The sequence below is a fragment of the Pseudoalteromonas sp. G5_S1_14_S5 genome (assembly GCF_054968605.1).
In genome coordinates, this window is record NZ_JBQKUM010000025.1 from 1 (window position 1) to 57671 (window position 57671).

Below are 57671 nucleotides of genomic sequence, written 5' to 3' on the forward strand. Positions count from 1 at the left end.
ACTAAATATGTTGTGCAGTAACGGAGCACAAGCATGCTAGAAATGAATTTTCAGGAAAGCTATACCTCTTCAGAAGAAGTGAATATACCGTCTAGCTCATTGGATGAAAATGCACTCTTACAGCGTCATCAAATCATGGTGAAGCGCGTGGTAAATCAACTGCGCGTCCACGCGACTTCACACTGCAGCATTGAAGATATGCAACAAATTGGTCTCATTGCTCTTATAGAAGCAGGACGTCGTTATCAAAATATCGATGACCCACACTTCCCAGCATTTGCAGTCTGCCGAGTCCGCGGTGCCATTTTGGATGAACTGCGACGGCTCGATTGGCGTTCTCGAAAAACGCGTCAACAAGCTCATGAGTTAAACGATGTGACTCGCGATCTCACTCGTTCGCTCGGCAGAGTACCGAGTGATACAGAGATAATCCAAGCACTCGGCACGGATGAACAAGACTATTATAACCGTCAAAATGCCGCACTAGCTGGAGAGATGCAAAGCCTTGATCAGCTCATGGAGACAGGTTGCACCAACCACTTGGGGGGACAATACGATGGCATGGAGCATGAGCATACCCGTCGAACTCTAGAAAGCGCACTCAGTAAGCTGCCTAAACGAGACCAACTGCTAATGACGCTATTCTATCAACACGAACTTAATTTACATGAAATTGCGCTTGTACTTAATTTGACACCACCTCGTATTTGTCAATTGCATAAACAAGCACTTAAACAACTCAACCAGTTAATGACATCCTAGGAGTCACAATATGCAAAAGTTTTTTGGAGCCATAATCGTTCTATTGTGTGTCTTTGGTGGATACATTTGGGCGGGCGGAAATCTCGGTGCTATTTGGCAGCCCGCTGAATTTTTAATCATTATTGGTGCTGCTGTGGGTTCGCTAATCATTGGCAACCCGCCCCATGTACTAAAAGAGATGCGCCAGCAACTACGAGCTACAATGTCCAACTCAAAAGAAGAATATGAGTACCACATGGAGCTAATGGCATTACTGCATAACTTGCTAGAAACCGCACGTAATCGTGGCTTTAAATTTTTAGACTCACATATTGAATCACCTGATCAAAGCTCGATCTTCCTCGCGTATCCAAAAGTTAATCAGGATCATCGTCTTGTTTCGTTCATTACCGACAATTTACGTTTAATGGCAATGGGACAAATGTCGCCTCATGAATTAGAGGGACTGTTAGAACAAGAAATCGAAGCCATTCAAACCGAGATGTTGCTGCCTTCACGCTCAATGCAGCGCACCGCAGAAGCACTTCCAGGATTCGGTATTCTTGCTGCAGTAAGTGGCATCATCATTACCATGCAAGCGATTGATGGCTCTATCGCTATGATTGGTTACCACGTTGCCGCCGCCCTCGTTGGGACATTCATTGGTATTTTCGGGTGTTACTGTTGTTTAGATCCACTCAGTAACGCCATGGCTCAGCGAGTAAAGCGAAACATGACGGCTTTTGAGTGTGTACGTGCCACTTTGGTTGCTTACATTGCGAAAAAACCAACATTACTCGCCATTGACGCTGGCCGTAAACACATTCAGCTTGATCTTAAACCGACATTCAACCAAATGGAGAAGTGGCTAGCTGAACAGGAGGGATAATGCAAAAACAAGAACACGTGGTATTCAAACGCGCTAAAGCTCACAGCCATGATGAACCTCATGGAGGCGCGTGGAAAGTTGCATTCGCTGATTTCATGATCGCTTTAATGGCGCTATTTCTTGTCCTTTGGGTCATGCAAGTAGTCGATAAAGAAGAGCGTAAAGCAATTGTGGCACACCTGCACAGTGCCAGCGTGTTCGATAATAGCTATGGCAATCCTTTCGATACATCACAAAGCCTCTCTCCAATCGACTTGGCACAGGAATCTTCTGTGCCAAGCAAACATAACTCAAATCACATTGTTAGCTCATTTTTTAAAGGAGATGGCGATGGCCCAGAAATGGATTCATTAATTCCGGGAAGCTGGGATACTCAAGAACAATTGGCTTTACTTGCAAAAGTGATCGATGAGGTGATTGGGCAAATTAGCGCTCAAGACAACGTCAATATCACCATTACACCACAAGGGCTTCGTGTTGTACTACAAGATGATTATAAGCAACATATGTTTAGCCGAGGAGGAGCAGAACTTACCCCTTTCTTTGAGGATCTACTGCTTGTTTTAGCACCCGTGTTTAGCCGTATCAGCAACTCAGTCATCATCAGCGGACATACCGACTCAACCCCTTTCAAAAAACGTCTAAGTAACCAATCTAATTGGGCACTTTCTGCGTCTCGAGCTGACGTCGCAAGACACACTTTAGTATCAGGCGGGATGCCTGAGCAACGTGTGATACAAGTTGCGGGAATGTCAGATCGGGCACTACTCAACCCAAATGAACCGGACTCGAGTGAGAATCGTCGAATCGAGCTGTTCATCTTGACTACACCAGCCGCACAAATGCTCGACACCTTATTTGGCCATCAGCAAAGCAGCGAGCTGCAACAAGCCAAACAAAAAGCCGCATTCAATCAGCCCGTGATTCGGCAGGAAGTCAGTCAATATTCTGTAAATCCCAACCCCAAAGCTCCAATCGCGAAAATTCAAGACCTGTAACCTCTATAGGTCACCGCGATTTAACTTCGATGTGACCTTGCTGTTCTGTCATTTTTGTAGTCGCAACCACCGCTTCATTGAGTTAGATATGTCTGTGTCCAAGTCCGATAAAAATAAAAGAGACGTCATCCAAAAAGCCTTTCTATGGTTAATCATCTTTGATTACCTGTTGCTGGCTATTTTTCTTACTCGGTTATCAAGCTTGAACCTAAGTAGTGGCACCATGATCAGCCTGCTACTGGTTATCTACAATATCTTATTAGTTTCACTTTGCTACCAACGTACGACGCATCATGATTCTTACATCACTTACCCCGTACTCTCCGCGACTTTGCTCGCGTTTGTTTGCTTTATCTATTTTTTCTTTTTGGTGTAATCAAGCATCAAATAAGGCTAGCGCTTACATCTATTACAAAAATATTAAGAGAGAGAAACACAATGATGACTCAGAGCCACGTAAAGAAGGTGCTTGAAGATAAGGCCGATATTTTCAAATAAATAGAAAGACCGACCTAAATACAGGTTATTTTAGAAGTGCTACAACCGTATGACGGCGCACATTAGCTTGTGCGTTGAGCGCTTGGAATGTCGAGCTAAACTGCTCAGAAGTTGCCATAAAGCCATCGAGTTTCGCATTCACATCAGCAGCGCTCAATGGATTAGCCTGGCTCTGTACAGCTTGTATTTGTGAATTCAATTCTCCGTGAAATGCTCTCGCCTCTTCTAAGCTAGTTTGTACTTGTCTCAAATGTTGATTCACTGTGGCGATGGTTTGTTTAATACCGTTGCGAGAGCCCAAATCAAAACTTAACTCACCAATACCATCTGGCTCTGATTTCAAGCGCAAAGTATTCGCTTGACCAGCAGGGAATCGATGCCCTTCTCCGGTCACTAATACTCTCTGTTGCATCTGTAGATAAGCCGAGTCACGCGCTTCAAATAAAATGGTCCCATCTTTCGAGAGTGACGCTCGCATCCCCATCGCAATCAAACTGCGATCAAGCATCTTAACTGTACGTTCTCCTTGGGATTGCCCATCAAACTGTATCATCACCGATTTCCCCTGTGGGAAATCTAAGCGAATTTGCTCAGCTTTCTCACTCAGACGATGGATATTCAGCCCAGGAATCGAAAAACGACGCACATCCGCTTTATCTAAATTAAGATGCAGTTCGTTATCAATTAACTTTTTTCCATCCAAGCGAGCTTTCTCAACCCATTCTTGAATAGACAACTTCGAGCGAGTCAGACCTTCTTGCAGCCCAGGGACATTCTGCATACCTTGACTCATGGCTTGGGTTAGATCTCTCTTAATTTGAGTGAGGTCTTTGCCAATCGCTTGCAGAGATTTAGAGGCAATTTGCACCGCAGTTGCTCGCTGCTGTCCTTGAACAAGTTGAAACCCAGTAATGGAATAGCCTGATGCTGTGTTTGTCTGAGCTTGCGAATGACGCGGGTTGACAATATGACTCGCATGGGTAGAACGAGTAGGCAGGATAGCGGGCTGCTCTTGCCCGCCTAAACGTATGTTATGAGCTCTTACATCGACGGTGCTCATTACCATATTAAACTTCCTTAGATACGATCAAATAAGTTAAGGTCATTGATCTTCACATAGCTCGCTTGCGTCGCTTGCAGCGCCACCATGTAATTACTCAAACGTACTGACGCTTCGCCATAATCCAGTGCTGATAAATCACTGGTCACTTTATCGACAAATAACTTATTTTCACTGTGTGCGCTGTCCATAAGATCGAGATTGTTATGACGCCCACCAATCTCAGTCATCGCACCAAGCACATTCGCCATCGTATTATCGATGGATGTCAAGCTTGCGTCGACGACCGATTGAAAGTTGGGGCTCGGATTCTCAAATTCAGCAATCAATGCATCGAGTTGATTTAATACATTATCACCGCTACTTAATTCTAAAATCTCTTTCGCCGTCATATTAGAGTCCATGGTCACCCCTCTCGCCACCGTCACGACTCGCTTATCACTATTACCATCGACTTGATATGTACCACTGTTATTGCCCACCGCTGGCACATCAGTTTGAGTACCAGAGAATAAGTAACTGCCCTCTTCATCTTGTGCATTGAATGAGGACTCTATCGAATCACGGTAGCTCTTTAATTCAATAACTAAACCACTGCGGTCATCGTCGGTTAACGTGCCGTTCGCCCCCCAAATCACTAAGTCACGTACACTTTTCAAACTTTCATTAATCGAGTCTAAGTGCGTTTCCTGTGAAGAAAGCGTCGTTTTCAAGTTGGCAATATTATTTTTGTACTGATTAATCGCGCTATTTTCACGCTCAAGGTTAAGCAATTTAATGGATGCCATTGGGTCATCTGATAGCTTGGTGAGCCGATTACCGGTAGCCATTTGTTGCATAACTTCACCTAAACCAGAATTATTCATCTGTAGGCTGTGAAGCATCATTTGACTGAATTGGCTGTCACTGATTCGCATATTAAGTTCCTTTAAAATAGCTGCAACACAGAGTCAAATAACTCATTGGCGGTACTAATCACTTTCATATTAGCGTTATGCGCATTAGCAAATGTCATCAGATTTGCCGCCTCTTCATCACTGTTAACCGCACTGACATTATCACGAGCTGCATGAGCTTGTTCATTCATCACCGCTTTGGCTTGATAGTCGGATTCCGCCTGACGCGCTTTAATCGCCGTTTCACCAACCATAGTCGTAAACGCATCATTCAAGCTCAGCATGCCATAGCCCGTTACGGAGACGGGTTTGTTACTCAGATTAATCAGTTCATTCAATATATCTGCATTACCTGGTGTACCGTCGCCTGAGAAGGCTAACTCTTGCGCACCGATATTGGTAATGGTCAAGCTGGCAGCAGGGTTGGCAGGGTCATAGCTGAACAAAGGTTGCCCCGGATTACCGTTAAGGTCTTTACCGGTTACCAGTACTGCGTTGTATTCATCCGCTAATGCTTTTGCCATATCGTCAAGTGCAACTTGATTTGGCTTTAAGACCTCTGTTTGATAATCATTAATCGCACCAAGCTTTCCCCCTACCGAATGATCAATAACAAAGCTTTGTGATGAAAAATCGACGGTCAAATCAGCAAGGTAAGGATCGCTTGGATTAGGTTTTGCCGTTAGCTGCCCGTATTCGCCCCCCATAACCAAAGGCTGACCGGAAGCCAATGTGACTTGTAGGCTACCGTCTGGCTGAGCCGTAGTTTTGACTTCAACAATCTGAGAAAGCTCACCCACCAACAGATCTCGCGAGTCCATCAACTGAGCTGGGTTGCCTCCAGTTCCTTGCATCTCAACAATCTGTTTATTAATTTGGGCAATATTCGACATCAAACTATTCGCCTGACTCAGCGCTGCATTACGCTGATCACTCATGTCTTTTTGTTGGTTATGGAGTGAATCGCTAAGCGTATTAAAACGACGCGCGAGCGCCTCTGATTCATTAATGATCTGTTGGCGGTAAGGAATGGACTCTGGTTTTACTGTTGCATCGTTAAGCGCTGCATTTAGGGAATCTAAGCCCGCCGACACACTGAAACCATCAGCTCCGAAAGTATTTTCAAGCTGGCTCATTGCCGTACTGAAGCTCGCTGAATAAGCAGCTAAACTATTGCTAGACCAAGTTTGTTTAACCAAATACTGATCGGTAACACGACGAATACTGGTCACTTCAACGCCCATACCGGGACTAACCTTACTGTACTTACTATCACCAACAGACGTCATCACCGCTTGTTGACGACTGTATCCTGCTGTGTTGATATTAGCGACATTTTGCGCGGTGACATCAAGCGCTACTCGGTTCGCATTCAGGCCTGAAAGGCCAATATTAACAAGATTCATTTACAGCTCCATTTTTCGGTTTAACGGCTGAGTAAACGCCGTTGTCATCCCAACCTCACCCAGTACTTGTTCAAATGAGGCGACCATATGCTGCACAGAATTAACTTCCTCAACGGATACCGAAGAGACATCGCTTTCAAGTTGTGAGATTCGTTCAGTCGCGATGATCTTTTCATCGTTAGCTGAAGAAATATTGCGTGATGAGTCAAAGACCACCTCTTGCATTGAGGGGCTAAGCTGTTTGACCAACATATTGGCAATACCAGAGCTCTGCTTTTTAGCCAACTCCATCGCCAGTTGTCCATCATACATGTCACGAAACACACCTTGTTGCTGGCTGGAAAATGGACTGTCTTTATCAGCCATAACATCGCTACTACTGCGCATTTGGCGCAGCACCATTTGTAAGAACATGGCTTCGAATTGACCCGCGACGGCCTCAAGTGCGCCCTCAGTTTCTGAGTTTTTCTTGATGCTCGCCAAAGCACTATTGTCATGATAGAGCAGCGTGTTTACTTGAGCTTGGTCATGGCTGGTATCTACTTTCATCCTAAACTCCTTAAATCACAACCAGCTCAGCATTTAACGCACCGGCTTCACTTAATGCTTGTAAAATCGACATCAAATCCGTCGGGGTCGCCCCTAAACTATTAACTGCATCTACGATGGTATTTAACTCCGTGCCCGGAGGCCAAATCACCATTTGGGCCAATTCTTCAGTGACATCGATTTGGCTTTGGTCCACCACTTTCGTTTCGCCTTCAGCAAACGCATTCGGTTGGCTTACTTGTTGCGACTCAGAGATCCGAACGGTCAGCCCTCCATGACTGACTGCAGCCTCACCCACCTGTACACTCTTACCAATAACGACAGTGCCAGTACGCGAATTAAACACGATTCGTGCTGGCTTACGCCCCTCTTCGACAAACATTTCTTCTAGCATTGACATCATGGTGACACGCTGCTGAGTATCCATTGGAGCACGCATCTCAACACGCGCTTTATTAATGGCCTTAGCCACATTACTGCCAAACGTGTTGTTTATTTCACGTGCAATATTTTTTGCTGTGGTAAAACTCGGTTTACGTAAATTTAGGGTAATATCATCTCGTTGGTTGAAATCCGTTTCGATTTCGCGCTCTAAGGTCGCCCCATTAGGAATACGCCCTGCCGTTGGAGTGTTAACTTCAACCTTAGATCCACTTCGACCTTCAGCCGACAAGCCTCCAACCACAACACTGCCCTGTGCAATGGCATATACCTCTCCATCAATTCCGCGAAGCGGCGTCAACAGTAAGGTACCACCACGTAAACTTTTCGCATCACCGATAGAAGAAACAACGACATCCAGTGTCTGCCCCTGTCCCGCCATCGGATTCACCGAAGCAGTGACACTTACAGAGGCAACGTTACGTAATTTAGGATTCATACTGTCATCAATCTGAACGCCGAATTGCCGTAACATATTAGTGACCGATTGTGCTGTAAATTTCACTTGGTTGCGATCGCCCTGACCCGCTAAGCCAACCACTAAACCATAGCCAACCAATTGGTTTTCTCGGATGCCCTGCACATCCACAAGATCCATAAGCGGAATTTCTACTTCAGCATAAGAAGCCGCTGGAAATAAGAGACCTAACGCCAGTAAAAAATGAGAAAAAAATGCGAATATGGGCTTCATTAGAATGGTATCCATGGGCTGTTGAAAAACTGTGTCAGCCACCCGGCTGCATTACTGTCAGCTAATGCACCTCGGCCAGCATAGGTAATGCGGGCATCAGCAATACGTTGTGAAGAGACTTGGTTACTACGGCTAATATCGTCAACCCGAACGATGCCCGTCAGCCGAATAAATTCATCGCCTTGATTTAACCTCAACCACTTTTCACCGCTAATTCGAAGGACGCCATTAGGTAAGACTTCATGCACCGTAACCGTAATTGCACCTTTCAACTTATTTCCCTGTGAACTTGATGCATTACCATCAAAGTTACGACTGCCATCAACACTCACCCCTAAATCATCAATGGTTTGAGAGCCAAAGGTTGGGGCTGCAAAGTTGATATTAGAACTCTTACCAAACTGCGTTCCCGCTTTTTTACTGGAGGACGTTTCTTCTGACAGATGCACCGTCAAGATGTCGCCAATACGGTACGCTCGGCGATCTTGAAACAACGTCATGGTATATTGGTGGCGATAAAGGCTGCCAGACTGAGCATCAGGTAAGGTGTAATCTAATACAGGTGGTGCGTATTCTGCTGTATTAGGCTCTGGAGGCGTAAATTCATCACGTCCAGCGCAACCGGCTAGTAACACCATGGCCACTACCCAACTTTTTAAAAGCCACTTCATTGCTTTTTCCTCAATCACTCATTTCCACTTACATCGATTGCGAAACAAATTTCAGCATATCGTCGGCTGCAGAAACGACTTTGGCATTCATCTCGTAAGCTCGTTGGGTCGTAATCATATCGACCATTTCCTCTACAACCTGTACATTAGAGCCCTCTAAAGCCCCCTGCTTGATACTACCTGCGCCATCTTCTCCGGCCACCAATTCATCAGCAGGACCACTCGCTTCCGTCTCACGAAACAAGTTACCACCAACAGCTTCTAAGCCGGCCGGGTTAATGAAATTGGCTAAAGTGATCTGACCAAGTTGCTGCGGTGTCGGATCGCCGGCCGATGTCGCAGTGACAGTGCCATCGGTACCGACAGAAAAAGACACAGCATTATCTGGAATCTGAATTTGCGGCTCCAATGGCAAACCTTGGCTATTCACCATCAGCCCCTCAGAGTTGATATGAAACTGACCATTACGTGTATACATGATCTGACCATCTGAGTTTTCGATTTGGAAAAAACCTTTTCCCATCACCGCTAAATCCAATTCTTGGGTCGTGTTTTGCGTACTCCCTTGAGTAAACACTTTTTGTGTACCAACCACACGAACACCGGAACCAAGCTGTACCCCAGTTGGCAACTCATTAACTTGATCAACCTGTGCGCCTGGCTGGCGTTGAATACTATAAAATAGGTCTTCAAATACCACACGGTCGCGCTTAAAGCCGACGGTATTAACGTTTGCTAGGTTGTTAGAAATCGCAGTCATCTTAGTTTCTTGAGCTGCCAATCCTGTTTTACTTACCCATAATGCTGAGTGCATTGCTTATCTCCTTTTAGGCATCAAATATCTATTTTGCCGCCATCAATTTATTCCCGGCTTGCGCCAATGTTTCTGCGGTCTTCATCATGCGCACTTGCATCTCAAAATTGCGCGTTAATGACATCACACTGAGAAGCTCATCAATTGCGGATACATTACTGCCTTCAATATGCTCAGGTGCTAGCTGTACAGTTTCATCCATAGGGAAAGGCACGCCGTCGACGCTATGGAGCAAGCTATCGCTCTCTTTCTGTAATTGGTTATCGTCAGGTTTGACCATTTTTAATGTGCCGACTTCAATTTGAGCTCCCCCACCGGGTGGAATCACCGACACACGACCACGCTCGCTGATTTCCACTTTTTGAAACTCTGGCACGATTAGAGGCCCATTATCGCCAACCACAGGAAAACCATTGATACTCATAGCACCAAAGGTATCCACTCGAATATTACCCGCTCGCGTATACGCTTCATTACCCGCTGGCGTTTCAACCGCTAAATATCCTTCGCCCATAATGGCCACATCAAGAGGACGTCCGGTTTGCATAATTTCACCAGAATCAAAACGTGTCGCCGCCGAGTTGGTTACCACCATAGTCCGACCATCAAAGCCAGCACCTTGTAGCTCGACACTGCGCACACGTTCCATATCAGCACGAAAGCCTGCTGTATCTGCATTTGATAAATTATTGGAGCGAACATGCTGTGCTTTCAGCACTCGACTCGCTCCTGACGTTGCGGTAAATAACAAGCTATCCATGCAAGACTCCCATTACACTGCGTTAAACAGAGCTTGAGTCAGCTCATCATTGGTAGAAATGGTTTTTGCATTCGCTTGGTAGTTGCGCTGAGCCGTCATCAGTGCGACTAATTCGCCGGTTAAATCAACGTTAGAACCCTCTAACGCGCCTGATGTCAAACCACCTAGTGTGCCCGTTCCGGGAACCCCGATAATCGGTGCACCAGAGCTAAAGCTCTGAGTCCAAGACGTCCCGCTCACCGTCGATAGCCCTTGTGTATTAGCAAAATCGGCAAGAACAACCTGGCCTTGTAGTTGTGATTGACCATTGGTGTACGTGGCATAAACCATCCCGTTATCTTCCACTCGAACACCCGCTAACTCACCCGATGTATAGCCGTTTGGATTGTTGGTGCTGACCCCAAAAGCAGCGCCAAACTGAGTGCTACCACTTAAACTAATATCAATACTCACAGGGTCGGCACCCGCAGCAGGAAACGCGATATTAAATGAGCCACTTGGAGACGCTAACGTACCATCCGTATTAAATTGCACGATTTCGGATGTCGCAGGCACAGTCGGAGCGCCATCAACCTCAACGTTCAATTGCCACTCATTATCTGAAGTTTTAGTGAAATATTGAGTTAAGGTATGAGGGTTACCAAGTGAGTCGTAGACCTTAGTCGTATAAGAGGAATTGAAGGACTTAGGGTTTGAAGATTCGAAAGGGTGAACCGTTTGGTCAATCGAGGTTGCAGTGGCATCAAAATTCGCGACAAAGTCTAAGTTGTCGGTAGCCTTAGCGGTCAAAGAAGAGGTTGAAATCTGAATATCTCCAGCAGACCCGGTCAACAAAGTGTTGTTATTATCAACACTATATCCTTGTAACTTGGCGCCATTATTGGCGATAACATAGTTATTTTTATCTGTACCAAACACGCCAGAGCGTGTGTAGAGCATTTGTCCCATCTGATCTTTAGTAACGAAGAAACCATTCCCATTGATCGCTAAATCCATCGCTCGCCCAGTACCAGTCACCGAACCATTTTTATCGAAGCTTTGAGAAATCGATGCCACTTCGACACCACCAGGTTGCATACCGTTGTAAACCGCTGAAAATTCAGTACGAGCGCCTTTAAAACCATATGTTGATGCATTAGCAATATTGTGACTGATGGTGTTCAATTCTGTATTGGTCGCATCCAAACCACTTAATGCAATATTAAAACTCATAGTGTCCTCTCATTTTCGACCGTTAATTTTTACTTCCATTTAATGCAAAAAAGGTTAAGCACCAAACTGACTAATTTGATAAAAAGGCACATTGCCAACGCCTTGAACATTGACTAACGCAGCCCCCCCAGAACTCGGTATTCGGACTTGTTCAACGGTGCCAGCGATTAATACATTTGGGCTATCTTGACCATCTTGAACTTCGACCTCGACACTATACTTACCAGGCTTTAAGCCAAGCTCCTCTGGACTAATAGAAAACTCAACGTCACCCGCCCCATGAGCACCGAGAGGTAACGTCGTTGACTGACCAAATTCATCTTTAATCACAAGATTGATTTGATTAGAGCCATGTTCTAACTCAAGCTTGCCACTCTGCACGCTATCGCCTAGCTCAAACTCATTCGACGAGACATACACGGTTTCACCTACTAAACCAGCCGTGGAAAGCACCTGCATGTTATCGAGCAAAACCATGCTGTTTTGCATCAACATCGACATATTTTCAGTACTCTGAACCTGCGAAAATTGAGCAAGCTGGCTGACATATTCAGTCCCATCTAGAGGGTTCAGTGGATCTTGATTTTGAATTTGAGCCACCATCAGCGTAATGAATTCATTTTCTAGCGAAGTCGCACGATTAGAATCTGCTGGATTCGTCGCAATCCCACCAGTATTCTCACTGGCAGTATTGGTCACAGGTACGTCTGAAGAAAGTGCGGTAAATTGTGCTATGCTCATTAACCGCCCTGCCCTAATCTCAGTAAACCTTGCTGCATACTTTTCACATTCGATAGCACCTCAACATTGGTCTCGAAACTGCGTGTTGCTGACATCATGTCGGCCATTTCAGATACAACATCAATATCAGGGTAATACACGTAGCCTTCATCACTTGCCAAAGGGTTATTCGGTTCAAAGCGCTTTTCTGCCTGACCGGCGTTTTGCACCACATCAACGATTCGCACTTCTGCATTCGGATAAACGCCATTATCCGTAGCGAGTTGTGTTTTGTGATAGACAGTGGCAAAAACAGGCTTCAGTGCTTTATAGGCATCATCAGGATTAGCAGAAACAGCATCTGCATTAGCAAGATTACTGGCCACCGTATTGAGACGAACGGTTTGCGCCGTCATCGCAGAACCAGTAATCGAATAGATATCAGTAAATGACATGGTTAACGTCCCTCGATCGCTTTCGCCAAGCCGCTAAATTTCATATTGAGAAACGTCAGGCTCGTCTGAAAGTCCATGTTGTTTTGTGTGAATTTCGCTTGTTCAACCCCCAACTCCACAGTGTTACCGTCTTTGCTGTTTTGGTAAGGAACCGAATATTGTGTCTCTACCGCTAACTTAGCTGCCGGTTTGTTCACATTGCCCGCAAACGTATGATTCATCACAGTGGTAAAACTCAGATCCTTTGCCAAATACCCTGGGGTATCAACATTCGCTAGGTTACTAGCAAGGACTTTGGTACGCTGAACGCGAAAATTAAGCGCCTCTGGATGTACACCTAACGCATTTTCAAATGTGATCGCCATGCATCACTCCTTAAATTCGTCCTAATGACACAAAGAGTAAAACAAGATGCATGCCAGAAATAAAAACATTAAATATCAATGACTTACAAAACAAAAGGGAAAGCTAACTTCCGCATATCGGAAGCGAGGCTAAGTAAGAGGAAAGCCCATACTTCCTCCGCTCTACTGCTGAGTGTGTTGGCGATAAGCACATGGTCGATGAGAAGCGTCGCCAATGAGACAAGCTTCTCATCGGAGGCATTAAAAACGATCGTGAGTGAGCACTTTGAACAAGAGATCGCTCGTTCTGCACGATCGAATAACTGGCCAGACTATCAAGCCGACTATCGCGTTTGGGTACCAGGTTCAGCGAATCACTTACCAGTTTGCAAATCGCCTTTAACGATCACCGCTCGAGATAACCGTTCACTGCCTATTGGTCATTTAAAAAGGGCTGTGAGCTGTCAAGACGCCCAAACACCATGGCGAATTAACGTCACCATAAAATCGGCCATCACACTGCCAATTGTGGTGGCGAACAGTACCATTAGTCGTAATGAAGCGATTTCTCCTTCTCAGTTAAGAATCGAGAAACAGACCATCACGCGACAACATGATTTCTATACTCAGATAAACCAAGTAACGGGATTAGAGGCCACGCGCCGCATTCGCACGGGACAAATCATTGCCCCTGCAACACTCACCTATTCCGCTCTGATTGAGAAAGGTAATCAAGTGGTTGTCATTGCTCAAAAGCAGGGGTTTAGTGCGACGATAAAAGGAGTCGCCTTAGAACAAGGCAGGAAAGGTCAGCAAATTGAAGTGAAAAATATCAGCTCGGGGAAAGTGATCAAAGCGATCGTCACAGGAATCAACCAAGTGCATACTCAGTTCTGATTTTTGGACTCAAGTTATCACTTCTGAATTTTTCTCCTCGTCAGAATAAGTAAATATCGAGTACAAAAAATATTTAATATTCTTGCAGACAAGTCGCCTATTAGATTTAGAACATGATGATTGAGGACAACAAGCATGAAAATCGACAAAGTCTCGGGCGGCCATGTCCCACAAACAACACTTCAGCAATCGAGTAAAAAGACCGCCGATAAAGTTACACGACATCAGGAAAGCGCCCCACTATTCGAAGCCAATACTGCCAGCATCGATCATGCGCAAGCCACCATGAAATCTCTACCCGATATAGACATGGAAAAAGTAAATCAAATACGTGATGCATTGGCAAAAGGTGAACTCAACCTAGATACCAAAGCGTTATCTAAAGCTGTCATGCAATTTCACACTGGTCACGAATAACACATTAGGAGTCATTCATGGCAACGGCATCACAGTACATTCAACAGTTTGTTCGTTCTATTTCAGAAGACATCCAACGCTATCAACAATTATTGGTGTTGATTCAACAACAAAAAGCGTTGTATTTGCAATTTGATGGTGAATTACTTAACGATAACATACAAAAACAAATGCCTATCCTGAATCAGATAGCCCACTCTACGCAGGAAAGAAGCCAATTAATGCGCTCCTTGGGGGTACTTAATGATCAAAGCGGTGTTAACCGGATATTCAATGCTTTACCAAGTAAGGTCAGCGTCCCAGCTAGAAAACAATGGGTACTCTTAGAGTCATTGGTACTCCAATGCCAACAGAGTAGCCAAAGTAATGGACAAAGTTCAGCCGCGTTCCAAGAATTACTGAACCAAATTCAACAGCCCGCGCAGCACACGTATGAAGAGTCATCCTTTTAATCTGCGTCTATCATGCCAACAGAAACGACAATTACAGAAATGGATGGCGCCAGGCTGGATATTGGCCTTCCTAATTTGCCTATCCCCGTTAGCGGCAGCCAAACCCGACGCTATGACTATTGAGAGAGAGTATCAAATACTCGCTCCATACCAATCACAAATCACCCAGCGACTCAATTCTGTCAGTACACTGATAGAACAAATTGTTAAACAACTCAAACAACAGTCGTTACCGATCGACCTAGCTCTCGTCCCTATGCTTGAGTCCTCATACAACCCCAAAGCAATATCACACGCGAATGCAGCGGGGCTGTGGCAGCTGATACCTGCAACCGCCACCCGATTTGGATTGAACGTCACCCAAGTTCAAGATCAGCGCTTTGATACGCAAGCCAGCACGCAAGCGGCCTTAGCGTATTTCACTTTTTTGTACACGAAATTTGAGCAAGATATGGCATTAACGCTTGCCGCCTATAACGCGGGGGAAGGACGAGTGGCTAAAGCGATAAAAGCTGCCGGGAGTAATGACTTCAATGCTTTAACACTGCCGAAAGAGACACAACAATATGTCAGCCGTTTTTATGCACTCCAGCAACTCGTGGATGTCCAGAGATTTCAAACCGAAACGTTCCAACCTTTGCAATTGTTCTCATCCTCTCCCCAAGTGGCTAAACAACCATTAATAAACCTAGATCGATTGCCGCCACTCATTACTCTAAATTAACTTCCGATAATAAAAAAGGCCGCCTAAGCGACCTTTTTCAGAGACTTGAAGTCAATTACTTCACACGACCAACGTATTCGCCAGTACGAGTATCGACTCTTACCACTTCACCGATAGCGATGAATAGAGGTACACGAACGACCGCGCCAGTGGCTAGAGTTGCAGGCTTACCACCCGTACCTTGCGTGTCGCCCTTTAGGCCAGGATCAGTATCAGTTACTTCGATCTCAACAAAGTTTGGTGGAGTTACTGTGATAGGGTTATCATTCCACAACGTTAGAGTACATACGTCGTTTTCAACTAGCCATTTAGCTGTGTCGCCAACTGCTTTTACTTCAGCAGCGATTTGCTCGAATGTCTCGTTGTTCATGAAGTGGTAGAATTCGCCATCGCTGTATAGGTAGCCTAGTTCAACGTCTACAACGTCAGCCAGTTCTACTGTGTCGCCTGACTTAAATGTTTTCTCTAACACTTTGCCTGACAGCAGTTTACGAAGTTTTACACGGTTAAACGCTTGGCCTTTACCCGGCTTAACGTATTCATTTTCGATAATTGAGCAAGGCTCGTTATCCATCATGAATTTTAAACCGCCTTTGAATTCATTGGTGCTTACTGACGCCATGATTTCCTCTTACACATCTTTGAGTTGATTTCAATGCCGCATATCATAACCCGAAAAGTCGAATCTGTTGAGCAAAACTGGCTCAAACAACTATCGAATGCGATCTCAGACCCGACAAAGCTCCTTCAAGCATTGGAAATAGACCCAACACCATGGCAAGCAGGCTTTGCCGCACGCAACCTATTTGCGTTGCGAGTACCGGTAAGCTTTGTCGAGCGAATGGAAAAAGGCAACCCGCATGACCCGCTATTACGTCAGGTTTTGCCATTAAGCGAAGAGTTCGAAGTTCATGAAGGCTACTCTGCCGATCCATTAGAGGAGCAAGACAACGCGATCCCGGGATTGTTGCATAAATACAAAAGTCGCGCCTTGATGATTGTGAAAGGTGGCTGTGCAGTGAACTGCCGTTACTGCTTTCGACGCCACTTCCCTTACCAAGACAATAAGGGCTCAAAGTCGGTGTGGCAAACCAGCCTCGATTACGTAGCTCAACACTCTGAGATTAACGAGGTCATCCTTTCGGGTGGTGATCCATTGATGGCTAAAGACAGCGAAGTCGAGTGGTTGATTCACGCTATCGAACAAATTCCACATGTGAAAACCGTTCGTATTCATAGCCGTTTACCCGTCGTGATCCCAGCTCGTATCACTGACGAGCTTTGCCAAATCCTATCTAAGACTCGCCTCAATGTAGTGATGGTAAGCCATGTTAATCATGCCAATGAAATCAATGTAGAACTTAAACAAGCCTTCCATAAATTGAAGCTCACTGGCGCGACGCTACTTAACCAAGGCGTGATGCTAAAAGGCGTGAACGACAGTGCTGATGCATTAAAAACACTCAGTGAGCAGCTATTTGACGCTGGCATTTTACCGTATTACATGCACGTTCTGGATAAGGTTCAAGGTGCCGCTCACTTCTATATCTCGGATGAAGAGGCAAAACAGCACTTCAAGGGATTAATCTCTGAGGTTTCTGGCTACCTCGTACCCAAGTTAACCCGTGAGATAGGTGGCCGTAGCAGCAAAACGCCACTGGACCTACACATTGAATAACTCTATCTCAAGCAATGGTCGCCTCTTATCGCCTTGAGTATCAATAAGCGACAAAAGAAAAATGCCACTAGCTTCACCTTAACAATAGGCTGCTGCTAGACTTTAAGTCATCTTCATCAATCGTTAAGACAAAAAGGTTTTGTTCGATCGTCAGGCTGATTATCAGCATACTCGGCCCTATTCTAAATTTATAGGAGGGGTGATTTGTCACAATTTATAGAACAAACGTTAAACCTTGCCCCCTTTAGCTGGGCAGGGCTAGCAGTGTGTATGCTGTGTGGTTCGTTAATCGGTATCGAGCGGCAAACACGCGGTAAACCAGTAGGTATCAGAACCTCGATTCTGATCATCAGCGGTACCTATTTCTTCCTTACCATGGCGATTAGCCTATCTCCAAACACACTCGATCAGGCTCGCGTACTTGGCCAGATCATTACTGGTGTTGGTTTCCTGGGGGCGGGGGTAATGATGACACTCGATGGCAAAATTCATGGTGTGACTTCAGCAGCCATCATTTGGGTATTGGCTGCATTGGGTATGATGATCGCCCTTGGCCACCTTTCACAATCAGTCATGATCACGCTATTAGCGTTAGCGATTTTGCTGGGTGTCGACAAGATAGAAAACAGCTTCCAGAGCCTACGTCGTGGTGTTCACCAGAAATGGATGAGAAAAGGCCGCGTGAAAAAATAAAGCGACACTCAGTCACCGATAAGGACCACCACAAAGAAGGAGCCTAGTCATGCGACTAGGCTTTTTTGTGCATCAATGAATGTGGATACACAGTTTATTTGCGCCCAAGGACTTGGCAATGCCCAGTTGTTTACTTGAAGAACGGACACTCTGATTTTTCCATAGGTGCCCAATACTTTCGAACTTATATAAAGAGTAGAGCACTGCCCCCCCAGAAACAGAAATAGCCACTTTCTCTCCTGTCGAACACTGGTAGTTCTGTAAACTAATATCGCTCTGGATGCGTTCAAATATTGAAGAAAGCAATTCTGACGACTCTCCCGCAATCGCCACTACGAACTCCCTGCCATCAAATCTCGCCACGATATCGTGTTGTCTCGCGCTGTTGACGATAAGTTTAGCAACGTGACAAATCACCCTATCACCAATCTCATTGCCATACCGATCGCAGATCGCTTTTAAATCATCGATTTCAAAGACACCAATCCCTAAAATTTTACTCTCATCTTGCGCCAGAAATTGCGCTTCAAAGCCACTGCGATTGAGTAACCCCGTTAATGGATCGGTCATTGAAAGATCATTTAAGCGACGGTGTCTTTGCTCGCGATAAAATCGCCATAACCACCATGCTGCAGCCACATATAAGAAAAAGAGTATCAGTAACTCCCCATAGTCACTTTCCAATATGTGTAAGAAGTGCTCGCTTTTCGTTTCTTGAATGGTCAAATAAAGCTGCGTATTCACCCCGTCCACATACAAAGGTTGTGAAAAAGTGTAATCCAACAAGCCATATTTATTCCTACCGCTGACACTGGTCACCTCATAGCCATGCTTCGCATTCGAAAATAAACTCGAGGTATAGCCATCAACACCCAATACCCCTTTAAACTCACCGTTGATATAGATCCCTTTGGTTAAGGTCACCACTTTCTCACCGGTCAGGAAATCATCGTATTGACCGGTATAGACAACCTTATCTCGGTTTTGAGATACGCCAAAACGAATGGTATTGATCCAGTAGGGCCGGCGGCTAACGATCGAGTCAAACGTATCACCTTTCATATATTGAGCAAAATCAGAGGGAGCAGAGATGATAAATTTCTCTTTGGAAATGAAGTAAATGGCAGAGATACTACTGATCGTGTTCGTAAAGTAAGCCATCGTTGGAGCAATAAATAGACGCTTGCTCGCTTCCGCATACAGCGCCGATTGAGAGTCACACATCTCGGTAGGGCCAGAGAACATAAAGTCAAAGCGAGGGTCTTGCTGATCCTCACTAATAAAATAACACGTATTTTCCTCTACTTTTTTGTCATACGAAAAAGTATAGGTATCACCATTCAACGGATAGAGCGCTGTGATGTTGTACTCTAGCGCATTCAGTATCTGAGTGAGCTCCGTAAGTGCATGGGTTACGCCTTGGTTTTCTGATCCATACTGTTTGTCTGATTCTTCCGCTGAATCAACGAGCAACAAGCTCAAAACTACTAAAAAACTGGCGGTCAGGCCTAAGAAAGCCTTTTTAAAATCGATAGTATGGGGATTAATCAAAGCATATAAATCATCGTTGTGAATTTAGCGCACATTGTACTTATGAATAAACTCACTGCAACAACAAATATAAAACAACATGCTTATGTTATTGAAGGGTGTGGTTTGAAGTTCGATAAGAAAATGCAGTTTGCAATAACGCCCAAGCAAGAAACACCTAGGCGTTACGAATCACCTGAATCTTACTTAGCAAAGTTCACAAATGGGAAGCACGGGAAGAAACCATTATCGGCACAGTTGAGCAAGCCTATTTGTACGCCTTCAATTTTTTTCGTTTTGTTGAAGATACCAAATTGAACTGTTGAAGCGTTTGAAAGGTTCGCCGCACCAACATCGACCATAGTGTCGCCTTCAGAGTAATTTACGAAACTCACGTTTGCGCCTTTTACATCATTAGTGATGTTCACAGCACCAAAGTTAAGGCCGGTCGTTTTACCCATATTCCAGTTAAAGAAGCCCAGTGATGCACCTGTCATCTCTTGGTTCACTTTCGATGCACCAAAAATACCCAGGTTCACACCCGTTGTTGTTTGAGTCTCAGACATGCCCACAACCGCAAGGTCGACACCTTTAACGTCACTGACTTGCCCGTGAAATACCGCCAAGCGTAGACCGCCAACACTATCAGAGTCCGGTGAGTTATAACCGTTTACCGTTGAAAACATAACAGGCGAAGAAGCGAATGCTGCTGGTGCCATTACGGCTGCCGATACGGCAAGTACTGAAAATAGTTTTTTCATTGAGAGTCTCCACTGACTTATTGTTAGCTTGATTTCATATATGCTCAAGCAAGCGTTTATTATGCTTTATTCAACAGCTACCCATGTTATATCGATGTCATAACTGTACTGTTGAATATAAGACGGTAAATCATAAAGAGCAATATAAAGAAAGGGATACGATAAGAGGTAAGAGTAGCCATCGACACACATTACGATGCACAACACTAAAGATTCCCTATTACGCTCGTACCTCGCTGTAGGGAATGACGACATCAGGACATAAAAAAACGGAGACCGAAATCTCCGTTTTCAATATCACTATGAATAGCGAGGGGTAATTACATCATACCGCCCATGCCACCCATACCGCCCATGCCACCCATGTCAGGCATTGCTGGCGCATCTTTTTGTGGTAGGTCTGTTACCATCGCTTCTGTTGTGATCATAAGACCAGCAACGGATGCCGCGAATTGTAGTGCGCTACGAGTTACCTTAGTTGGGTCTAGGATACCCATAGCGATCATGTCGCCGTACTCGCCCGTTGCAGCGTTGTAACCGTAGTTACCTTCGCCAGCGCGAACGTTGTTAGCAACAACAGACTCTTCGTCACCTGCGTTCTTAGTGATTTGACGGATAGGCGCTTCCATTGCACGTAGTGCAACGCGGATACCAACGTTTTGCTCTTCGTTGTCGCCTTCAATGTTAGCCACTTTAGATGCAGCACGGATAAGCGCAACACCACCACCAGCAACCACACCCTCTTCAACGGCAGCGCGAGTTGCGTGAAGTGCGTCTTCTACACGGTCTTTCTTCTCTTTCATTTCAACTTCAGTCGCAGCGCCAACTTTGATTACTGCAACACCGCCTGCTAGCTTAGCAACGCGCTCTTGTAGTTTCTCTTTGTCGTAGTCAGACGTTGCATCTTCGATTTGTTGACGGATTTGAGCAACACGACCTTGGATCATTGCTTCTTCACCCGCGCCATCGATGATGGTTGAGTTTTCTTTAGTGATCGTTACGCGCTTAGCTTGACCTAGGTCTTCTAGCGTTACTTTCTCAAGGTCTAGGCCGATCTCTTCAGAGATAACCGTACCGCCAGTTAGGATAGCGATGTCTTGTAGCATTGCTTTACGACGATCGCCGAAACCAGGTGCTTTAACAGCCGCAACTTTCACGATGCCGCGCATGTTGTTCACAACTAGCGTTGCAAGTGCTTCGCCTTCTACATCTTCAGCGATGATGAGAAGTGGACGAGATGCCTTAGCAACCGCTTCTAGAGTCGGAAGAAGTTCGCGGATGTTTGAAACTTTCTTGTCGATAAGAAGGATGAATGGGCTTTCTAGATCAACAGAACCTGCTTCTTGGTTGTTGATGAAGTAAGGAGATAGGTAACCGCGGTCGAACTGCATACCTTCAACGACGTCTAGTTCGTCTTGCAGTGCTTGACCTTCTTCAACGGTAATAACGCCATCACGGCCTACTTTTTCCATCGCTTCAGCAATGATGTTACCTACTGTCGCGTCAGAGTTTGCAGAGATAGTACCTACTTGTGCGATAGCCTTAGTATCTGCACATGGAACTGAAAGTGCTTTTAGCTCTTCAACGGCTGCAACCACTGCTTTGTCGATGCCGCGCTTAAGATCCATTGGGTTCATGCCAGCAGCAACGGCTTTTAGGCCTTCGTTTACGATAGCTTGAGCAAGAACAGTTGCCGTAGTCGTACCGTCACCAGCAGCATCGTTCGCTTGTGAAGCGACTTCTTTAACCATTTGTGCGCCCATGTTTTGGAACTTGTCTTCAAGTTCGATTTCACGTGCAACAGAAACACCATCTTTAGTGATCGTTGGTGCGCCAAAAGATTTGTCTAGAACAACGTTACGGCCTTTAGGGCCTAGCGTTACTTTTACTGCGTCAGCCAGAACGTTTACACCTTCTAGCATCTTAATACGTGCGTCGTTACCAAATTTAACGTCTTTAGCAGCCATCTTTATTTCCTTTAAATTCTTTATTCAGTCAGTTCAGTTTGTATCGCGCGGATTACTCAACGATCGCCATGATGTCGTTTTCAGACATGATCAGAACTTCTTTGCCGTCGATTTTTTCTGATTTAGTGCCGTAGCCTTCAGCAAAGATAACCGTGTCGCCAACTTTAACGTCCAATGGTTGTACTGAACCGTTTTCTAGGATGCGGCCTTTGCCCACAGCCAGAATTGTACCGCGAGTTGATTTTTCAGCAGCAGAACCAGTTAGAACGATGCCACCAGCAGATTTAGATTCAACTTCTTGGCGCTCAACGATAACTCGGTCGTGTAGAGGACGGATATTCATCGGTCGTATCTCCTGATAATTTCCATTTAATTTGATAGTTGCCACGATTGGCATGGGGTTAAAGAGTATGTTGGGGCGAAGTGAAAGAATCCAAGGGTTTGAAAGGAAATTTTGTGATCGAAATAGCAGATTCGGGATTCGAGTAAACGAGTGGCGAAGAGAATAAGAACAGTGGCGAGATTCGAGGTGCAGAAGCCGTTATCGTCTCTCTGCTCGTACAATTTAAACAGCAGAAAGGCGGAAGCGGCTTTCTCCGCTTTTCGCCCTTCGATAATCGTTTACTCGCCCACCGCAGCAGCCCTGACTCACAGCAATAGAAACATTGCGTTAGGATCGAACAGCATTTAAATACGAAAGGTCAGTAGACTCTAATTGCTATCAGTTCTCTAATTACCATCCGTTAAGATAAGGTAAACATGACCATCCGGTAAATCACTGTGAGTGAAAACCTGAGAGTCACCACCGCTCGCTTTGCTTATGGTCAGTTCTGTAAAATCTTCGCCGTTAGGGCACTTAGCAATCGTATCCTCGATACCGCCGGTAGTAACATATTTCTTAATTTGACCAGTGCGTTCTAAACCCGACTCACACTTGGCCGTGTAGTCATACACGTTATCCGTTGTGTTTTGTACAACAAACTTTGCATCCTCGCGACGAAAAGCAGAGCCATCGGTCAAAAACACATAGTCACGCCCCTGATACTTTGTCATGGTCGCGACAGTGTTCACTTTTCCTTTCTCAAAATCTTTCATCAACAAACCACAAATATTCGCAACGTCTTCTTTCGTGTTACTATCAACAACAAAAAAGCAACTATGACCAATATGGTGATAATCCTGAATCAGTCCACCTTGAGGCGCGCTAAAATTCACCGGATTCAGATCGGTTAAAAAAATATTATTGTCTTGATTGACATCAACGTGCGAACTCAGCAGTGAGACGACCAATGTTTGATAGTGTTCAGAGCTGATAGAAGAGGAAAACTGCTCTTCAGGAATCAGAATGTGCTTACCGACTTTTTTTGCCTCAAAGCTAGTCAACTCGCTCCGACCTGCATCACCACTACTGCCGTTGCAGGCGGAAACCATGGTTAATAAAAACACCAATGCAAACATTTTTCTATACATAAAACCTCTCTGATAAAGCACCTTGCTTTCAATGGATGAACATCGCAGTGGCGTCATTGCCTTGACGATCAATTCTTAACCAGAACTGTAACCAAAAATAATCACCATGCAACGAGAATCGTTGTACATTTTACGAGCTACGTTCAGCCTCTCAAGTCTCATCATAGACCTTCCCGATCCTCGAACCCCGTTTACTCTTATCTGTTTTTCAGCTCTTCAAGTTCTTCGCGTCTCGTTTACTCGAACCTGCTCTTTAGAATTTCGCATCTGCTTTTCGCTTTTCTTTCTTTCCAAGCCACATCTGTTTATCCTACACCTTTCGTTCCAACTGGCGTTTTACATGCAAGATAAGCACGGGCTATTAACCGCCCCCATTGCGAGTACATTACGTACCATGACCATTCCGACTATCTTCGGTATGGTCGCGATCTTGATGTTTAACTTGGTCGATACCTTCTTTATTTCACTGCTTGGTACACAAGCACTGGCTGCCGTGAGCTTTACCTTTCCAGTTACCTTCGCCATCAACTGCATCACCATGGGCATCGGTGTGGGGCTTTCCACCTGTATTGGGCGTTTGCTAGGCCAAGGATGCGCACAAAATGCCGCTCGCTTTACTTGTCATGGATTATTGCTTGCCGTGATGCTGGTTGGATTTGCATCAACACTAGGGCTGGTAACGCTAGAACCCATGTTTACTTTATTTGGGGCAGAACCAGAATTACTGCCACTGATATCTGAATACATGACAGTTTGGTACTTAGCCATTCCGCTGCTTGTTATCCCAATGGCAGGCAATAGCGCGATTCGAGCGAGTGGTGATACCAAAACCCCCGCCAAGATCATGATGTTGGCGGGCCTGATTAACGGTATCCTCGACCCATTGCTGATCTTCGGTTACGGGCCTTTCCCTGAACTCGGAATTCAAGGCGCCGCCATCGCCAGTGGTTTCAGTTGGTTTGGTGCGTTGTGTGGCTCACTGTATGTATTAATCAAACGAGAAAAGCTACTCGCTCCGCCCAAGGTTCAAGAGGTCGTCCGCGACTGGAAACAAATCCTCACCATTGGCACACCCGCTGCACTTTCAAACGCATTAAACCCACTCGCGGGGGCAATCATTATGATGATGCTGGCCAAGCAAGGAACCGAGGCTGTGGCAGCTTATGGCGCTGCTCAGCGTATTGAATCGATTCTGATCATCGTCTTGATGTCTCTCACTTCCGCTCTTACCCCTTTTATGGCGCAAAACTTTGGGGCGGAAAATCCACAACGCAGTTTTAAAGCCCTGTTCTTAAGCATGCGTTTTGCTGTGTTGTTCCAAAGTTTCATCTTTTTAATGATGGTGCCACTGAGCATTCCTTTAGCCGCTCTATTTTCTCAAGAAGAGTCGGTCCGAGGTATCTTGTGGCACTACTTATTAGTAGTGCCATTTAGCTACGGTTTCCAAGGCATTGTGATGATGCTGATTAGCGCCATGAATGCGATGCATCAACCGCTCAAAGCCTTCCAATGGAGCTTCATGCGGTTGTTTGTCTTTACCTTGCCGTTCGCTTGGGTCGGCAGCCAAATCGATGGTGTCGAAGGGCTGTTTATTGGCCTAGCGCTAGGAAACATCATGGGTGGCATTTCAGGATACTGGTTTGCGCTTCGTATAAGAGTTAAAGCGGATGCTGGGTGCGAGTAATCGGGATGCGAAGAGCCTAAACAATCAGGTGCGGGAGGCGAAAAGATTTAAGCGCTAAACAGTAAAAAAGATAATAGGAACAAGTAAGAGAATGGGCTAACACCGCCTTTCAACCGATAACATAAATATGGGTATTAATTTACATTTATCATACAAATATCTTATTATTGAGCCAATTTAACCCATTTTGACTGCGGATTTCAGTCATTTTTATAGTCACTTACAAGGATGTATAGGTTATATGACTCACCTTTCGTTTAAGAATAAACTCGTGTTACTGATCGTTGCGATCATCACCACAACGACGCTTATCTCTTACCTCAGCGTCAACCACTTTATAAGTCATTACATTAATCAATCAGACATTAAGAACATCACCCATGTTATTGACATCACCCGCGAAAAGATCGAAGCCGAACTCAATAGTAAAGTGACGCAAGCCACCAATCTCAACTTCAGTATGATGGAGATTGCGGATACCAAAGAGGCCTCTGGTTTTGCTCAGATTGTGAAAATCGTCAACGGTTATGCGTTCGATGATACGGGCAACATCAGTGAAGAAGAGGCTCAATATTTTATTAACGCTGCCGAGACTCAAACTGAGAAACTCAGTATTAGTCCAATCACTGTTAAAGACAGCACCTCATACATCACTTTCTCCATTAAAAGATTTGACGATTCTGTTGATTTTCTCACTTACGATCTGGCTGCATTAACTAAGATCATCGTTGGGCTTGCGGCTGAGGGAAGCTTCGCGGAACTGATAGGTGATGGGACTGTTATTTACAATAATACGCAAGGCAGTGACTTAACGCCGATAAAGCGAAATATCTCATTCGGTAATAGCCAATGGCAGCTCATTGGCTATATTGACCAAAGTAACATTCAAGCGAAAACAGACAAGCTAAATTGGATGATTACATTAGCGCTATTAATCACGGGTGTGACCATTATCCTAGGGAGTATTATTTTGCTCCACTTTGCTTTTAGGCCTTTTGAGCAATTGAAGACATTAGTCGGTGACCTATCCAACGGCAACGGTGACCTAACGCAAAGGCTCAATATCGACAGCAAAGATGAGATAGGCCATATATCACAATCAATCGATCTCTTTATTGCCCAACTGCAGAAAATGTTTGTTGATGTGTCTCATTCATCTGCACATATCGACCACGCGGTTAGTGAGCTTGCCAAACAGTCGCACAACAATAGTAGCACTCTAGATCAACACACCATTGAATCCGAACAAGCCATCACTGCCATTGAAGAAATGAGCGCAACGGCAGAGTCCATTGCGAACAGCGCTGACGATGCCGCTAAGCTGACCGACCGCACGAATCGCTTCGCAGAAGAATCGAAGCGTGCTGTTGGAAGCGCAGTACAAAGCGTCAGTGATATGGTCACACAAGCTGCCTCTATGTCTGAGACCATTGGAACAATGAACGAAGACACCAAGCAGATCAGCTCTGTGTTACAAGTGATAGGTGACATCGCAGAACAGACAAACCTGTTAGCCTTAAACGCTGCAATTGAAGCCGCTCGTGCGGGTGAGCAAGGACGTGGTTTTGCGGTCGTCGCTGACGAGGTGCGTGCCCTCGCTGCTCGAACACAGCAAAGCACTTCTCAAATTAATGAAATGTTAGAGAAATTGAAGTCTACGACCGATAATGTCGTCAATGAAATGGCCTCAACGCACTCAAGTTGTCAACAAACGGTAGATCGTACTAACCAGGTCATGGACTCTTTAAACATCGTCACCGATTCTGTTGTCGAGATTAATGATCTTAACACCTTGATGGCGACATCGGCTCAAGAGCAGCGTCAGGTGACTCAAGAAGTGAGCCGTAATATGAGCGCAATTCAAGAGCTCATTCGTAAGCTCAACGAAAACGCCTCGCAAACAACATCAGTCAGCGACGAACTGAAAGCCACCTCTGCGGGGCTGGGTGATGTCATTTCGCGGTTTAAAGTGCAATAACACAGGCGAACAACACACTAAAACGCCATCGTGACATACGATGGCGTTTTTCTTGGCGCAGGTTTCTATTGGTGCAGAAAAGTAAGTGAATCAGACCTACCTAAGCTACCATGCCGTTTATTCTTAAATTGACTGCGGAATCTCGCACCTGTGCTTAAACGCTTCTCAACTTGGTGACTGGTAACGTTGTTCATCGCTAATATGGCGTCGTTGACCTACAAGCTGACTTGTTCAACAACGCCATTTCAGGTCATTAGGGCTTTCTGTCCAAATTACGTAACCACACCTAAATGACAGCTAATTAATATTTATCATCAGTGTTATAACCCATTAAACGTTTAGCCATTTTTATATTGTCGGTAATTAATGAATATTTATCAGTCCCTTCGGCTTGGGCAATAAAAAATGTTCTGCTGTTGTGAGACAGGATGTTAATTACTTCTTCCTGACCTTCAGAATCTGTTAAAAACACATGAGCTGCTATTGTGCCATCAATGTTGTCAGCATTTTCAACAATATCTTCAATATAGACATTGAATTCTGTGTAACTCACCTCTTGGTCGTTTTGAAATGTGATCTTGGTGACGAGATCGGATTCATCTGTGCCTTCTTTACCATTCTTTTTATTGATAAAGTCCTCGTAACTTCCACCGTGCCATAAGCTGTAAGAACTTGATATTTCTCCACTTTCATTGGTGTAGTCTATAATTTCAATGAGGTGATGTGATTTGGACAAATATTCATCAAATGGTAGCCCAGCTTTATGCTTTGGTGTATCGATGGCATTTAACGTTTCATCTTGATCTTCAGTGTTTAATGAATCGTTCCTTAAAATCACTAATTCATTATTGAACTCTACAATATTTAACTCTGGGCTTGAATACAATAATAAATACTCTTGCCCGTCAATAGTAAAGCCTTTTTCATCCATATCGAAGCTGGATGAAGCTGTGTCACCAGTGGGTTTTGATATTGTAACCGACCCTTCCGAGAACGATATTTTCGAGATAGGATCTGCATTTTGATTTAAGTAAAGAACATCGAATGATTGATTGATAAGCAACTTATGAGTTGGAGCTTTTTTGAGTCTTTTATGAACTTTATCTTTTTTAGATTTGTCAAAATCATCATCGAATTCAAAAACAACATCGTCTAAGTCATAATCAGGCACTTCAGGAAGCTCTAATATTAACTGCGTTATCGTATTGATCTTTTCGGTAAGTGAATCATCATCTTGACTATTAATATCATCATGAGTGCCTTTGATACTGTCTTTCAGCTCCTTCATAAGACTTCGGGCAAATAGATGTGCTTTTTTAGAGGCTTTTTTTTCATCATCGCTTATAGAAGCTCGTTTATTTTTAGCAACGTAGTCACCCTTGATAAGATCTTCTGAAAGATTGAGTTCACTGGCTAATTGAGCCATATCTTTACCTTGCAGGTAAGCAATAGTCGTAAATGGTGTAACGACTTCATAACCAACAGGTGCAATCATCTCTTTCGTTTCTGTTACATATCCGGCAGAGTCTACATCAATAGTTTGGCCTGCCACTGAACGAATAATGACAGGGTATTTAGCATCCTCAGAGCTAATAGATACATCACCATTCGAGTCAGTTTTATCACTTAATAATTCGTTTGGGTCTGAGACGGAATTGAGGTTACGATCGATATACACGTCCGCTTCAGACAGGTACCCATCGATTGCTTTAATGTTTATTGATGACGATATATCAGCTGTACTTGAGGGATTTTCAGGTGTACTTGAGGGATTTTCAGGTGTACTTGAGATACTGCCAGATGAATCTGTCGATGAGCTTCCACCGCCACAACCTGTAACAAGGAACGCAATAATCGATGCAGCTATTAAAGTCCGTTTCATATGATTTCTCCAGAATATGTAAAATGTATGCTAGCAATAATGACCAAAATAGAATCAACAACCAACTATTTATAATACTATCATTAGTCGGTTAATATTTACACAACCATCGCGTTGCATACATTATTAAGGGCACTTTGTTGCGGAATTAATGACAATAAATCAATAGCCTACAGTTTTATCTGCTACGCCCACTCTCTTTCGCATCTCCATACTTAAACCAAGCGATAAAACCTGACTCTTATACACAACTTATACCAATCACAGTAAGTAAGTGATCAAAAATAGCGTAGGAAAAAAGCTTGAGAACAAGGCAGAATTTTTCGATAAGTAGTTATTCTACAATCAAAAATTATAACGAAGTTATCGAGGTTTTTAACAAGCTAGGGTGAACAGTTACTTACTACGATTGGTATTAGCCACTAGAGAGCGATCTAGCAGGCGATTTAAGAGATCATAGGCTAACGGTTCTTGCTCGACTGAGCCCGAAGAGGACGCTCACCTCCTAGCTCAACGCCATGCTCGGCGCACCAATAAAAAAGCCCGCACTATAAAGTGCGGGCTTTCAGACTCGGCAGAGCCTTTAACTCACTCGAAAGCTATCTAACTTACTCAGAAGCTATTTAACTAAAACATCACCTGACATTTCAGCTGGGATTTCTGTGCCAGTTAAAGACAGCATGGTTGGTGCAAGATCAGACAGTTTACCGCCTTCTTTGAACTCAACGTCTTTGTTACCTACGTAGATAAGTGGCACTGGTAGGTTAGTGTGTGCAGTGTGGACACCGCCCGTTTCTGGGTTAACCATCATTTCTGCGTTACCGTGGTCGGCGGTGATAAGCAGTTGGCCGTCCGCTTCTTTGATTGCTTCCACTACTTTACTAAGACACTCGTCAAGAGACTCTACGGCTTTCACTGCTGCATCGTAAACGCCAGTGTGGCCAACCATGTCACAGTTAGGGAAGTTACAAACGATAGCGTCGTATTTGCCGCCTTTGATTGCCGCAACGAGCTTTTCTGTTAGCTCTGGTGCGCTCATTTCAGGCTGTAGGTCGTAAGTGGCGACTTTTGGAGAAGCAACAAGTTGACGCTCTTCGCCTTCAAACTCGTCTTCGATACCGCCATTGAAGAAGAAAGTCACGTGCGCGTATTTCTCTGTTTCTGAAATACGTAGCTGCGTTTTACCTTGCTTAGATAACCACTCACCGTAAGTGTTCTCTAGAGAAGCCGGTGGGAATGCACATAGCAACGGGATATCAGCAGCGTATTGAGTCAGCATTACGAAGTCGATGGTTGGGAATACATTACGCTCGAAGCCAGCAAAATCCGTCACGAATGTGCGAGTGATTTGACGAGCACGGTCGGCACGGTAGTTCATGAAGATAACGGCATCGCCATCGACAATCGCAGCAGACTCTTCACCTTCAGCTTTAATTTCAGTCGCTTTTACAAACTCATCATTTTCGTTACGAGCGTAAGCGGCTTCTAGGCCAGCAACTGCGGTGTCGAATGTGAACTCTGCTTTTGCTTCCGTTAGCAACTCGTATGCAGTTTGAACGCGATCCCAGTTGTTATCACGGTCCATTGCGTAGTAACGACCCACCAAAGAGGCCACACGACCTTTGCCCAGTTTGGCGAACAGATCTTGGAAACGTTGTAGAGAGTTTTCTGCGCTACGTGGCGGCGTATCACGGCCATCTAGGAATGCATGTAGATAGATCTTCTCTGCGCCACGCTCTGCTGCCATTTCAACGGCTGCGTAGATGTGATCTTCATGAGAGTGAACACCACCTGGTGACATAAGACCCATAATGTGAACCGCTTTCTCAGCCTTCACCGCTTTATCAATAGCATTCACTAGCGCTTCAGTTTGACCGAATTCACCATCGGCAATTGACTTGGTGATACGAGTAAGATCTTGGTATACCACACGGCCAGCACCGATGTTGGTGTGACCCACTTCAGAGTTACCCATTTGGCCATCAGGTAGGCCTACATCCATGCCTGAAGCAGAGATTAGCGTGTTAGGTTGGTTAGCAATAAGACCGTCTAATACCGGTGTCTTAGCGTTCGCGATAGCGTTGTCTTGGTTGTCTTCACGGTAACCGTAACCGTCAAGGATCACTAGAGCCATTGGCTTCTTAGCTGACATAGGACTGTCCTCGTTCAATTCAAAATAAATCGGTATAGAAACAAATTAGCGTAATTTTACTACAGTTTACAATCAAAACTGTAGCGGAAGATCAAGAAACATTCCGACAAGGCTTATCCAATATGAAACAAAGTATCATTTGTAAATAATTAAAACTTTGGGGAAAGTCACCTTAGTCTACAGGTTTTAAGATACAGTGTGATGCACACGCTCACAGCTCTTCAGTCACGAACTGCTGCTCGACAATCCTTTTTTTTGCCTCCGAATAGATCCCCTCATATTCGATGTTTTGCAACGCTTCATCAGAACTGAACGCCCGGATAACACGGTTACTTTGCTCGACAATAGATTCAACTTGATGCCTACCGTAACCTTGCGGCCAAGTGACATTTAATAATTTAAGGATCTCAACTCTCAGTGACAGTAACGTCGGATAGGTGTGCGCCAACGAAATAAGATTCGTAAGTAATGTCACCTTGTCGGGCTGTTTCATTGTCATGTTGGCATCAGACAAAGCTTGCTGTTTATTCAAGTAATACTGATGCGACTTTTCATGCAACAACTCAAGCGAGTCGATCAACAAATCAGAATGATGTTTTGCAGACTTACCTTTAATGGTTTGCATAAACACGCCCTGCATCCGGTTTGAAATACCTTGATAGGTAGAATCATAAGAGAGGTAAATCAACAGCCAGTAAAGATACAACAAGTCATAAAATACAATATTGTCTAATGCCATTACACGATGGAATGCTTGATTAAGCAGAGAGCCAGCTTCTTTGTACTCGCCTTTGATGAACAAAAAGTGAGACATCAATATATCCACATTTAAACGGCAAGCCGTCGACAGCGATTTCGCTTGGTGGAGATAGGCGAACAACTCTTGACAACGATGCACCTCCGCATCGTCCTCCTCAAAAGACAGATACATTAACGCCCTTCTTAGGTAGTTAACATCTAACCAGCGGTTTTCTCGGTAGGTGTCTTTATTGGCTTCTCGATATTTGGCGTAATAGAGTTTAGCTTGATAGAAATCATCGATATAGAGGCACAGGTTCGAGATAATCAGGTTTCTTTCTGAGTTATCCCGGGTGATCTTATTGATATCCACTAAATGGCCTATCGAAGCCGTGATATTACCTTCAGCCACCTCAATGCTCGAAATTTCTTTCATGGCATCAATATGATGAGGCTGGTCTTCGAGTAGCGTTTGAACCAAGATCCGCGCCTTTCTTAACTCACCGTTATTTTTTAACGCGTTCACTAACCCCAGGGTCACCCAATCCGCTGGTTCTGAAAAATGCAGCTCGGTGTAAAAACGTTGTGCCTTACCCCAACGTTTAAGCAGCCTTAAAAAGTGCCCCTTTTCTCTTTTAAAAAAACCACTGTACTGGCTATCATTACTTAACCCTTGCTCACAGATCTCTAGCGCTTCGCTGTAGCGCCCTAAACGCTTGAGCCTATACAGCAGCTCTAAATCCTTTCTCTTTTTAAGGCATCGAACCACGCGCTTTTTAAAACAGTTATAGTTGAATGGTTTAAGAAGATAATCGTCTAGGGTGATCTCAAATAAGCTATTGAAGGTTTGTGTACTGCTGTCAGCGGTAATCATAATGAAGGCACAGCGGTCATGGAGACATTGATAATGGATCAGCTCTTCCAATACTTGTTTGCCATTTATCTGTAGACCAAAATTAAAATCACAGAGCACGACATCAAAGGCGATCCTCTTAGAGAGAGTAACCCCCACCTTCGGATCCTGAGAGAAATAAATGTTCTCTTCTCTAACGCCCATTCTCGATAGCATCCTAGAGACATTACTCAGTATCACGGACGAATCATCCAGAATAAGCACATTTATCTCTTGAAGATTCATCTCCCCTCCCTGGGTATATTGGCTACATCAACATCATTGCATCACACAAAACCTATGTGTCATACAAGCCCTATGCATCATACAAACCATATGCAACAAGCGCAACATTAGTACCCAACAGCTTCAAATCGCATCAAGAAAACAACTCAGACGGATCGATTTGAAAAAACGGATTGTTAAAGCGAGACGCATCAATACGCTGCTTCAAACGCAACTGTAATTGCTTAACCGTCTTGATCTCTTGGCATTCAGCAAGAAGATTTTGTGCTTCTTTTTGCAAATGCTCACGGTACTCTCGTAACCCTTGCTGTCGTGACGCCTTGTTACCCCCACCAAACCGTTGCCAAATGATACTTTTGATATCACCACCCTGCTGAAGCTCTTGATAATCAATATTTAATTGCTCAATTTTTTCAGTCAGCGTCATCTTTAAGCGTTCCAGCATCCCTTCATCCATCACCATCTCATGCTCAGGGAGGTGTTGCTGAGCCAGTATCAACAAGGCCACCACATCTTTATCTTTTTTCGCTTGTGATAGCTGCTGCATTAATGCGCTTTTCTCAGACTTCTTCTCTTCGTCCGTTTCTTTATCTGGGTGTAATTGCTTAGCCAGTTGGCGATACAACTTAGTGATCTGTTTATCGTTGTAAAGCGCATCGCTCTCTTGGTGATGTGACGCTTCGAAGTGTGCTTGGTCATCGGTTTGAGAGAAATCACTCTCACCTCCCCACTCGATGTCATCCTCTTCCAGATGTTCCTCTTCCATTTCTTCCGCGATCACGCTTTGCAAATAGTCGTGAAACTTCCGAGGGTCCTTAATCATGGCCATTAATTCATCGTCACTGAGTTCAAGATCATACCCCAGCATCATCGATATCTCTTCGCGAAATGCCTCCATTTCCTCTTCCGATATCGAGATGTCTTTCGCTTGATTCAATGGTGATGCCAAAAGCGCTTGATCGAACGCCTCACGTAACACTCTCGAGTCGACAGGATTAAAAGGATTTGCTTCTAAAATTCTTAACTCTTCTTGTATCCAATCGTACAGAGCTTCACGTTGCGGCCCTTTGATCGTTTTACGCGGGATAAAAGTTAGCAGATGATGAATACATTGCTCGGCCGCTCGGCACACTCCCTGCTCTTGCTCTTCAGTCGATGTTTTGAAGTCATGATAAAAAGCATCCAACTTGGCTTGATAACGCTCGATACGTCGTTGTTTTTTTTCTATCTCTTCCCATAACTGGTTAAGCTTATTCTTCTGCTTTGGTGTGGATGGGGTCGTTGCTAAAAAAGAAAGAGGGACGGTGGTCATAATTTGCGAGTCGTTAAGAATGATGCCTCTACTCTATCGCATATTCAGAGTTCAAAAAAGTAAGACACTGCATATTGAATTATATGGATGGATTCGAAGCCAACGATAGGGTAACGGCCATACATCATGATGAAGACTATGCAGGCATGGTAAGTCAAGATACCTCGGTGAACGCTTACTTAAACAGCGCATAACAACGCCATATTCACATCAAATACAAACGCAATCGCATATCCAAAAGTGCTAACTTTGTCGCAAAAAGCGAACAAAGTATATTCAACCAAGTGTACATATTGATAGTTTTAACATATGGTTCACGCAATTAAAATTCATACAAAAAATTTGGCTAGAGTTCACCATGTTATTAGAGCTATCACTTGTTGGCTTATTCTCCTTTTCGTCGCTCTTGGTAATGCGAAAAGCAGCAAAAGCCGTCGGCCTAGTAGATAAACCCAACCAACGAAAACGGCATAACGGCGCAGTCCCACTCGTAGGCGGAATCGCAATCAGCTTATCAATAGCCCAGTTCATACTCACCCACCCCAATGTCATACCGCATAGCCCGCTTTTTTTAGCTTCTATCGCAGTGCTTATCGTTATCGGCGCGCTTGATGATAAATTTGATATTAGCTTCAAAATTCGGCTTGTGGTTCAAGCCGTTCTCTCCATTTGCATGATGCAATTTGCCGATATTCGCCTAGAAAACATCGGTAATATTTTGGGTATAGGTGAATTACATTTAGGATTTATGAGTCCAGTGGTCACAATACTTGCGGTGATTGGGGCCATTAACGCGTTCAATATGGTTGATGGTATCGACGGCCTATTAGGTGGGCTTGCTATCGTCACCTTTGCTGGTATCGCCATTTTGCTCAACATCGATAGCCAACACGGCTTGGCGTATTTGTGCGCCGTATTCATTGCCGCGATCATCCCTTATATTCTGATGAACCTCGGTCTTCTAGGCCGTAAACGTAAAGTATTCATGGGGGATGCGGGCAGCATGATGATTGGCTTTACCGTCATCTGGCTACTACTTGGCGCCAGCCAAGATCCTTCCGCAGCTCTAATGCGCCCGATCACGGCGTTATGGCTGATTGCGATTCCGTTAATGGACATGGCCGCAATTATGTTTAGGCGAGTAAGGCGTGGGGATTCCCCATTCAAACCCGATCGTGAGCATTTGCACCACATTTTCCAGCGCCTAGGTTTTACATCACGCCAGACACTGGCCATCATTTGTCTAATCGCCAGTGGCTTTGCAGGCTTCGGTATCTATGGTGAGTTCTTGGGAATTTCTGAATCCACCATGTTCATCCTGTTTATGCTTTGCTTCATTTCATACACCGTTGCAATGAGCTACGTTTGGCGCATCACAAGCTGGATTAGAAGTTGGCGTAACCTTCCTGAGAAAGTGTATGAATAATTCATCAGCGCATTGATGGCTAAGATTTTAAAAGGGCTTTAAGCAAGGCCGTGCCAATAAACCTGCTTTTGATAAACGAAAACGCTTGCCACCAAATACAAAATACAAGATACAAAAAGGGCCCAACCTCAATCGAGGTTGGGCCCTTTTGCTTGTGATAACTTGAGTGATAACAACCTAAAACAGAGTGAGCTGAATAGCAAAGATATCAATAAGTTAAACAGACATAGATGAAACCTTACCCACGCACACAAGAATGCTGGTATTTCTGCACACCCATCACCTTATACTGTTGTTTCCTCTGATTGTTTGTCTTCTATTTTCTTCCACTTTCTTACAATCTTGGCCATCTTAAACGAGTGTGTCATCCAGTAAGTATGGAACAAGAAACACGCCACAATGGTGTAGAACATTACGTATTCAGGTACCTGGAAGTACTCTCCCAATAACCCCAAGGTTGAATAAAGCAACTGCACTGAGCAGATCACCACCAGAGACTCACGAGGGGTAAAGCCGATACGTTGCATAATATGGTGAAAGTGCTCACGATCAGGTTTAAACGGTGAGTGCCCTTTACGAATGCGGCGGATCATGATCGCCATCATATCGATCAAAGGCACGGCAATCAGCCACAAGGCCGTGACGGGGCGAATGATATAGTTCCCTTCATCGGATTGCGTGTCACCAATCAACACCCAAATCACAATAAAGCCGATCATCATGCTGCCGGCATCGCCCATGAACACCTTACGAAGCTTGCCAAAGTAGCCCAAGTTGAACAGAACAAAAGGCAATAATATGACCACCATGACCGCCATAAAATAGGCATAAAACTCGAGTTCATGAGCAAAGAACACCACCCCTAATGAGGTAAACACCACCATGCTCAAGCCACCTAACAGGCCATCAATACCATCCACCATATTAAAGGCATTAATTGCAGCAATCACGGCGATCACCGTGATCACGCTGTCGAGCACCACAGGGAAATCTAACACGCCAAACCCGAACACATCCCCAACGTGAGAGAGAGTTAACTCGGTGTAATGCATAATCACCAGCGCCAAAATCGCTTGTACGCCCATTCTGAATTTATAGCTGATATCAAAGCGATCGTCGGCTACCCCAACCAATACCAGCACCGTTAAGCATAACGCCTCTACCTGTTCATACTTTAACTCATGCGCATTTACGTAAAGAAAGTACAATAACGTAATGCACAAAGAGATCCCCCCTACCAGGGGAACCACGCCCTCATGGTGCTTGCGGGCATTGGGTTTATCGGTTAGGCCAATGGCATAACCGACTTTACGCATGCAGTACAACACAGCAAGGGAGATGAAGAAGAACATCGAGAGTTCGATGAGGTACTCAAACAGTGACATCAGGGAAGCCTATAATTGATTATCGATTGTATTGCTTTTATTGCTTTTAGTGCTTTTATTGCTTTTATTGCTTTTATTGCTTTTATTGCTTTTATTGCTTTTATTGCTTGGCAATAGTGAGTTGGCAAGTGACGGCAAGGCGAATTATTTTAAAGCCATCCTTTTAAAACGATTCTTTTAAAGATCGCTCTTTCTAAAACTATCAGCAGCAGAGCATTGAAATAGGGGAAAGAGAGTAAAGTGGTGAACCTAATTGATAAAATCACCTTTCATACCAAGATTCACATCAGCCTAAATTACTATTTTTCTATCCCCATTTGGTCCATTTCCGCTTAACGGCCTTTCAGGAAGACGTTTTGGTAACAGTAGTTTGTCGCCTCAATGTAGCCATCAACGCTGCCACAGTCGAAACGCTTACCTTTAAACTTGTAAGCAATCACACAACCTGTTTTTGCTTGCTCTAGCAGCGCATCGGTAATTTGGATCTCGCCGCCTTTACCCGGCTGCGTCTTTTCTAAAATATCGAAGATGTCTGGCGTAAGAATATAACGACCAATAATGGCAAGGTTACTTGGCGCTGTGCCTTGCTCGGGTTTCTCGACCATATCGGTAATACGAATCAAGTCATCACTCAAATGCTCACCCGCAATCACACCGTATTTGTGGGTTTCCGATTCTGGCACCTCTTCAACGGCAACAATGGAGCAGCGAAATTGACGATACAGTGCCGCCATTTGTGCTAGCACACCTTGGTCTTCATTAATGCAAAGGTCGTCGGCCAGAACCACGGCAAACGGGTTATCACCCACCAGTTCTTTGCCCGTTAAGATGGCATGCCCTAGCCCTTTCATTTCACGTTGACGAATGTAGGTAAATTGCGCGGCGTCGATCAAAGTGCGGATGTCATCCAGCAAAGGCTCTTTACTGGTGCCTTGAATTTGGTGCTCAAGCTCGTAGTTTTTATCAAAGTGATCCATCAACGAGCTTTTGCCACGGCCGGTGACCACCGCCATGCTGGTCATGCCCGCTTGAATGGCCTCATCTACGCCGTATTCAATCAATGGCTTATTCACGATAGGCATCATTTCTTTGGGCATAGATTTTGTAGCAGGTAAAAAGCGCGTGCCGTAACCCGCCGCAGGGAATAAACAGTGTTTGAGCATAATGGTTGTCTTTCTTGTTTTTAATTTTAATTTGAAAGTATAGCCGATATCTTATTTGTTGGAGTAAAGGCAAAGAAACGTACCACAAACCAACGGGAATAAAGCAGCCCCAGCCCCAATAGGCCAAGTTTCCTCACCTATTGGGGATAATATCCGGCACAAAAACTGTCTCAAAAACGGCTCAGCCCTGAGACAGTTTTTTTGTTGGCTACTGTATTAAGGAAGGAAAAAAGGATCACAAGGATCACGCCCCAATAGGTGAGACGATTGGACGTTTACTTATTGTAAAACTCGCGATACCACTGAATAAACTCAGCCACACCTTCTTTTACAGATACTTTGGGTGTGTAGCCCGTAGCTGCAAACAAGTCTTGGGTATCTGCATAAGTTTGGTACACATCACCAGGTTGCATTTCGCGGAAGTTTTTCTTCGCTTCAATGCCCAGTTCATCTTCAATGGCTTTCACAAAATCCATCAGGTTGATTGGTGAGCCATGACCAATGTTATACACCGCGTAAGGGGCAGAACTGGTTGCTGGCGACCCAGCCTCAACCGTCCAATCGTTATCACGGGTTGGCACGACATCGGCGATGCGCACCACGCCTTCTACAATATCGTTAACGTGAGTGAAATCACGCCACATGTCACCATTATTGTTGATATCGATTGTGTCGCCGTCGAGAATCTTCTTCGTGAAGATAAACGGTGCCATATCTGGTCGGCCCCATGAGCCATACACGGTAAAGAAACGCAAGCCCGTGGTTGGGATGTCATAGAGATGAGAGTAGCTGTGCGCCATCAGCTCATTCGACTTCTTAGTTGCGGCGTACAGCGAAACCGGATGATCCACCGAATCGGACGTGGCAAACGGCGTTTTCGCATTTAAGCCGTACACCGAGCTTGAAGAGGCATACACCAAGTGCTGCACTTTATTGTGACGACACCCTTCAAGAATATTTAAGTGCCCCACTAGGTTTGAATCCGCATACGCATGCGGGTTTTCAATCGAGTAACGTACACCCGCTTGCGCCGCTAAGTGAATCACTTGATCAAACTGCTCCGCTTTAAACAAGTGAGCCACACCATCGCGATCAGCAATATCTAACTCAACCAGTTTAAAATTGGCATGCTGAATACGTGCGAGGCGAGCTTCTTTAAGAGCCACATCGTAGTAATCGTTAAGGTTATCGGCACCGATAACGTGGTGGCCTTTCGCCGTGAGCTGCTCTACCACCGCACTGCCAATAAAACCCGCTGCGCCTGTTACTAAATACTTCATCGTTTTATCCTTAATCTGAACCGAAAAGATCGCGTGTGTACACTTTGTCTTGCACATCCGCCAACTCTTGCGCCATGCGGTTAGACACAATCACATCGCAGCTTGATTTAAACTGCTCAAAATCCGTTAGCACCAATGAGCGGAAAAACTCTTTTTCTTTCAGCTCTGGCTCAAACACCACCACTTCAATGCCTTTGGCTTTCAGGCGTTTCATGATGCCTTGAATACTCGAAGCGCGGAAATTGTCCGAGCCCGACTTCATCACCAATCGGTAAATACCGACACGCGTTGGGTTGCGTTTGATGATTGAATCGGCAATAAAATCTTTACGTGTGGTATTCGAATCCACAATCGCACCAATGATGTTGTTCGGCACGTCTGAGTAGTTGGCACGCAGTTGTTTGGTGTCTTTTGGTAAACAGTAACCGCCGTAACCAAATGAAGGGTTGTTGTAATGTGAACCAATACGCGGGTCTAAACACACGCCATCAATGATTTGGCGGGTGTCTAACCCGTGCGATTCAGCGTAAGTATCGAGCTCATTAAAGTAAGCCACACGCAGGGCCAAGTAAGTATTGGAAAACAGTTTTACCGCTTCCGCTTCAGTGGAGTCGGTAAACAGGATTTCAACGTCTTTTTTTACCGCGCCTTCTAATAGTAAGTTCGCGAATACTGTCGCGCGCTCAGAGCGCTCGCCCACCACAATACGAGATGGGTGCAAGTTATCGTAAAGCGCTTTACCTTCTCGTAAGAACTCTGGCGAGAACATTAGGTTTTCACAACCCAGTTCTTCTTTAATGCGCGCAGTATAACCCACAGGAATAGTAGACTTGATCACCATGACCGCATTCGGGTTGATTGCCATTACATCTTTAATCACTGCCTCAACAGAAGCCGTGTTGAAGTAATTGGTTTCTACATCGTAATCTGTTGGGGTAGCGATAATCACGAATTCCGCATCAGCATACGCCAGTTCTTTATTCAGAGTCGCGGTAAAGTTTAATGGCTTGTTTGCCAAAAAGTCTTCAATTTCTGCGTCGACGATTGGCGACATTTTATTATTCAGTAATTTTACTTTTTCTTCGATAATATCGACGGCGACAACGTCATGATGCTGGGCCAATAGCATCGCATTTGATAAGCCTACATAGCCGGTACCGGCAATTGCAATTTTCATTTTTAACCAACTTATTGTTTTAACACCGATGGCTTACACCTCGGAACATAACCATTATCAAGATTAATTCAACGCAGATTTCACTGCTTCTAGATATTTATTAATGACAATCTTTTCATCAAATTCATTCTCAACCTTGGTACGGCTCTGCAAGCCCATCTCCAAACGTTGCTCATGAGAATGCGTGATCATTAATTCGAGCTTCTCGAGAAGGCTTGTTGTACTGCGAGGATCACACAAGTAACCATTGATGCCATCATCGACAGTCTCGCGGCAACCTACATTATCTGTGGTCACAATGGGTTTACCCATCGCACAGGCTTCAAGCAACGATTTAGGCACTCCTTCGCGATAAAACGAAGGCAATACCATACAATCAACTTGCGCTATTTCTTTTTCAACCGAATCCGAGGTACCCAAGTAATTGACGATACCTTCATCTACCCAAGATTGCATATCTTGCTTAGATACCGCTGAAGGATTATTCACATCAAGAAATCCCAAAAGACGAAACTCGACTGCATTCCCATACTTGACTTTTAACTCACGCGCCGCTTCAACATAATGGCCGATACCTTTGTCGTATAGCATCCGAGCGATTAGTAAAAAACGCACTACTCCATCGTCTTGACTCGGTGATACTGCAAAACGCGTTAAATCAGCACCAGAACCAGGCACGCGATCGGTAACCTCTAGAGGGGCGAGGTTATGCTTTGCAAACAATGCACGATCATCTTCGTTTTGAAAAAAGATAGTATGCGCTTTGGGCTGGCTCACTTTATAAAGCAAGCGTGCTAATTTTGCCGTTAGGTTTTCATTAATAAACACCATCCCAAGTCCAGCAATATTGTTAATAGACTTAGCACCAACCATATTAGCTGCCAACGTACTATAAATATTGTTCTTTGGGGTAAAATTCAACACAACCGCTGGGCGAATTTTTCGGTACAAGTTAACGAACCCGATAAACGTTGAGATATCTTTGATTGGGTTAGTGCCGCTTTGGTCTATGTCAATATGGTAGTGCTCTGCACCAAGTTCTTGAAGCTTCGAAGAATAATCATCTTCAGGCGAAACTGCTATTACTTTGCAATTAGCACTAAGCAAAGACTTAATTGTGTTTTTACGAAAGTTGTACAAATACCAACTGGTATTAGAGCTTATAACAACGGCCTTCATTTTCAACCTTAAGAAGTTAGTTACGAAAGACTTTAAAATTAAACATTTAGTTAAATAACACTCAATTATTTAAGTACCAAAATGGATAAAAAGTATATAGGGACCATGCAGAAGCATGTGATGAAAACCCAAACCAAACCAATAAAATTGAGAAATAATAAAAAAGAATTAACAAAACTACTAAATCGCGTTCTCTATTTATACTCGAAAGAATATTGGGCAAATGTGCAAATACAACAATTTGAATCGGCAGAAGGTATAATGCTACCCGATCTATTGCAGTGCTTAAGTTTGTAGCAAAAAGCAAACCAGTCAAAAACATACTAGTAAAGGCTAATAAAGTCCAAAAACGTATCATTAATGGAGGTAAGTCAAATCTTTTTCGATAGAATAGAAAAACACAGGACGGTAACAAACTCATCAATAAGCGGATAAAAGCGCCACTTGATTCATATCTATCACTCTCGACATATACATAGATAAGTTGATCAACATGATTATCTAAGAAAAGCATATAGGACAAGATAGTTATCGCTATTCCTGACATATATTTAATATATATATTAGTATCTAAAACCAAAAAAATCAAGGGCAACATCAAGACTGCTGACTTATGCATGGTTGAAGCTAACAACATAAAAAATATAGAGTACTTAACCTTGCTGTTTTGTAGGAAAGCTATAGCCATCATGAATAAACCAATCGCAATTGACTGACGAGTATACCCCATACCAATAATAAGATAGAGATAAGGAAAAGATATTGCAATTGCTAGATAAGGCCTTGATTGCTTTAAACAAAAAACAATTATACCAGTTGTAAAAATAAAGCCACTAGCTAAATTAACCCCATAAATACCAGCACCTAACTTGCTTGCGATATAATTTATCAACTGATACCCTGGGTCTCTATTGGTAAAAACATCTAAAAATGAAAAGTTACTTGCCCGTTCAAAATAGCCTAAGTAAGCAAACCAATCTGGACCTACCTCATGCCTAAAACCCAAAACAAGAGTAAAGAATATCAATATAAACATCCAGTTCACTGATAGTCTTGAAAAATACATTGTGCTTCGGTTATACGAAACCTCTCTGTTAAAAATGGCTAACATAACTAAAATTGCATACATGAAAATATATAATATCAACGTAAAACCTGCTGAATCGCTTCAAATATAACTTTTGACTGAACTTTATTATTGTATACATCAGAAACAGACTTAAGTGCGTTATGTGAGTATTTAATGCGTAAGTCGTAGTCTGAAATCAACTTAATCAAACTAGCATCAAACGAAATTTCATCATCTACTACTATTCCACAAATATTCATTTCAATAATACTTCGATTTACGCCAACATCAGAACCTACTACAGGTACTCCACAAGCCATATACTGAATTAACTTATAACCGCACTTACCTTGTTCAAAAGGTTCATCAGGTAGTGGCATTATTCCTATATCCATATCTTTTATTGAAGAAACCTCGCTCTCTTCAGTCCATTGACGGACTTCAACGTCCAAATCACTAAGTTCATTTAATATTTGTGGGTTAGCGCCGATTAATAATAGCTTAAAATCAGTTTTTTCATAAGCTCGCTTCAAACAGTCTTTGATGTCTAGTACATATTTTTGAGTAAAAGGAGAACCAATCCAACCAACTACTATTTGCTTGTTTTTTTCTCCCTGTTGCACTTTACCCGAATACCGATGTTGATCTATTACTGTTGGAACTTCTATAATATGTTTAGCACCACTCGATTCTGCATACTTTTTTAAATATTGATTACCAACTATAACCATATTAGATTTCTTCATTATACGCTTTATTTTACCACCCAAAATAGCTCTGATAGCTGGATTTTTATTTCTATCGTAATTATGAAAAATTGCATCATCGTAATCTAACATATAATCTATTTTACGAATAAAAAACCACTCTATTAGAAATGGTAAATAAGGAAAAACTTCTTTTTCTATCATCACAAGTTCATAGTTTTTACTTATATTAAGTAACAATTTCAATCTTAAGAAATAACATTTTATAACCTTGAAAACATTTCTTGATTTAGTAGCATAAAACATACGTAAATAGTCATCATCATACAAAGGTCTTACATCAACATCACAACCAGAATTAGTCAAACTAGGTATGTATTGGTAAGAACGCAAACGACTACTAGCCCCCATACGGCTATACTTCGTCAGCATTAATATCCTAAGCTTCATTTATCACCTCAGTAATTTATAAATTTTTTTATAGGTATCTGCACCTCTTTCAACCGAATAAATCGTTCTAGCAACATTAATACAACGAGCTTTCAATGACTCATCTTGTAATAATTGTACAATTTCCTCATATGCTAAAGTTAAAGAGGAAAGAGAACCATCTTTGATCACAACGCCAACATTAGATTCTTTAATTATTTTGGCTGTATCACCTACGTTATCGTTTACTATTACCGGTATTCCACAGGCTAAAAACTCACCAATCCTCGTCGGGGATGTACCAAGAGTACTAATGCCAGGAGTGAAAAATACCAATGCAACGTCTATGTCTTTTATAGCATTTGCTATTTCAAGTGGTGATGAAGATGTTAACTCAATATCAGACTCACCAATCTTATGTTCTAAAGCAAGAGCTTTAATTCTATCTCTATTGTCCCTTGTCACAATCTTAAAAGCATTTTTGTTATTCTTTTCACTAGCTATGAAGAAGTAGCGCATCAACCAATCACTACGAAATCTACTATTTAAAATAGAACCCATAGTGCCAAATTTTATACCAAGATTTGCGTTTAGGTGTGATTTTCTTGCTAAATCTAAAGTTTTAAAAATATTGAAATCAACACACGTAGGAATCACATAAAACTTTTCTCTTTGAAGTTTATTGTCATTGGAACACAAAAAATCTACAGCTGTATGAGTTAAACTTACTATAGCAGCAGCATCTCTCAACATATTCTTTTCTATAACTACGAGTAACTTATGCAACACGGAATTCTTTTTCAATCGTTTTCCTTCGATAATTTCTTCAATCCAAAGCGCCCGCATATCAAAAATAAATTTAGATGATGTCATTCTAGATACTAACCACGCAACTATAGAGGGTATATATCCTCTAGAATGAATAAGTGTATCTGTTTTTCCTTTTAATAGGGTCAGATTGATAGTAGTTACAAACATTAATATTAGATCATATAGACTAGACACAAAACGAGGATTTTGATGATAAAGCTTAGGTTTCCAGGTAATGTTAAATTTCTCACATTCCATTCGCGTTTTGTTATAAATATCACCACTGAAGTCTGTTTTTTTTTCAAAAGTTATGAGCGTTATTTTATTACTTAGACCTAATCTAGATAGATAGCCCAGGATCTGTGACCTACCTAAAGGCTCGAGCAAACCAGTATAAGATAGATATATGATATTTTTTTCCATACAATCCTCAAAAAATTCAACATTAATTACCAATGTTGAACTTCTAATCATTTTTCTTTTTTGTTAACGTATTGAGCTAATAAAAGCGAGCATTTAACATATTTATAATCATAAGAATTAAATTAATTAGTTATTAATTTTATAAAAGCTGTTAAGCTTCACATTATTATAAAGACTAACACCTATTTGAGATATATCGTTCATTTCAGTCAACATTTCCGTTCATCCCTTGATAACAATATTTTAGCTCTGGTATCGGCTAATGAAGTGGCTGACACCATACTATTGTTTACAACTAAACTTTATACCCTAACAATTCAAGATAATTTTTAGCCACAACTTCAGGAGCAAAATCTTTTGCGCGTTTAACCAATATATCAGGATTATGCTCTGAGCTTAATGAGCGACACATTGCATCAGAAAGTGCTTGCTCGTCACCAACAGGTACTAACTCACCGAACTCACCATTATTTAGTATTTCAGCAGGACCATGCTCACAATCCGTTGAAACTACTGGAGTTCCAGTGCCTAATGATTCAACGATTACATTGCCAAACCCCTCTCTTTTCGATGACAATACAAATAAGTCAGCTGTAATAAAGTAATCTCTTGGACTATCAACGAAGCCTTCGAATACAACTTTATTGTTGACACCATGATGCTCAGCAAGCAGCTCAAGTTCATTCCGGAGTGGACCATCACCTAATATTATTAATTTTGATTTAATTTTTTTGCTTACAAGTGCAAAAGCATTTATTAGTGTTGGGTAGTCTTTGGCATCAATAAGACGACCAGCAGCAATAACTATCTTGACATCATTATCCTTACTAGCATTAGAAATTTTGAGTCTATTTATTGGTATTGGGTTATATAGTGTGGCTGGTGTTTTTCTTAAAATGGCAATTTTTTTGATATCCTGGGCAACACCTTGGGATACCCCCGCAACTTCATCTGCAATTCTATATGCTAAAAATGTACTTACCTTCAACCAAAATCTGATACGAAAACTGGAGCTTTTAAATTGGTTTATTAGCGAGCTATGCTCTACTAGCAATAATTTATATTTATGTTTAGTAATTAATTTTGAAAAAGCAGAAAATGCCGTTAACCCCCACATAGAGGTGATAACCACATTGGGCTTACTTTGGTTTATATGAGAAGCCAATTTAAATATAAAACGAAAGTTTGAATCAATATTAAGATCAACAATTTTGAATACCTTAGAGGCTTCTTCTACAAATGATCCTCTACTTTTCTTTAAGATTATCTCAACTTCAATGCCTTTCTTTTTAAATTCATAGGCTAAATCTAAGTTAACTCTCTCAGCCCCCCCCCCAGACAAATCTGGTAAAACAAGCATTATTTTCATAAAAACTCTTTATATTAATTAATCTTTTATACTCTTTCAACTTGAAGGTGCAGGTATCAACACCTGAAAATTATCTGTAATTCTGGATGCAAGTGAGCTTGCAATTTCTGGTAACGTCACATCGAAAAACTTTTTGATAGCAGAGGTGAGTGCTGTTTTGGAGGGAAAATAAACATTGTTCCTCACATGCTAAATCATTACTTTCCAAAGCCGCTCTATTGGATTTAAGTTTGGGCTGTATGGAGGTAAGTAATGAAGCTCTATATTGAGTACTTTTGCCGCATTCCTAACCATTTCTGACCGATGGTAGGCCGCACCATCAAGCACAATATGCACGGTTTGCTCTAGTGGTTAATGCTCTGTCTTGAGTTTCCAAAAGAAGCGAACAATGCTCTCGCTAACTATCGCAGGGTTCCCGCATGAGTTGCAAAGTTGTTAAAAGCACTTAAGTGCCAAACAAAACTCTCTCTCGGAACTCTGTATTTAACGCGCATTTCAATTGTCGGCGTTTTAATGTTCCTTTCATCTCTACAAGCTTAATAAGATTCATACACATTTGACGAATTCGCGATAGGTTTTCGGATGCGTGCTTGTAGGTGATTCGGCTGTCATCTTCATTCATTACGGCGGCCAACCACCAGTGCATACTTTCAACACCTCAGTGACCTCGCCATAATTTGCCAAATTCTTCTGCTTTCATTTCCTTAGAGGAAATGAAGTATCTAACCCCTAAACTATCTGAAGGCTCACCATTTTTTTGTTGATAAGCCGTTGCTATACATGAGCTTTTTAAACCTTTCCATTTAGAGGCGAAGTCTCCGAACTTATCAGTAAACTGAACAACAATATAACTTCTTAATATCTTACGTCCTCGTTGACCAATTTCTTCTTGTTCAAAAGAATCACTCGCATAGCGGCTTAATTGTCCTCACGAAAAGTGTTCAGTAAAAACCTTATGAAGACTTGGTTGATCATCTTTTACTGACATTAAATAGTCACCTTTACGTGCAACTATTAACTCTGCGATTGCTCTCTGGCAGCCCATAGCATCAACACTAATTACTCGACCTTTAACTCGGATTAATTTGAGCAGCTCAGGGATGGTCGTTATTTCGTTCGATTTACAGCTCGTTTTTAGTTGCCCTAAAACCAAACCAGTATCTACAGAATAAGCATTTACCATACACGGAAAAATCATGAACATCTCCGTCAATAGTGGCTTGCCAGAACCTTCATAAGGTACTCTGAATCCATCGCACACATCGCTCTTTTGTGCTTCACACTCGCTTTTAGTGTCGTTTCACTCTTGAGCATATTTAAACACGCTTGTCTGATCCTTGCGAAATTTTCTGCACTTTCTTCCGCGCGTTTGCGACTCGCATCTTCACCAAATGTGGTATCCAAACTCCAATGCATCGACTCAACTAACCAATGTGAACGTGTGGCATTTAACAACTCTTTAGCATTTAAATCCTTCGAGCTGATGTAGTATTTCACCGCTACTTCTGACTCTTTCGCTACCGAATCTTCTTGCCTTATTGAAACCACAATCCCCATGCTTTTCAGACCCGGTCACTCAAACTCAACATCACCTAAAACACTTAAATCTTTATTGGTCAATGCAAGTCTGGTTTCTTGTCGGCCACGTGATTTCTCTTTTGTACTGTAGGGGTCACCATAGTGCTTTTGGAGCATGTTCATGTCGAAATAGTTATCGAACGCTTGCTTTAAACGACCTTGATTACCTTTTACAGCTAAAAGATAATCTGCATCGATATCGAGTATCTTTTGCGCAATTTTCTTTTGACAACCCATCGCATCAATCGTGACTAAACAGCCTGATATATCAAGCAGTTCAAGTAGTTTTGGAATGGCGGTGATCTCATTCGACTTCTGGTACACTTTTTGTTGTCCGAGGCTCACGCCATTTTCAGTGGCAAATGCATTAACCATGTTGATTGCGCCAAGTCCGCGAGTGTCATCGTAAGAGCCTCTCACCGTTTTACCATCGATGGCAACCACCTCGCCCTGGGTCAATTCGCAGCAATTTTTCATCCATTCAATAAAGAATTTCTGTAATCGCGTCGCACTTATCATTCCCATCGTTCTGGCTATCGTCGCTGTTGAAGGAACTCCATGACTAAAGTCGCCAAATCGCTTTAAAAAATCAAGCCGAGCTTGACCGTACAAACTGATAGCTTTCCAGTCATCTTGACCAGAAAGTACGGCGCAAATTGTTAACAAAATGATATCAGTTAACTTATGCTAGACTTTACCTTGTTGGCGGTAATCTGGGATGACATCAAAATGCATAAATGGGTGTTGGTTACTCACTGTGGGACCTCCAATTTATCTATGGAGGTATTAGAAAACACTGAAAATGATCCACAAATTGATCATCGGTTAATTGCAACTGTGTGCTCGGACTAGCTAACCATATTGAAAGATAGTGTGCCTAACAAGCCACAAAGCCTTTAAACATGGGCATGTACGTGAATTTTCTCTGACGCAGTCACTGAGGTGACGTGCAATAGTCGATTCGTGAATACGAAGAGCTTGAGAAATCATCGCCTGACTCCAACCTTCAAACGCAAGTAAAACCGCTTTGATGCGGTCACGCACTCGGCCATCACGAGTGGAATCACACATCTCTTCGAGTCGTAGTTTCTGTTGGGGAGGCAGTATTATTTTCATGGTGCGTAGCATGATCCTGATTCTAAAGAAAATCAAGCATCTTCAATGATCACGGGGATAACTTAAATTTAGTGCAGTAACAGATTCAGCAATAGAGCTTATATCTCGGATTACTTTTTTAAGGTGACTTTCATCATTAGAATAAATGTTGTATTTAACATATTTTTCTCCCCCTACATCGATTTCTAGATTACACCTATCTGGGGAAACATTTTTAATAATATTTTCTATTTCTTTAAATGGACCATCATAATAATTATAAACTTGTAGTAATTTCATCTGTCCAACATTGGTGAAATCGGTAACTATTTCATCGCCGCGCATCACCTTTAAATAATCAAGTGACTGATCAAAACCACTTGTCTTTAAATTATACTTTGTGAAATTTGCGCCCATTCGATTTGAAATATCGATCGGATATACGTTTCCAAATTCATCAAATTTAACTTCGCAATGAACTGCCCCCAACTTTATGTCACAGCTGATTACACTATCTTTGACACATTTCAACACTTTATTTAAAACATCATTATCTAGATTTGGATTAAAAAGATACCAGTAAGGTTTTATTTCACCTTTAAATAAATCATAACACTCTTCTTGTATCCCATAAACATAAAAACCGGATTCAGAAACTACACAGTCAATATTAAATTGGCGCCCTGATAGATACTTTTCTACAATAATGCAACTTTGGGGGAAATGTTCTTTAATCGAATGATAAGCTAGTTCTAAATCTTCTTTACTAAAACAAACTTTAGCACCTTTAGCACCCTGACCAATATTTGCTTTTGCTAAAACTGGAAAATCACACGACACACTTTCAATATCAGAAACTCTTTCAATAATAAAGTTAGATTCTAAAAAAGGAAAACTTTGGTTTAGAGCATCTCTCATTTCCTTTTTCTTTAGCGAGCAGTTCAATGATTTACTCGTAAACTCTTTTGATTTGCCTAGTAATTGATTCACCTTGTAATAAAAAGGTAATATATTATCATCGGATTGAAACAATACATAATGACATTTTTGTTTTTTTGCTAAATCTACTACCTTATCAACATTATTCATATTATAGACATCTAATGGTACACACCTATCCGAATACATCCAGTGTAAATTATCTGGCTTTGCGTCAATTAGGATGGTTTTTATGTTGTTTTTACGCATGGAATATAAAATTTCTCTTGTATACGAGGCACCACCCAATACAATTTCGAACTTACAATTAACGTCAAATATATAACTATATATGTTTTTCACTTTTAATAAAATTGAACTGTTTCTTTTTACTAATTTCTTTATGAAATTTCTCATTATTTTATCTCATGATTGAAGGGTTAATATTCACATAATTCTTGCAAACTAAAAATAAGGAATGATTTATTAAAAATGCAGAAATAACTAAAGATACCACAATACCAGCGGAACCAAATATTAGAGAAAGGAACCACATCATAATCAAAGTGATTGGTACGACTACCGTGTAAACTTTCAAACCATAACTCTCTTTAGATGTCATATTAATTAGTAAGTCAGTAAAACCGTACATTGTAGCAATGAGATGAGTAAAACTAGCAGCAATAAGCAAAAAATACGCATCACTAAAATCACTGCCAAATACTTTATTTAATATCCAACGACCAAATAATAAAAATACAACAGTGGAAAACAATGATGCAGAAAAAGCAAATCTAGCATACTTCTTCATCTCGTACTGAAGCTCGTTCAGCATTTTCTTACTATAATATAATGCAATTTTAGAACAAGATATCGATGATATGACCGATATCATTATAGCACCTAATTGTGCTCCTCTCATCGCAACCCTATAAAGTGCTACGATTTCTATTGAACAAGTTGCCCCTATAATCATTAAAGCGACTTGAGGCTGAATAACTCGAAAACCGCGAATAAGCCCCAATTGAAATGCACTCTTCAACCAGTTTTTTAATTGAAAACTAACTCCATAAAAAATACTAGATCTACATATAAACAAAGTAAACGGCGCGATAATTAAAATAATCAAGCACGAAATTAATATTTGACAATGGATGATTTCCACCATTGACAAATCACGTTCTAAATAACTAGATAAGAGCAAAAAAAAGAGTAAAAATCCACTTTTCCCAACAGATCCTGGGATTTGCGATATAATGACCCTATGCAAACCATACAATATGGCTGAGCAAATGTTAATTAAGGAATTTAGCACTGCTAAAAATACAGCCAAGACTATATAATCGCTACTTAACCCAATGTAGGTAAATTTAAAAGCGTCTATAGCAATGAGACCGACAATAGATATTAAAAATAGGAACAATGAAGAAGATATTAAAATCCCAGAAATCTCTTTCCAATCATCAAAATTATTTGATGACGCAACTTTCCTTGTAATTAGGTCGGAAACACCAAACTCTAGGGGCATTGAGATTAATGCTGCCAATGCTATTAATAGGCTATACTCACCCAATCCTTCCACACCCAGTACATTCGCAATAATAATAGCAGTTATGACACTAAACAGTAAATCCGAGAACCTTATTGCTGTTGCATAAAATGCTGTGGATAAAAAGCCATTCACCACTTTCATTGATGAGAACCAGAGAAGTCTGCTAGAAACTCATGGAATGTTTGCGATTCTACATTTTTTTCATTTAAATATAGGAAAAAACATTCTAAATTAGAGTAGAATTTATCCTCATCAGTGTCATTAGTGATGAGATGGCTAGTACCGTTAACCAGTTCGGATGAATGTATCATATACTCTAAATGTGACGTATTATTCAACAAATTGTATCTGACTATCTTTTTCATTTCTTGCAAGTTATCTACTTTAGATCTCAGCATTGCTGGTCGATATGAGAATGTTTTTGATATTAATCGGCGAATAATATTACTATCCGACATTCTCAAAAAGTGTGTGCTTAGTATATTTGTACTCATTGGAACTTGGATTATCCCATTAGGCATTATATGAATATTCCTTTCCATAAAGCGAAAATCGTTTCCTCCCCCCCCTGATGGGTCACCTATAGCATTTTTCCAATTGAAACCTGGAACCACGCTACAGTCAATTCTTATGCCACATTCATATAGACTATCAAGAATTACGTCCGAAATGCTATATCTCCCCCCTCTATGAGATATTATGCTCATTTGAAATCTATCAGACAGGAACTTGTACATATAATCTATTTTGTTTCTTATTACTTTATCACTATATTCATGCAAATAAGGATGATATAGATAGTCATTGACCGTTAGGTTGCTTATAGGTGGAGAATTCCATGCATGTAAGTGTAATCCAACTTCTAAGTTTTCTTGATGACTTTCTATAAACCCCCTAAATATATCATTACTAGCAGCTTCAAAATTAGTTAGATATATAGGTTTGATATTATGTTTTTCACATAATAATTGAAACCTTTCTAATTTCTCAACATTTTTCGCAGAAATTACTCGAGGCCTTTCCCAAAGGTTATCACCTTCAGTATCAATAGTCATAAAAAAAGGGACTGTCATAATTAATCTTCCAAATTATTTAATCTTATACCATTAGAATCTTTCAATGATAAAATGGGTAATTCTTTGTTTGGCCAAAATATATTTATACTTTCATCATCCCATTTAATACTCAGTTCAGATTTCGGATCATAATAATTCGTACATTTATAAACAAACTCAGCTTCATCACTCGTCACGTAAAACCCGTGAGCAAACCCTTCTGGCACCCATAATTGACGTTTGTTTTCAGCAGATAAGTACTCTCCTACCCACTGCCCAAACGTCGGTGAGCCTTGTCGGATATCGACTGCAACATCAAATACCTCCCCAGACACCACTCGAACCAACTTACCTTGTGTATTTTCTGTCTGATAGTGCAAACCTCGCAAAATCCCTTTCTTAGATTTTGAATGGTTATCTTGTACAAATTTGGTTGGTTTACCCGTCACTAGCTCTTCAAATTGCTTTTGATTCCAGGTTTCCATAAAGAAACCACGTTCATCACCAAATACGCTTGGCTCTATGATTTTCACATCTGGAATACGTGTATCGATTACTTTCATTTTTTAATCCGTATACGCTTGAATATTATTTAATGCTACTTTCCAATCACTCGCTTCAATGAAGAAGTTCGTTATAATTTTCTCATTGCTTAAACGGGAGTTACTTGGGCGTTTTGCTGGTGTTGGATATTGGTCAGTGGTAATACTCGTTAAGCTTGGCTTATTTACAAGAACTCCTTGCTCAACAGCAACATCAAAAATGGCATCAGCAAAGTCAAACCAACTGACGTGAGGCAAGCCCGAGTAATGGTAAACACCGTACTCCACTGTCTCATCTTGAGTAATACACTTCGCAATTTGAATCAGTGCCTTAGCAATATCACCGGCATAAGTTGGCCCCCCAAACTGATCACCGACAATACTCAACGCGTCTCGAGTACGTCCTAATCGCAGCATGGTTTTCACGAAATTATTGCCGCTCTCGCCAAACACCCATGCCGTACGAAGAATGATGTGTTTATCGCACGCTTTCGCAACAGCCATTTCACCGGCTAATTTGCTTTCACCGTAAACACCTTGCGGGTTAGTCGCATCGCTCTCTACATACTCACCGTTTTTGTTGCCTTCAAAGACATAATCAGTTGAGACATGCAAAATGGCAGCCCCCATACTTTGTGCTGCTTGGGCTAAATGCTGTGGTCCATCACGATTAATCGCGTAAGAAAGTTCAACTTCCTCTTCAGCCTTATCGACAGCAGTGTGCGCTGCGGCATTAATAATAATGCTCGGCTTAAACTCAGCAACCGCCGCATTGATGGCATCTTGGTTAGTAATATCAAGATGATCTCTATCAAGCGCTAACACTTCAGTATTCTCATGGTTCGCTAACTGCTCAGTTAGACTCGAACCCACTTGGCCGTGGCAACCCGTAATTAAGATACGCATTAGCTTGCAACCTTTTTCTGAGTTCCAGCTACTAGACGTGTCAAATACTGACCGTATTCGTTTTTCATCATTGGTTTAGCGAGCGTCAATACTTGCTCATTACTCAGCCAGCCATTACGCCATGCAATTTCTTCTAAACAAGCCACCTTTAAACCTTGTACGTGCTCAATGGTTTGTACAAAGGACGACGCTTCATGAAGGCTCTCATGTGTACCTGTGTCTAGCCACGCAAAACCACGACCTAGTAGCTCCACGTTCAATGAGCCATCATTAAGGTACATCTCATTAAGCGTTGTAATTTCTAGCTCACCACGCTCAGATGGTTCCACTCGCTTAGCCATTTCTACTACACGGTTATCGTAAAAATACAAACCTGTAACTGCATAATTAGATTTTGGTTTTTCCGGCTTCTCTTCGATAGATACCGCTTTCATGTTTTCATCAAACTCAACAACACCAAAGCGCTCTGGGTCTTTTACTTGATAGCCAAAAACAGTTGCTCCAGATTCTCTTGAAGCTGCACTTTGTAGAGTTTGTGAAAACGACTGACCGTAGAAGATATTATCCCCTAGAACTAAACACACACTGTCATCACCAATAAACTCTTCGCCAATAATGAAAGCTTGAGCCAAACCATCAGGACTTGGTTGAATTGCATACTCAAGGTTAATACCAAAATCAGAGCCATCACCGAGCAAACGCTGAAAGCCAGCATTGTCTTCTGGTGTCGTGATGATCAAAATATCTTTAATACCAGCAAGCATTAAGGTCGAGATTGGGTAAAACACCATTGGCTTGTCATAGATTGGCAAGAGTTGTTTCGACACACCACGAGTAAGTGGGTATAGACGAGTACCAGAGCCACCAGCTAAAACGATACCTTTCATTACTTATTATCTCCTGTTACTACACCTAGACGCTCACGTTGGTAGCTACCATCTTGCACGTTTTGACACCACTTAGCGTTATCTAGATACCATTGTACTGTCTTACGAAGGCCCGTTTCGAAAGTCTCCTCCGGTCTCCAACCTAATTCACGTTGCATTTTAGATGAGTCAATAGCATAACGACGGTCATGACCCGGGCGGTCTTGAACGTAGGTGATTTGCTCTGCGTATTTGGTCTCTTTTGGTACTAACGCGTCAAGGATGTCACAAATCGTGTTAACAACTTCAATGTTTTTCTTCTCGTTATGACCACCGATGTTGTAAGTCTCACCAACCTTACCTTCGGTTACTACCTTGTATAGAGCGCGCGCGTGATCTTCCACAAACAACCAGTCACGGATTTGATCGCCTTTTCCATAAATAGGTAAATCTTTGCCTTCAAGGGCGTTAAGAATGACTAGTGGGATCAGCTTTTCAGGGAAGTGGTAAGGACCATAATTATTCGAGCAGTTGGTTACAATAGTTGGTAGGCCGTAAGTACGTAACCATGCACGAACTAAATGATCGCTTGAAGCTTTTGATGCAGAGTAAGGGCTGGATGGCTCATAAGATGTCGTCTCTAAGAACATTGGGATCTCAGTTCCCTCTGTCACTTCATCAGGGTGTGGAAGGTCACCATACACTTCATCAGTAGAGATATGGTGAAAGCGGAACTCTGATTTCACACCTTCTTCAAGCGTGTTCCAGTATTCGCGAGTCGCTTCTAGTAGCGTATATGTTCCAACAATGTTGGTTTCGATAAACGCCGCTGGGCCAGTGATTGAACGGTCAACGTGCGACTCTGCCGCAAGATGCATCACCGCATCTGGTTGGTGCTCTTTAAACACTCGGTCTAATTCTGTACGATTACAAATGTCGACTTGCTCAAAGGTATAACGTTCAGACGAATCTACCTCAACAAGAGATTCTAAGTTACCGGCATAAGTGAGCTTATCAACGTTGACCACGCTGTCAGATGTATTCTTGATGATATGACGAATGACTGCAGAGCCGATAAAGCCAGCACCACCAGTGACGAGGATCTTCATAGTTTTCTCTTGTAGTATACTGTTTAGAACAACTCACGAACGTGAAGATGTATAGAATTTTTGAGGTTTAATCTCACGAGGATGTCTCCGTTAATTTGAAGCCATTGAGACACTTTTTATTCATTTTGAGACAGTCTATTTTCGACAATCTCTTATAAAACCTAGATTTTGCTGTCTTTTTAAAAACCGCCCCAATAGGCAACCCCAAAGTGGCTTTTCCGCATTTTGGCTGGCTATGCACTTGCATTTGGGCACGCTACCGCCCTTAGGTTTGGCTCCTAAAGGCAATCAATCCTGTTTTTTCACCGTACTTCATTGTTTGCGGTTTTCATACGGTTTTTTCAGGGGCGAAATTGTAACAAAGTAAGTGCATATTGACCAGTTTGAAATTTGATCAAAACTCACAATGCGTTTATCCAACGAAAGCATTGTACGTCTTGCAGGTATTGCTTTCCTATGTAGTATCGGTTTTCTTGTGCTGCATCACAGTAGCGCTTTTCTATGTCGATGAATATTTTGCCATTGCGGTACAAAGAGACAAAACTGGGGTTGGTGTTCACCGCCAGCATTGCTTTGATTTCAGTTCGGGTTAAGCCTTGTGGGTAATGGCTCACCAGCAGCTTTAAGAACTCTCCAATTCGCCCGTCTACTCGCGCGACCTCTTTGGCCAACAACGTGGCTTGTTGTTCGGTGGTCAGTTTTTTTAAGCTTGTATCGTCCATGTTATTTTCTTCCTTGTTTACATTACTGCTCACTTCCGTTGTGTGGTTTGGGTTGCGCCGTGCTTGGCTTCACTCCCTTTTATCTTTCAGTTTCGTCTTTCATCTGCGCTTTCGATTGAATGAGCGCTTTAATGCGTTCTTCAAAAGGGTTATGGGTGTTATTGCTTTGGTATTCGGCCAGTGCTTGGGCCACAGGCGTTGTGCTTTGTTGACTATGCTGATGCGGTAAGTGCTTAGTTCGCGGTTGCTCTTTAGTAGGGTTTGCTTGTGAAAGCTTCATTGGCGGTTTGCGC

Annotated in this window: 54 protein-coding genes and 3 pseudogenes (1 of these 57 running past the window's edge); 13 read left to right on the plus strand and 44 right to left on the minus strand. The window is 42.5% G+C overall.

Features of this window, described 5'->3' with window-relative positions:
* Positions 1-33: 33 nt before the first annotated feature.
* The 4 genes from ACTRWI_RS09435 to ACTRWI_RS09450 all read left to right on the plus strand — a co-directional run bounded on the left by ACTRWI_RS09435 (position 34) and on the right by ACTRWI_RS09450 (position 3004).
* Positions 34-762 (plus strand): FliA/WhiG family RNA polymerase sigma factor, encoded by a 729-nt coding sequence (locus ACTRWI_RS09435; protein WP_499130798.1) that lies wholly within the window; start codon positions 34-36, stop codon positions 760-762.
* 10 nt (positions 763-772) lie between these two features.
* A complete protein-coding gene (motA, locus tag ACTRWI_RS09440; RefSeq protein WP_499130800.1) occupies positions 773-1630 on the plus strand; it encodes a flagellar motor stator protein MotA in 858 nt (285 codons plus the stop codon).
* Positions 1630-2628, plus strand: a complete 999-nt coding sequence (locus ACTRWI_RS09445) for a flagellar motor protein MotB (RefSeq protein WP_499130803.1) — start codon at positions 1630-1632, stop codon at positions 2626-2628. The genes motA and ACTRWI_RS09445 overlap by 1 nt, the downstream gene beginning before the upstream one ends.
* An 88-nt stretch (positions 2629-2716) precedes the next feature.
* Entirely contained in the window at positions 2717-3004 is a 288-nt protein-coding gene (locus ACTRWI_RS09450; RefSeq protein ID WP_063525583.1) for a hypothetical protein, read from the plus strand.
* 147 nt (positions 3005-3151) lie between these two features.
* On the opposite strand, the gene ACTRWI_RS09455 is transcribed toward ACTRWI_RS09450, so the two are convergent.
* From ACTRWI_RS09455 to flgB, 12 genes are read right to left on the minus strand one after another with little or no spacing between them, the layout of a single operon-like run.
* Positions 3152-4192, minus strand: coding sequence for a hypothetical protein (locus tag ACTRWI_RS09455; RefSeq protein WP_499130805.1), 1041 nt, complete (start codon positions 4190-4192; stop codon positions 3152-3154).
* Positions 4193-4203: 11 nt separating this feature from the next.
* On the minus strand, positions 4204-5103 hold the full coding sequence (gene flgL, locus ACTRWI_RS09460) for a flagellar hook-associated protein FlgL (RefSeq protein ID WP_499130807.1): 900 nt from the start codon (positions 5101-5103) through the stop codon (positions 4204-4206).
* A gap of 11 nt (positions 5104-5114) precedes the next feature.
* Positions 5115-6488, minus strand: a complete 1374-nt coding sequence (gene flgK, locus ACTRWI_RS09465) for a flagellar hook-associated protein FlgK (protein WP_499130808.1) — start codon at positions 6486-6488, stop codon at positions 5115-5117.
* Positions 6489-7037, minus strand: coding sequence for a rod-binding protein (locus ACTRWI_RS09470; protein WP_499130809.1), 549 nt, complete (start codon positions 7035-7037; stop codon positions 6489-6491).
* A gap of 10 nt (positions 7038-7047) precedes the next feature.
* Positions 7048-8169 (minus strand): flagellar basal body P-ring protein FlgI, encoded by a 1122-nt coding sequence (locus tag ACTRWI_RS09475; RefSeq protein ID WP_499130810.1) that lies wholly within the window; start codon positions 8167-8169, stop codon positions 7048-7050.
* A complete protein-coding gene (gene flgH / locus ACTRWI_RS09480; protein ID WP_499130812.1) occupies positions 8169-8840 on the minus strand; it encodes a flagellar basal body L-ring protein FlgH in 672 nt (223 codons plus the stop codon). Before flgH ends, ACTRWI_RS09475 begins: the two co-directional genes overlap by 1 nt.
* 28 nt (positions 8841-8868) lie before the next feature.
* On the minus strand, positions 8869-9654 hold the full coding sequence (gene flgG / locus ACTRWI_RS09485; RefSeq protein ID WP_063525576.1) for a flagellar basal-body rod protein FlgG: 786 nt from the start codon (positions 9652-9654) through the stop codon (positions 8869-8871).
* A 28-nt stretch (positions 9655-9682) separates the two neighbouring features.
* Positions 9683-10414 carry a flagellar basal-body rod protein FlgF gene (gene flgF, locus ACTRWI_RS09490; RefSeq protein ID WP_499130813.1) on the minus strand — a complete coding sequence of 244 codons (732 nt, stop codon included), beginning with the start codon at positions 10412-10414 and terminating at the stop codon, positions 9683-9685.
* Positions 10415-10426: 12 nt separating this feature from the next.
* Complete coding sequence (gene flgE / locus ACTRWI_RS09495; RefSeq protein ID WP_499130815.1) at positions 10427-11626, minus strand: flagellar hook protein FlgE; 1200 nt, start codon at positions 11624-11626, stop codon at positions 10427-10429.
* A 54-nt stretch (positions 11627-11680) separates the two neighbouring features.
* Entirely contained in the window at positions 11681-12367 is a 687-nt protein-coding gene (gene flgD, locus ACTRWI_RS09500) for a flagellar hook assembly protein FlgD (RefSeq protein ID WP_499130817.1), read from the minus strand.
* The gene (gene flgC, locus ACTRWI_RS09505) at positions 12367-12801 is read right to left on the minus strand and encodes a flagellar basal body rod protein FlgC (protein ID WP_499130819.1); all 435 of its coding nucleotides are present in this window, start codon (positions 12799-12801) and stop codon (positions 12367-12369) included. Before flgC ends, flgD begins: the two co-directional genes overlap by 1 nt.
* 2 nt (positions 12802-12803) lie before the next feature.
* Positions 12804-13166 carry a flagellar basal body rod protein FlgB gene (gene flgB, locus ACTRWI_RS09510; protein WP_499130821.1) on the minus strand — a complete coding sequence of 121 codons (363 nt, stop codon included), beginning with the start codon at positions 13164-13166 and terminating at the stop codon, positions 12804-12806.
* A 78-nt stretch (positions 13167-13244) separates the two neighbouring features.
* On the opposite strand from flgB, the gene flgA reads away from it, so the two are divergent.
* The 4 genes from flgA (at position 13245) to ACTRWI_RS09530 (ending at position 15635) form a co-directional block, all read left to right on the plus strand.
* Positions 13245-14042 (plus strand): flagellar basal body P-ring formation chaperone FlgA, encoded by a 798-nt coding sequence (gene flgA, locus ACTRWI_RS09515; RefSeq protein ID WP_499130822.1) that lies wholly within the window; start codon positions 13245-13247, stop codon positions 14040-14042.
* Between the two features lie 135 nt (positions 14043-14177).
* Positions 14178-14459, plus strand: a complete 282-nt coding sequence (flgM, locus tag ACTRWI_RS09520; protein WP_499130824.1) for a flagellar biosynthesis anti-sigma factor FlgM — start codon at positions 14178-14180, stop codon at positions 14457-14459.
* 17 nt (positions 14460-14476) lie between these two features.
* Positions 14477-14911, plus strand: coding sequence for a flagellar export chaperone FlgN (flgN, locus tag ACTRWI_RS09525; RefSeq protein WP_499130825.1), 435 nt, complete (start codon positions 14477-14479; stop codon positions 14909-14911).
* A 43-nt stretch (positions 14912-14954) separates the two neighbouring features.
* Positions 14955-15635 (plus strand): lytic transglycosylase domain-containing protein, encoded by a 681-nt coding sequence (locus ACTRWI_RS09530; RefSeq protein ID WP_499130826.1) that lies wholly within the window; start codon positions 14955-14957, stop codon positions 15633-15635.
* Positions 15636-15690: 55 nt separating this feature from the next.
* On the opposite strand, the gene efp is transcribed toward ACTRWI_RS09530, so the two are convergent.
* The gene (efp, locus tag ACTRWI_RS09535; protein ID WP_004741343.1) at positions 15691-16257 is read right to left on the minus strand and encodes an elongation factor P; all 567 of its coding nucleotides are present in this window, start codon (positions 16255-16257) and stop codon (positions 15691-15693) included.
* 33 nt (positions 16258-16290) lie between these two features.
* On the opposite strand from efp, the gene epmB reads away from it, so the two are divergent.
* A complete protein-coding gene (gene epmB / locus ACTRWI_RS09540; protein WP_499130827.1) occupies positions 16291-17313 on the plus strand; it encodes an EF-P beta-lysylation protein EpmB in 1023 nt (340 codons plus the stop codon).
* A 270-nt stretch (positions 17314-17583) separates the two neighbouring features.
* Positions 17584-18006 (plus strand): MgtC/SapB family protein, encoded by a 423-nt coding sequence (locus tag ACTRWI_RS09545; RefSeq protein WP_499130883.1) that lies wholly within the window; start codon positions 17584-17586, stop codon positions 18004-18006.
* A 72-nt stretch (positions 18007-18078) separates the two neighbouring features.
* Here ACTRWI_RS09545 and ACTRWI_RS09550 read toward each other — a convergent pair whose 3' ends face one another.
* The 5 genes from ACTRWI_RS09550 to ACTRWI_RS09570 form a co-directional block, all read right to left on the minus strand.
* On the minus strand, positions 18079-19482 hold the full coding sequence (locus ACTRWI_RS09550; RefSeq protein ID WP_499130829.1) for a sensor domain-containing diguanylate cyclase: 1404 nt from the start codon (positions 19480-19482) through the stop codon (positions 18079-18081).
* A 257-nt stretch (positions 19483-19739) separates the two neighbouring features.
* A complete protein-coding gene (locus ACTRWI_RS09555) occupies positions 19740-20297 on the minus strand; it encodes a VC2662 family protein (protein WP_499130831.1) in 558 nt (185 codons plus the stop codon).
* Positions 20298-20617: 320 nt separating this feature from the next.
* Positions 20618-22264, minus strand: a complete 1647-nt coding sequence (gene groL / locus ACTRWI_RS09560) for a chaperonin GroEL (protein ID WP_499130833.1) — start codon at positions 22262-22264, stop codon at positions 20618-20620.
* A gap of 52 nt (positions 22265-22316) precedes the next feature.
* Complete coding sequence (locus tag ACTRWI_RS09565) at positions 22317-22607, minus strand: co-chaperone GroES (RefSeq protein ID WP_017061289.1); 291 nt, start codon at positions 22605-22607, stop codon at positions 22317-22319.
* A gap of 386 nt (positions 22608-22993) precedes the next feature.
* Positions 22994-23734: a hypothetical protein gene (locus tag ACTRWI_RS09570; protein ID WP_499130834.1), complete on the minus strand. Its 741-nt coding sequence runs from the start codon at positions 23732-23734 to the stop codon at positions 22994-22996.
* Positions 23735-24074: 340 nt separating this feature from the next.
* Between ACTRWI_RS09570 and ACTRWI_RS09575 the strand changes: the two genes are divergently transcribed.
* Positions 24075-25418, plus strand: a complete 1344-nt coding sequence (locus ACTRWI_RS09575) for an MATE family efflux transporter (protein ID WP_499130836.1) — start codon at positions 24075-24077, stop codon at positions 25416-25418.
* Positions 25419-25659: 241 nt separating this feature from the next.
* Positions 25660-27396: a methyl-accepting chemotaxis protein gene (locus ACTRWI_RS09580; RefSeq protein ID WP_499130839.1), complete on the plus strand. Its 1737-nt coding sequence runs from the start codon at positions 25660-25662 to the stop codon at positions 27394-27396.
* A gap of 301 nt (positions 27397-27697) precedes the next feature.
* Here the strand turns inward: ACTRWI_RS09580 and ACTRWI_RS09585 are convergent, their stop codons facing one another.
* The 4 genes from ACTRWI_RS09585 to ACTRWI_RS09600 form a co-directional block, all read right to left on the minus strand.
* Positions 27698-29278: a hypothetical protein gene (locus ACTRWI_RS09585; protein ID WP_499130840.1), complete on the minus strand. Its 1581-nt coding sequence runs from the start codon at positions 29276-29278 to the stop codon at positions 27698-27700.
* Between the two features lie 619 nt (positions 29279-29897).
* Positions 29898-31430 (minus strand): 2,3-bisphosphoglycerate-independent phosphoglycerate mutase, encoded by a 1533-nt coding sequence (gene gpmM, locus ACTRWI_RS09590; RefSeq protein WP_499130843.1) that lies wholly within the window; start codon positions 31428-31430, stop codon positions 29898-29900.
* A 211-nt stretch (positions 31431-31641) separates the two neighbouring features.
* Entirely contained in the window at positions 31642-33306 is a 1665-nt protein-coding gene (locus ACTRWI_RS09595; protein ID WP_499130845.1) for a response regulator, read from the minus strand.
* 133 nt (positions 33307-33439) lie between these two features.
* Positions 33440-34618 (minus strand): J domain-containing protein, encoded by a 1179-nt coding sequence (locus ACTRWI_RS09600; RefSeq protein ID WP_499130847.1) that lies wholly within the window; start codon positions 34616-34618, stop codon positions 33440-33442.
* A gap of 358 nt (positions 34619-34976) precedes the next feature.
* Here ACTRWI_RS09600 and wecA (ACTRWI_RS09605) point away from each other — a divergent pair, with 358 nt between their 5' ends.
* Positions 34977-36044, plus strand: coding sequence for a UDP-N-acetylglucosamine--undecaprenyl-phosphate N-acetylglucosaminephosphotransferase (gene wecA, locus ACTRWI_RS09605; RefSeq protein WP_499130849.1), 1068 nt, complete (start codon positions 34977-34979; stop codon positions 36042-36044).
* Between the two features lie 284 nt (positions 36045-36328).
* Here the strand turns inward: wecA (ACTRWI_RS09605) and wecA (ACTRWI_RS09610) are convergent, their stop codons facing one another.
* From wecA (ACTRWI_RS09610) to ACTRWI_RS09715, 22 genes and pseudogenes are all read right to left on the minus strand, one after another.
* Positions 36329-37429, minus strand: a complete 1101-nt coding sequence (gene wecA, locus ACTRWI_RS09610) for a UDP-N-acetylglucosamine--undecaprenyl-phosphate N-acetylglucosaminephosphotransferase (protein ID WP_499130851.1) — start codon at positions 37427-37429, stop codon at positions 36329-36331.
* Positions 37430-37761: 332 nt separating this feature from the next.
* Entirely contained in the window at positions 37762-38592 is an 831-nt protein-coding gene (gene galU / locus ACTRWI_RS09615) for a UTP--glucose-1-phosphate uridylyltransferase GalU (RefSeq protein ID WP_499130853.1), read from the minus strand.
* 275 nt (positions 38593-38867) lie between these two features.
* Entirely contained in the window at positions 38868-39872 is a 1005-nt protein-coding gene (locus tag ACTRWI_RS09620) for an NAD-dependent epimerase (protein ID WP_499130854.1), read from the minus strand.
* A gap of 10 nt (positions 39873-39882) precedes the next feature.
* On the minus strand, positions 39883-41049 hold the full coding sequence (locus ACTRWI_RS09625) for a nucleotide sugar dehydrogenase (RefSeq protein WP_499130856.1): 1167 nt from the start codon (positions 41047-41049) through the stop codon (positions 39883-39885).
* Positions 41050-41112: 63 nt separating this feature from the next.
* Positions 41113-42228 (minus strand): glycosyltransferase family 4 protein, encoded by a 1116-nt coding sequence (locus ACTRWI_RS09630; protein WP_499130884.1) that lies wholly within the window; start codon positions 42226-42228, stop codon positions 41113-41115.
* A 61-nt stretch (positions 42229-42289) separates the two neighbouring features.
* Complete coding sequence (locus tag ACTRWI_RS09635) at positions 42290-43264, minus strand: EpsG family protein (protein ID WP_499130885.1); 975 nt, start codon at positions 43262-43264, stop codon at positions 42290-42292.
* A 107-nt stretch (positions 43265-43371) separates the two neighbouring features.
* The gene (locus tag ACTRWI_RS09640) at positions 43372-44436 is read right to left on the minus strand and encodes a glycosyltransferase family 4 protein (protein WP_499130858.1); all 1065 of its coding nucleotides are present in this window, start codon (positions 44434-44436) and stop codon (positions 43372-43374) included.
* Positions 44437-44457: 21 nt separating this feature from the next.
* Positions 44458-45666: a glycosyltransferase gene (locus tag ACTRWI_RS09645; RefSeq protein WP_499130859.1), complete on the minus strand. Its 1209-nt coding sequence runs from the start codon at positions 45664-45666 to the stop codon at positions 44458-44460.
* Positions 45667-45961: 295 nt separating this feature from the next.
* The gene (locus ACTRWI_RS09650) at positions 45962-47035 is read right to left on the minus strand and encodes a glycosyltransferase (RefSeq protein ID WP_499130862.1); all 1074 of its coding nucleotides are present in this window, start codon (positions 47033-47035) and stop codon (positions 45962-45964) included.
* 36 nt (positions 47036-47071) lie between these two features.
* Positions 47072-47440: pseudogene (locus ACTRWI_RS09655) on the minus strand (transposase); the annotation flags it as partial.
* A 523-nt stretch (positions 47441-47963) separates the two neighbouring features.
* On the minus strand, positions 47964-48239 hold the full coding sequence (locus ACTRWI_RS09660; protein ID WP_499130864.1) for an ISAs1 family transposase: 276 nt from the start codon (positions 48237-48239) through the stop codon (positions 47964-47966).
* 5 nt (positions 48240-48244) lie between these two features.
* Positions 48245-49348 (minus strand): annotated as a pseudogene (locus tag ACTRWI_RS09665) (ISAs1 family transposase).
* A gap of 192 nt (positions 49349-49540) precedes the next feature.
* Positions 49541-49729 (minus strand): annotated as a pseudogene (locus tag ACTRWI_RS09670) (helix-turn-helix domain-containing protein); the annotation flags it as partial.
* 42 nt (positions 49730-49771) lie between these two features.
* Positions 49772-50797, minus strand: a complete 1026-nt coding sequence (locus ACTRWI_RS09675; protein WP_499130866.1) for an ATP-grasp domain-containing protein — start codon at positions 50795-50797, stop codon at positions 49772-49774.
* A 250-nt stretch (positions 50798-51047) separates the two neighbouring features.
* A complete protein-coding gene (locus ACTRWI_RS09680) occupies positions 51048-52319 on the minus strand; it encodes a lipopolysaccharide biosynthesis protein (RefSeq protein WP_499130867.1) in 1272 nt (423 codons plus the stop codon).
* A complete protein-coding gene (locus tag ACTRWI_RS09685; RefSeq protein ID WP_499130869.1) occupies positions 52316-53251 on the minus strand; it encodes a polysaccharide deacetylase family protein in 936 nt (311 codons plus the stop codon). The genes ACTRWI_RS09680 and ACTRWI_RS09685 overlap by 4 nt, the downstream gene beginning before the upstream one ends.
* 2 nt (positions 53252-53253) lie before the next feature.
* Positions 53254-53796, minus strand: coding sequence for a dTDP-4-dehydrorhamnose 3,5-epimerase (rfbC, locus tag ACTRWI_RS09690; RefSeq protein WP_499130871.1), 543 nt, complete (start codon positions 53794-53796; stop codon positions 53254-53256).
* A gap of 3 nt (positions 53797-53799) precedes the next feature.
* Positions 53800-54681 carry a dTDP-4-dehydrorhamnose reductase gene (rfbD, locus tag ACTRWI_RS09695; protein ID WP_499130873.1) on the minus strand — a complete coding sequence of 294 codons (882 nt, stop codon included), beginning with the start codon at positions 54679-54681 and terminating at the stop codon, positions 53800-53802.
* A complete protein-coding gene (gene rfbA / locus ACTRWI_RS09700) occupies positions 54681-55568 on the minus strand; it encodes a glucose-1-phosphate thymidylyltransferase RfbA (RefSeq protein ID WP_499130875.1) in 888 nt (295 codons plus the stop codon). Before rfbA ends, rfbD begins: the two co-directional genes overlap by 1 nt.
* Entirely contained in the window at positions 55568-56656 is a 1089-nt protein-coding gene (rfbB, locus tag ACTRWI_RS09705) for a dTDP-glucose 4,6-dehydratase (protein ID WP_499130877.1), read from the minus strand. Before rfbB ends, rfbA begins: the two co-directional genes overlap by 1 nt.
* 401 nt (positions 56657-57057) lie before the next feature.
* Positions 57058-57378 carry a hypothetical protein gene (locus tag ACTRWI_RS09710; RefSeq protein ID WP_499130879.1) on the minus strand — a complete coding sequence of 107 codons (321 nt, stop codon included), beginning with the start codon at positions 57376-57378 and terminating at the stop codon, positions 57058-57060.
* A 79-nt stretch (positions 57379-57457) separates the two neighbouring features.
* Positions 57458-57671 carry the end of a helix-turn-helix domain-containing protein gene (locus tag ACTRWI_RS09715; protein WP_499130880.1) on the minus strand. Its footprint extends 893 nt past the window's final position, so only the last 214 of its 1107 coding nucleotides appear in the window; its start codon lies beyond the right edge, outside the window; it ends in the stop codon at positions 57458-57460.

Bases quoted from the DNA above. Each gene is read 5' to 3' on its own strand.
- ACTRWI_RS09685 (WP_499130869.1), bottom strand. From the start codon at position 53,251: ATGACAGTCCCTTTTTTTATGACTATTGATACTGAAGGTGATAACCTT.
- rfbC (WP_499130871.1), bottom strand. From the start codon at position 53,796: ATGAAAGTAATCGATACACGTATTCCAGATGTGAAAATCATAGAGCCA.
- wecA (WP_499130851.1), bottom strand. From the start codon at position 37,429: ATGTCACTGTTTGAGTACCTCATCGAACTCTCGATGTTCTTCTTCATC.
- ACTRWI_RS09445 (WP_499130803.1), top strand. From the start codon at position 1,630: ATGCAAAAACAAGAACACGTGGTATTCAAACGCGCTAAAGCTCACAGC.
- ACTRWI_RS09580 (WP_499130839.1), top strand. From the start codon at position 25,660: ATGACTCACCTTTCGTTTAAGAATAAACTCGTGTTACTGATCGTTGCG.
- rfbA (WP_499130875.1), bottom strand. From the start codon at position 55,568: ATGAAAGGTATCGTTTTAGCTGGTGGCTCTGGTACTCGTCTATACCCA.
- rfbD (WP_499130873.1), bottom strand. From the start codon at position 54,681: ATGCGTATCTTAATTACGGGTTGCCACGGCCAAGTGGGTTCGAGTCTA.
- wecA (WP_499130849.1), top strand. From the start codon at position 34,977: ATGTTATTAGAGCTATCACTTGTTGGCTTATTCTCCTTTTCGTCGCTC.
- ACTRWI_RS09660 (WP_499130864.1), bottom strand. From the start codon at position 48,239: ATGTTCATGATTTTTCCGTGTATGGTAAATGCTTATTCTGTAGATACT.
- ACTRWI_RS09680 (WP_499130867.1), bottom strand. From the start codon at position 52,319: ATGAAAGTGGTGAATGGCTTTTTATCCACAGCATTTTATGCAACAGCA.
- flgN (WP_499130825.1), top strand. From the start codon at position 14,477: ATGGCAACGGCATCACAGTACATTCAACAGTTTGTTCGTTCTATTTCA.
- ACTRWI_RS09450 (WP_063525583.1), top strand. From the start codon at position 2,717: ATGTCTGTGTCCAAGTCCGATAAAAATAAAAGAGACGTCATCCAAAAA.
- ACTRWI_RS09710 (WP_499130879.1), bottom strand. From the start codon at position 57,378: ATGGACGATACAAGCTTAAAAAAACTGACCACCGAACAACAAGCCACG.
- ACTRWI_RS09475 (WP_499130810.1), bottom strand. From the start codon at position 8,169: ATGAAGCCCATATTCGCATTTTTTTCTCATTTTTTACTGGCGTTAGGT.
- flgF (WP_499130813.1), bottom strand. From the start codon at position 10,414: ATGGATAGCTTGTTATTTACCGCAACGTCAGGAGCGAGTCGAGTGCTG.
- ACTRWI_RS09555 (WP_499130831.1), bottom strand. From the start codon at position 20,297: ATGAAAAAACTATTTTCAGTACTTGCCGTATCGGCAGCCGTAATGGCA.
- flgG (WP_063525576.1), bottom strand. From the start codon at position 9,654: ATGCACTCAGCATTATGGGTAAGTAAAACAGGATTGGCAGCTCAAGAA.
- ACTRWI_RS09625 (WP_499130856.1), bottom strand. From the start codon at position 41,049: ATGAAAATTGCAATTGCCGGTACCGGCTATGTAGGCTTATCAAATGCG.
- gpmM (WP_499130843.1), bottom strand. From the start codon at position 31,430: ATGTCAGCTAAGAAGCCAATGGCTCTAGTGATCCTTGACGGTTACGGT.
- ACTRWI_RS09645 (WP_499130859.1), bottom strand. From the start codon at position 45,666: ATGGAAAAAAATATCATATATCTATCTTATACTGGTTTGCTCGAGCCT.
- flgA (WP_499130822.1), top strand. From the start codon at position 13,245: ATGACTTACAAAACAAAAGGGAAAGCTAACTTCCGCATATCGGAAGCG.
- ACTRWI_RS09545 (WP_499130883.1), top strand. From the start codon at position 17,584: ATGCTGTGTGGTTCGTTAATCGGTATCGAGCGGCAAACACGCGGTAAA.
- galU (WP_499130853.1), bottom strand. From the start codon at position 38,592: ATGCTCAAACACTGTTTATTCCCTGCGGCGGGTTACGGCACGCGCTTT.
- groL (WP_499130833.1), bottom strand. From the start codon at position 22,264: ATGGCTGCTAAAGACGTTAAATTTGGTAACGACGCACGTATTAAGATG.
- flgL (WP_499130807.1), bottom strand. From the start codon at position 5,103: ATGCGAATCAGTGACAGCCAATTCAGTCAAATGATGCTTCACAGCCTA.
- ACTRWI_RS09565 (WP_017061289.1), bottom strand. From the start codon at position 22,607: ATGAATATCCGTCCTCTACACGACCGAGTTATCGTTGAGCGCCAAGAA.
- ACTRWI_RS09455 (WP_499130805.1), bottom strand. From the start codon at position 4,192: ATGGTAATGAGCACCGTCGATGTAAGAGCTCATAACATACGTTTAGGC.
- flgH (WP_499130812.1), bottom strand. From the start codon at position 8,840: ATGAAGTGGCTTTTAAAAAGTTGGGTAGTGGCCATGGTGTTACTAGCC.
- ACTRWI_RS09595 (WP_499130845.1), bottom strand. From the start codon at position 33,306: ATGAATCTTCAAGAGATAAATGTGCTTATTCTGGATGATTCGTCCGTG.
- ACTRWI_RS09600 (WP_499130847.1), bottom strand. From the start codon at position 34,618: ATGACCACCGTCCCTCTTTCTTTTTTAGCAACGACCCCATCCACACCA.
- ACTRWI_RS09435 (WP_499130798.1), top strand. From the start codon at position 34: ATGCTAGAAATGAATTTTCAGGAAAGCTATACCTCTTCAGAAGAAGTG.
- ACTRWI_RS09635 (WP_499130885.1), bottom strand. From the start codon at position 43,264: ATGTTTATATTGATATTCTTTACTCTTGTTTTGGGTTTTAGGCATGAG.
- motA (WP_499130800.1), top strand. From the start codon at position 773: ATGCAAAAGTTTTTTGGAGCCATAATCGTTCTATTGTGTGTCTTTGGT.
- flgB (WP_499130821.1), bottom strand. From the start codon at position 13,166: ATGGCGATCACATTTGAAAATGCGTTAGGTGTACATCCAGAGGCGCTT.
- flgK (WP_499130808.1), bottom strand. From the start codon at position 6,488: ATGAATCTTGTTAATATTGGCCTTTCAGGCCTGAATGCGAACCGAGTA.
- ACTRWI_RS09575 (WP_499130836.1), top strand. From the start codon at position 24,075: ATGCAAGATAAGCACGGGCTATTAACCGCCCCCATTGCGAGTACATTA.
- ACTRWI_RS09620 (WP_499130854.1), bottom strand. From the start codon at position 39,872: ATGAAGTATTTAGTAACAGGCGCAGCGGGTTTTATTGGCAGTGCGGTG.
- flgC (WP_499130819.1), bottom strand. From the start codon at position 12,801: ATGTCATTTACTGATATCTATTCGATTACTGGTTCTGCGATGACGGCG.
- ACTRWI_RS09630 (WP_499130884.1), bottom strand. From the start codon at position 42,228: ATGAAGGCCGTTGTTATAAGCTCTAATACCAGTTGGTATTTGTACAAC.
- ACTRWI_RS09570 (WP_499130834.1), bottom strand. From the start codon at position 23,734: ATGTATAGAAAAATGTTTGCATTGGTGTTTTTATTAACCATGGTTTCC.
- rfbB (WP_499130877.1), bottom strand. From the start codon at position 56,656: ATGAAGATCCTCGTCACTGGTGGTGCTGGCTTTATCGGCTCTGCAGTC.
- flgM (WP_499130824.1), top strand. From the start codon at position 14,178: ATGAAAATCGACAAAGTCTCGGGCGGCCATGTCCCACAAACAACACTT.
- ACTRWI_RS09530 (WP_499130826.1), top strand. From the start codon at position 14,955: ATGGCGCCAGGCTGGATATTGGCCTTCCTAATTTGCCTATCCCCGTTA.
- flgE (WP_499130815.1), bottom strand. From the start codon at position 11,626: ATGAGTTTTAATATTGCATTAAGTGGTTTGGATGCGACCAATACAGAA.
- efp (WP_004741343.1), bottom strand. From the start codon at position 16,257: ATGGCGTCAGTAAGCACCAATGAATTCAAAGGCGGTTTAAAATTCATG.
- ACTRWI_RS09640 (WP_499130858.1), bottom strand. From the start codon at position 44,436: ATGCTGACGAAGTATAGCCGTATGGGGGCTAGTAGTCGTTTGCGTTCT.
- ACTRWI_RS09650 (WP_499130862.1), bottom strand. From the start codon at position 47,035: ATGAAAATAATGCTTGTTTTACCAGATTTGTCTGGGGGGGGGGCTGAG.
- flgD (WP_499130817.1), bottom strand. From the start codon at position 12,367: ATGAGCATAGCACAATTTACCGCACTTTCTTCAGACGTACCTGTGACC.
- ACTRWI_RS09470 (WP_499130809.1), bottom strand. From the start codon at position 7,037: ATGAAAGTAGATACCAGCCATGACCAAGCTCAAGTAAACACGCTGCTC.
- ACTRWI_RS09585 (WP_499130840.1), bottom strand. From the start codon at position 29,278: ATGAAACGGACTTTAATAGCTGCATCGATTATTGCGTTCCTTGTTACA.
- epmB (WP_499130827.1), top strand. From the start codon at position 16,291: ATGCCGCATATCATAACCCGAAAAGTCGAATCTGTTGAGCAAAACTGG.
- ACTRWI_RS09675 (WP_499130866.1), bottom strand. From the start codon at position 50,797: ATGAATAATGTTGATAAGGTAGTAGATTTAGCAAAAAAACAAAAATGT.